This window comes from Cyanobium sp. BA20m-14 (assembly GCF_024346295.1).
The window spans coordinates 1-40,812 of the sequence record NZ_JAGQCR010000004.1 but is presented as its reverse complement, the minus strand read 5'-3'; the positions used below and the strand labels follow the sequence as shown (position 1 = coordinate 40,812).

Annotated in this window: 47 protein-coding genes, 1 tRNA gene and 1 pseudogene; 21 read left to right on the top strand and 28 right to left on the bottom strand. The window is 66.3% G+C overall.

What is annotated here, in order from left to right:
• The 3 genes from KBZ07_RS01035 to serA form a co-directional block, all read right to left on the bottom strand.
• On the bottom strand, positions 1–150 hold a 150-nt coding region (locus KBZ07_RS01035), incomplete at its 3' end, for a 2Fe-2S iron-sulfur cluster-binding protein (protein ID WP_254929873.1).
• A gap of 141 nt (positions 151–291) precedes the next feature.
• Complete coding sequence (prmA, locus tag KBZ07_RS01030; protein WP_254929869.1) at positions 292–1,212, bottom strand: 50S ribosomal protein L11 methyltransferase; 921 nt, start codon at positions 1,210–1,212, stop codon at positions 292–294.
• A 28-nt stretch (positions 1,213–1,240) separates the two neighbouring features.
• Complete coding sequence (gene serA, locus KBZ07_RS01025; RefSeq protein WP_254929868.1) at positions 1,241–2,827, bottom strand: phosphoglycerate dehydrogenase; 1,587 nt, start codon at positions 2,825–2,827, stop codon at positions 1,241–1,243.
• Positions 2,828–2,909: 82 nt separating this feature from the next.
• Here serA and KBZ07_RS01020 point away from each other — a divergent pair, with 82 nt between their 5' ends.
• The 6 genes from KBZ07_RS01020 (at position 2,910) to KBZ07_RS00995 (ending at position 7,057) form a co-directional block, all read left to right on the top strand.
• Complete coding sequence (locus KBZ07_RS01020) at positions 2,910–3,413, top strand: hypothetical protein (protein ID WP_197151389.1); 504 nt, start codon at positions 2,910–2,912, stop codon at positions 3,411–3,413.
• A gap of 12 nt (positions 3,414–3,425) precedes the next feature.
• Positions 3,426–4,214, top strand: a complete 789-nt coding sequence (locus KBZ07_RS01015) for a photosystem II S4 domain protein (protein ID WP_254929867.1) — start codon at positions 3,426–3,428, stop codon at positions 4,212–4,214.
• Positions 4,215–4,248: 34 nt separating this feature from the next.
• A tRNA-Val gene (locus KBZ07_RS01010) sits at positions 4,249–4,320 on the top strand.
• 81 nt (positions 4,321–4,401) lie between these two features.
• Positions 4,402–5,793, top strand: a complete 1,392-nt coding sequence (gene murD, locus KBZ07_RS01005) for a UDP-N-acetylmuramoyl-L-alanine--D-glutamate ligase (RefSeq protein ID WP_254929866.1) — start codon at positions 4,402–4,404, stop codon at positions 5,791–5,793.
• 53 nt (positions 5,794–5,846) lie between these two features.
• Positions 5,847–6,305: an EVE domain-containing protein gene (locus KBZ07_RS01000; protein WP_254929865.1), complete on the top strand. Its 459-nt coding sequence runs from the start codon at positions 5,847–5,849 to the stop codon at positions 6,303–6,305.
• Positions 6,302–7,057, top strand: coding sequence for a hypothetical protein (locus KBZ07_RS00995; RefSeq protein WP_254929864.1), 756 nt, complete (start codon positions 6,302–6,304; stop codon positions 7,055–7,057). Before KBZ07_RS01000 ends, KBZ07_RS00995 begins: the two co-directional genes overlap by 4 nt.
• Here KBZ07_RS00995 and KBZ07_RS16400 read toward each other — a convergent pair.
• The 3 genes from KBZ07_RS16400 to KBZ07_RS00980 form a co-directional block, all read right to left on the bottom strand.
• Positions 6,990–7,358: a DUF2811 domain-containing protein gene (locus tag KBZ07_RS16400; protein WP_396123848.1), complete on the bottom strand. Its 369-nt coding sequence runs from the start codon at positions 7,356–7,358 to the stop codon at positions 6,990–6,992. The genes KBZ07_RS00995 and KBZ07_RS16400 overlap by 68 nt on opposite strands.
• A 278-nt stretch (positions 7,359–7,636) precedes the next feature.
• A complete protein-coding gene (locus KBZ07_RS00985) occupies positions 7,637–8,011 on the bottom strand; it encodes a DUF1818 family protein (RefSeq protein ID WP_254929863.1) in 375 nt (124 codons plus the stop codon).
• Between the two features lie 10 nt (positions 8,012–8,021).
• A complete protein-coding gene (locus KBZ07_RS00980) occupies positions 8,022–8,252 on the bottom strand; it encodes a DNA-directed RNA polymerase subunit omega (RefSeq protein ID WP_254929862.1) in 231 nt (76 codons plus the stop codon).
• 62 nt (positions 8,253–8,314) lie between these two features.
• Between KBZ07_RS00980 and KBZ07_RS00975 the strand changes: the two genes are divergently transcribed.
• The 3 genes from KBZ07_RS00975 (at position 8,315) to KBZ07_RS00965 (ending at position 11,093) form a co-directional block, all read left to right on the top strand.
• Positions 8,315–9,919, top strand: coding sequence for an Hsp70 family protein (locus tag KBZ07_RS00975; protein ID WP_254929861.1), 1,605 nt, complete (start codon positions 8,315–8,317; stop codon positions 9,917–9,919).
• 106 nt (positions 9,920–10,025) lie between these two features.
• Entirely contained in the window at positions 10,026–10,817 is a 792-nt protein-coding gene (locus tag KBZ07_RS00970; protein WP_254929860.1) for a hypothetical protein, read from the top strand.
• A gap of 57 nt (positions 10,818–10,874) precedes the next feature.
• On the top strand, positions 10,875–11,093 hold the full coding sequence (locus KBZ07_RS00965; protein WP_254929859.1) for a ferredoxin-thioredoxin reductase variable chain: 219 nt from the start codon (positions 10,875–10,877) through the stop codon (positions 11,091–11,093).
• 12 nt (positions 11,094–11,105) lie between these two features.
• Here KBZ07_RS00965 and pyrR read toward each other — a convergent pair whose 3' ends face one another.
• Positions 11,106–11,642, bottom strand: a complete 537-nt coding sequence (gene pyrR / locus KBZ07_RS00960; RefSeq protein WP_254929858.1) for a bifunctional pyr operon transcriptional regulator/uracil phosphoribosyltransferase PyrR — start codon at positions 11,640–11,642, stop codon at positions 11,106–11,108.
• 261 nt (positions 11,643–11,903) lie between these two features.
• Between pyrR and gpmI the strand changes: the two genes are divergently transcribed.
• The 3 genes from gpmI to msrB are packed head-to-tail and all read left to right on the top strand — an operon-like array spanning position 11,904 to position 14,253.
• The gene (gene gpmI / locus KBZ07_RS00955) at positions 11,904–13,478 is read left to right on the top strand and encodes a 2,3-bisphosphoglycerate-independent phosphoglycerate mutase (protein WP_254929857.1); all 1,575 of its coding nucleotides are present in this window, start codon (positions 11,904–11,906) and stop codon (positions 13,476–13,478) included.
• A 39-nt stretch (positions 13,479–13,517) separates the two neighbouring features.
• Positions 13,518–13,748 carry a preprotein translocase subunit SecG gene (secG, locus tag KBZ07_RS00950; protein WP_197151404.1) on the top strand — a complete coding sequence of 77 codons (231 nt, stop codon included), beginning with the start codon at positions 13,518–13,520 and terminating at the stop codon, positions 13,746–13,748.
• Positions 13,749–13,770: 22 nt separating this feature from the next.
• Positions 13,771–14,253 (top strand): peptide-methionine (R)-S-oxide reductase MsrB, encoded by a 483-nt coding sequence (gene msrB, locus KBZ07_RS00945; RefSeq protein ID WP_254929856.1) that lies wholly within the window; start codon positions 13,771–13,773, stop codon positions 14,251–14,253.
• Here msrB and KBZ07_RS00940 read toward each other — a convergent pair.
• The 4 genes from KBZ07_RS00940 to groES form a co-directional block, all read right to left on the bottom strand.
• Positions 14,211–15,104: a LysR substrate-binding domain-containing protein gene (locus KBZ07_RS00940; RefSeq protein WP_254929855.1), complete on the bottom strand. Its 894-nt coding sequence runs from the start codon at positions 15,102–15,104 to the stop codon at positions 14,211–14,213. The genes msrB and KBZ07_RS00940 overlap by 43 nt on opposite strands.
• Before the next feature lie 145 nt (positions 15,105–15,249).
• Entirely contained in the window at positions 15,250–16,146 is an 897-nt protein-coding gene (locus tag KBZ07_RS00935) for a LysR family transcriptional regulator substrate-binding protein (RefSeq protein WP_254929854.1), read from the bottom strand.
• A gap of 198 nt (positions 16,147–16,344) precedes the next feature.
• The gene (gene groL / locus KBZ07_RS00930; RefSeq protein WP_254929853.1) at positions 16,345–17,979 is read right to left on the bottom strand and encodes a chaperonin GroEL; all 1,635 of its coding nucleotides are present in this window, start codon (positions 17,977–17,979) and stop codon (positions 16,345–16,347) included.
• A 78-nt stretch (positions 17,980–18,057) separates the two neighbouring features.
• On the bottom strand, positions 18,058–18,369 hold the full coding sequence (gene groES, locus KBZ07_RS00925) for a co-chaperone GroES (protein WP_094561335.1): 312 nt from the start codon (positions 18,367–18,369) through the stop codon (positions 18,058–18,060).
• Positions 18,370–18,612: 243 nt separating this feature from the next.
• On the opposite strand from groES, the gene atpD reads away from it, so the two are divergent.
• Positions 18,613–20,073 carry a F0F1 ATP synthase subunit beta gene (atpD, locus tag KBZ07_RS00920; protein WP_254929852.1) on the top strand — a complete coding sequence of 487 codons (1,461 nt, stop codon included), beginning with the start codon at positions 18,613–18,615 and terminating at the stop codon, positions 20,071–20,073.
• 29 nt (positions 20,074–20,102) lie between these two features.
• Positions 20,103–20,510, top strand: coding sequence for an ATP synthase F1 subunit epsilon (gene atpC, locus KBZ07_RS00915; RefSeq protein WP_254929851.1), 408 nt, complete (start codon positions 20,103–20,105; stop codon positions 20,508–20,510).
• On the opposite strand, the gene KBZ07_RS00910 is transcribed toward atpC, so the two are convergent.
• The 3 genes from KBZ07_RS00910 to KBZ07_RS00900 form a co-directional block, all read right to left on the bottom strand.
• A complete protein-coding gene (locus KBZ07_RS00910) occupies positions 20,489–21,826 on the bottom strand; it encodes a sensor histidine kinase KdpD (RefSeq protein WP_254929850.1) in 1,338 nt (445 codons plus the stop codon). The genes atpC and KBZ07_RS00910 overlap by 22 nt on opposite strands.
• 3 nt (positions 21,827–21,829) lie before the next feature.
• Entirely contained in the window at positions 21,830–22,555 is a 726-nt protein-coding gene (locus tag KBZ07_RS00905) for a response regulator transcription factor (protein ID WP_254929849.1), read from the bottom strand.
• Positions 22,556–22,668: 113 nt separating this feature from the next.
• The gene (locus KBZ07_RS00900; protein WP_254929848.1) at positions 22,669–23,214 is read right to left on the bottom strand and encodes a 30S ribosomal protein PSRP-3; all 546 of its coding nucleotides are present in this window, start codon (positions 23,212–23,214) and stop codon (positions 22,669–22,671) included.
• Positions 23,215–23,258: 44 nt separating this feature from the next.
• Here KBZ07_RS00900 and KBZ07_RS00895 point away from each other — a divergent pair, with 44 nt between their 5' ends.
• Complete coding sequence (locus tag KBZ07_RS00895; RefSeq protein ID WP_254929847.1) at positions 23,259–23,918, top strand: transaldolase family protein; 660 nt, start codon at positions 23,259–23,261, stop codon at positions 23,916–23,918.
• Entirely contained in the window at positions 23,918–24,727 is an 810-nt protein-coding gene (locus tag KBZ07_RS00890) for a TIGR01548 family HAD-type hydrolase (protein WP_254929846.1), read from the top strand. The genes KBZ07_RS00895 and KBZ07_RS00890 overlap by 1 nt, the downstream gene beginning before the upstream one ends.
• Before the next feature lie 3 nt (positions 24,728–24,730).
• Here KBZ07_RS00890 and KBZ07_RS00885 read toward each other — a convergent pair whose 3' ends face one another.
• Entirely contained in the window at positions 24,731–26,050 is a 1,320-nt protein-coding gene (locus KBZ07_RS00885; RefSeq protein ID WP_254929845.1) for an aminopeptidase P N-terminal domain-containing protein, read from the bottom strand.
• A 106-nt stretch (positions 26,051–26,156) separates the two neighbouring features.
• Between KBZ07_RS00885 and KBZ07_RS00880 the strand changes: the two genes are divergently transcribed.
• The 5 genes from KBZ07_RS00880 to ald are packed head-to-tail and all read left to right on the top strand — an operon-like array spanning position 26,157 to position 32,018.
• Positions 26,157–27,173, top strand: a complete 1,017-nt coding sequence (locus tag KBZ07_RS00880; protein ID WP_254929844.1) for a CNNM domain-containing protein — start codon at positions 26,157–26,159, stop codon at positions 27,171–27,173.
• Positions 27,170–28,477 carry a GTP-binding protein gene (locus KBZ07_RS00875; RefSeq protein WP_254929843.1) on the top strand — a complete coding sequence of 436 codons (1,308 nt, stop codon included), beginning with the start codon at positions 27,170–27,172 and terminating at the stop codon, positions 28,475–28,477. The genes KBZ07_RS00880 and KBZ07_RS00875 overlap by 4 nt, the downstream gene beginning before the upstream one ends.
• On the top strand, positions 28,474–29,121 hold the full coding sequence (locus tag KBZ07_RS00870) for a nicotinate-nucleotide adenylyltransferase (protein WP_254929842.1): 648 nt from the start codon (positions 28,474–28,476) through the stop codon (positions 29,119–29,121). Before KBZ07_RS00875 ends, KBZ07_RS00870 begins: the two co-directional genes overlap by 4 nt.
• A complete protein-coding gene (locus KBZ07_RS00865) occupies positions 29,121–30,845 on the top strand; it encodes an NAD+ synthase (protein WP_254929841.1) in 1,725 nt (574 codons plus the stop codon). The genes KBZ07_RS00870 and KBZ07_RS00865 overlap by 1 nt, the downstream gene beginning before the upstream one ends.
• A gap of 60 nt (positions 30,846–30,905) precedes the next feature.
• The gene (ald, locus tag KBZ07_RS00860) at positions 30,906–32,018 is read left to right on the top strand and encodes an alanine dehydrogenase (protein ID WP_254929871.1); all 1,113 of its coding nucleotides are present in this window, start codon (positions 30,906–30,908) and stop codon (positions 32,016–32,018) included.
• On the opposite strand, the gene KBZ07_RS00855 is transcribed toward ald, so the two are convergent.
• The 13 genes and pseudogenes from KBZ07_RS00855 to KBZ07_RS00795 form a co-directional block, all read right to left on the bottom strand.
• Complete coding sequence (locus tag KBZ07_RS00855) at positions 31,930–33,096, bottom strand: DUF3326 domain-containing protein (RefSeq protein WP_254929840.1); 1,167 nt, start codon at positions 33,094–33,096, stop codon at positions 31,930–31,932. The two genes, ald and KBZ07_RS00855, sit on opposite strands and share 89 nt — an antisense overlap.
• Positions 33,093–33,305 carry a hypothetical protein gene (locus KBZ07_RS00850; RefSeq protein WP_254929839.1) on the bottom strand — a complete coding sequence of 71 codons (213 nt, stop codon included), beginning with the start codon at positions 33,303–33,305 and terminating at the stop codon, positions 33,093–33,095. Before KBZ07_RS00850 ends, KBZ07_RS00855 begins: the two co-directional genes overlap by 4 nt.
• Entirely contained in the window at positions 33,302–33,631 is a 330-nt protein-coding gene (locus tag KBZ07_RS00845; RefSeq protein WP_315860128.1) for a 2Fe-2S iron-sulfur cluster-binding protein, read from the bottom strand. The genes KBZ07_RS00850 and KBZ07_RS00845 overlap by 4 nt, the downstream gene beginning before the upstream one ends.
• Before the next feature lie 52 nt (positions 33,632–33,683).
• Complete coding sequence (locus KBZ07_RS00840; RefSeq protein ID WP_254929838.1) at positions 33,684–34,424, bottom strand: TIGR02466 family protein; 741 nt, start codon at positions 34,422–34,424, stop codon at positions 33,684–33,686.
• A gap of 256 nt (positions 34,425–34,680) precedes the next feature.
• Positions 34,681–35,634: a F0F1 ATP synthase subunit gamma gene (locus KBZ07_RS00835; RefSeq protein WP_254929837.1), complete on the bottom strand. Its 954-nt coding sequence runs from the start codon at positions 35,632–35,634 to the stop codon at positions 34,681–34,683.
• Positions 35,635–35,650: 16 nt separating this feature from the next.
• Positions 35,651–37,168 carry a F0F1 ATP synthase subunit alpha gene (atpA, locus tag KBZ07_RS00830; protein ID WP_254929836.1) on the bottom strand — a complete coding sequence of 506 codons (1,518 nt, stop codon included), beginning with the start codon at positions 37,166–37,168 and terminating at the stop codon, positions 35,651–35,653.
• 62 nt (positions 37,169–37,230) lie between these two features.
• A complete protein-coding gene (gene atpH / locus KBZ07_RS00825) occupies positions 37,231–37,779 on the bottom strand; it encodes an ATP synthase F1 subunit delta (RefSeq protein ID WP_254929835.1) in 549 nt (182 codons plus the stop codon).
• Complete coding sequence (locus KBZ07_RS00820) at positions 37,779–38,303, bottom strand: F0F1 ATP synthase subunit B (RefSeq protein ID WP_197151444.1); 525 nt, start codon at positions 38,301–38,303, stop codon at positions 37,779–37,781. Before KBZ07_RS00820 ends, atpH begins: the two co-directional genes overlap by 1 nt.
• A complete protein-coding gene (locus KBZ07_RS00815; RefSeq protein ID WP_254929834.1) occupies positions 38,300–38,770 on the bottom strand; it encodes a F0F1 ATP synthase subunit B' in 471 nt (156 codons plus the stop codon). The genes KBZ07_RS00820 and KBZ07_RS00815 overlap by 4 nt, the downstream gene beginning before the upstream one ends.
• A 96-nt stretch (positions 38,771–38,866) precedes the next feature.
• A complete protein-coding gene (gene atpE / locus KBZ07_RS00810) occupies positions 38,867–39,115 on the bottom strand; it encodes an ATP synthase F0 subunit C (protein ID WP_106502337.1) in 249 nt (82 codons plus the stop codon).
• A 133-nt stretch (positions 39,116–39,248) separates the two neighbouring features.
• The gene (gene atpB, locus KBZ07_RS00805; RefSeq protein WP_370594463.1) at positions 39,249–39,968 is read right to left on the bottom strand and encodes a F0F1 ATP synthase subunit A; all 720 of its coding nucleotides are present in this window, start codon (positions 39,966–39,968) and stop codon (positions 39,249–39,251) included.
• Between the two features lie 57 nt (positions 39,969–40,025).
• The gene (locus tag KBZ07_RS00800; protein WP_197153350.1) at positions 40,026–40,361 is read right to left on the bottom strand and encodes an ATP synthase subunit I; all 336 of its coding nucleotides are present in this window, start codon (positions 40,359–40,361) and stop codon (positions 40,026–40,028) included.
• A gap of 168 nt (positions 40,362–40,529) precedes the next feature.
• A pseudogene (locus KBZ07_RS00795) lies at positions 40,530–40,812 on the bottom strand (SAM-dependent methyltransferase); the annotation flags it as partial.

The following is a 40,812-nucleotide window of genomic DNA, read 5'->3' as shown; positions in this document are numbered from 1 at the left end:
ACAGGTGGAGCAGGCACCCGCCCGACAGGAGTAAGGCAGATCGACGCCCTGTTCCTCAGCGGCATCGAGGATGTACTGGTCGTCAGGAACCTCGATGGTCTTGTTGAGGCCTTCGCTCTCGCTGATGAGGGTGACCTTGTAGGAAGCCATGAAAAGGATTAGGGCTCACAGGTACCCGAAAGCCGGGCCTGTAGGACCCAACCTTCATACATCCGCCGCAAGCCTTTCCTGGCCATTTCCAGGCCAGGACGCTGGAAGCCCAATCAAAACCAGGGCACAGATCAGCGTGCCTTATGCAACGCGCCGGATCGTCATCAGGCCCCACAGGCCCTGCTGGGCGGTGAGCTGGGCCCGCCAGCCCTGCTCCAACAGGGCCTGCTCCAGGCCAGGGGCCTGGTCTACCAACAGCCCACTCAGCAGGCCCACCCCGGTGGCGCCCAGCAGGGTGTGAAACGTCGGAGAGAGGGCCTCGATAACCGGAGCCAGGATGTTGCAGAGCAGCAGATCGGCGGGCCGGCCCTCCAGCAGGGCGGCAAGGGTTTGGGCCGACCCGAGCCCTACCTGGAGTCGATCGCTGCAGCCAGAGAGAGCGGCGTTGTCCTGGGTGGCCCGAACCGCCAGGCAATCGGTGTCCACGGCAGCCACCCGGGCCGCCCCCTGCAGCAGGGCAGCCAGGCCAAGGATGCCGCTGCCACAGCCCAGATCCGCCACCCGGATGGGGCCGAGGCTGCCGCCAGCCTGGTCGGCCAGGGCCTCGATCGCCTCCAGGCACAGCCGCGTGGTGGGATGGCTGCCAGTACCGAAGGCACTGCCTGGATCCAGCCGGATCACCCGCCGATCGGCATGGGCAGCGGGCAGCTCCAACCAGACCGGCAGGATCAGCAGGGTGCGGCCCACCGGATCGGGCTGCCAGTGCTGCTTCCAGCTGAGGCTCCAGTCCTCATCGTCCTGGCGGGTCCAGGTGATCGGCGGGAGTTGCAGGGCGAAGGGCTCCGCCAGGGGCGCCAGGGCCGCCTCCAGCTGCTGCCGCTCTGCTTCGGGCCAATCGGCTGCAGGCAGCCAGGCCAGCAGCTGCCGCTGCTGGGGCGCCTCCGGACGGTGGCGCAGCGCCACCCGGGGGATGCCCAGCAGCTCGAGCTTCCAAAGCAGAGATTCCTCCAGTTCTGGCGGGCATGCCAGCTCCAGCCTCCACCAGCTCAGGGGGCCGGACATCAGGAGGCGGGCATCAGAGGGCCGGGCATCAGAGGGTGACCGGATGGGCTGCCTGGATGCCGTTAATGGCAAGCACCGAAGCCAGCAGGGTCGGCGGAATGGGGTCGTCCAGGCTGAGCACCATCACGGCATCACCGCGCACGATGCGGCGACCCACTTGCATCGAGGCGATGTTGACGTTGTGTTCGCCCAGCAGGGAGCCCAGCTCGCCGATGATCCCGGGCATGTCCCGGTGGCGGGTGAACAGCATGTGGCGGCTGGGGACCACGTTCACCGGGAACTCATCAATGCTGGTAATGCGCAGCTCACCTTCGGCGAACACCGCCCCGGTGACGCTGTGGCTGGCCTGGGGGCTGCGGGAGCGCAACTGCAGGGAGCCAGCGGCAAAATCGCGGCTGGCGTCGTCCTTGACCTCCAGCACGTGAATACCCCGCTCCTTGGCCTCAAGGCTGGCATTGACGTAGTTGATGCTGTCGCCTAGGGCTGTGGAGAGCAGACCCTTGAGGGCCGCCACCACCAGCGGCTGGGCAGGGTGCACAGCGAAATCACCCTGGAGGCGGACCTCCAGCTCGCTGATCGGGCCACCGGCCAGCTGGCTGATCAGTTGGCCGAGGGTTTCGGCCAACTGCAGGTGGGGCTTGAGCTGCTCCATCACCTCGGCATTGAGGCCGGGGATGTTGACCGCACTGCGGGCGGGCAGGCCCAGCAACACATCGCGGATCTGCTCGGCCACGTCGATGGCCACATTCTCCTGGGCCTCTTCGGTGGAGGCGCCGAGGTGGGGAGTGAGGATCAGCCGCTCCTTGACCGATCGCAGGGGCGAGCCGGCCTCCAGGGGCTCCTTGGCGTACACGTCAAGGGCCGCGCCGCCGATGGTGCCATTTTCAACCGCCGCGGCCAGGGCTGCCTCGTCAATGATGCCTCCACGGGCACAGTTGACGATGCGGGCCGTCGGTTTCATCGTCTTCAGCAGCTCCGCGTTTACCAGGTTCTCGGTGTCGGGGGTGCGGGGCAGGTGCAGGCTGACGTAATCGGCCTCGGCAAACAGGGCAGGCAGGGTCAGCAGCCGCACCTGCATCTGCTGGGCCCGTTCGGCCGACACATAGGGGTCGTATGCCATCACATCCATGCCCATGGCCTTGCCCACCCGGGCCACGTGGGAGCCGATCTTGCCCAGACCAACCACGCCAAGCTTCTTCTTGTAGAGCTCGTTACCGACGTATTTCTTGCGGTCCCAGCCGCCGGCCATGGTGCTGGCGTGGGCGTGGGGCACATGGCGCGAAAGTGCCAGCATCAGGGCCAGGGCCTGCTCAGCGGCGGCGATGGTGTTGCCCTCAGGCGAGTTCACCACCAGCACACCCCGCTTGGTGGCGGCCGGCACGTCCACGTTGTCCACCCCGACACCGGCGCGGCCAATGATCCGCAGTTTGTCGGCCGCTTCAATGATTTCGGCGGTCACCGTGGTGCCGGAGCGGATCATCAAGGCTTCGTAGTCGCCGATGATCGCCCTGAGCTCCTCCGGTGGAAGGCCTGTGCGCACATCCACCTGGGCCACCTGGGAAAGGATGTCAATCCCCGCCTGGTCGATCGGATCCGAAACGAGAACCTTTGTCATGCCCAGCGGTGGGGAGGGTGAGCCGGGGGTGCAGTGTAGTGAGCGGTGAGAATTCCCCCATCCCGAACCAAGAGAGCAGAGCGTGGGTACGAGTGTGGTGGTGGTGCTCAATGACCGCAAACGGATGCAGCAACTGCGGGATCGCCTGGCCGACCTTCAGCCACCCCTGCTGCAACTGGAGGCGATCGGCCCAGGCGAGCAGACCCTGGCCGAGGTGGCCCGACTCAACCCAGCGATCGCCCGTCGCAATCGGCAGCGCACCATGGCCCGCTGGCTGATTCCCTTCGGCTTCCTGGCCGGCCTCACCTTCACCTACATCACCGATCTCGACACCTTCGCCTTTGCCGGAGCCTGGAGCCAGCACCTGATCGGCGCCCTGCTCGGCATGGGCTCGGGTTGGATGGGCAGCTTCGCCGCAGCCGCCAGCGTGAGTTCGGAGGAAGACGACCGCATCCGCAGCCTGCGCAACCGGGTGGAGGAGGGCAACTGGCTGCTGCTGGCGGAAACCGCCAATGGGGTGGAGATGCCCTGGATCAGCCTGCAGCAGGCCAAACCCCTCGCCGTGGTGCGCCTGGGCGATGGTTAACGGGGAGACACTTTGACGTTGCCACGGCACGAATTACTGGCAGGCAGCGCCCACCCCCAGGAGCTCGAGGCCGTGATTGCGGCGGCTGAGCAGGGCCTGCGCAGCTGGGAGCCCGTCTGGACCGCCTTCATGGACGGCGGTCTGCGCGAGGAGGCGGAGCAACGGTTGGCTGCCCTGGCCGAACTCGACCTGGCCAGCTGGGGTGGTTTTCCGGGCGCTGAGCGGCGGCGCCTGTTGCTGCAGCGCCGCGAAACAGCTCTGGCAGCAAACGCCCTCCCCAGCGGGTTGCTGGGTCTGGAGATCAGCGGCAACTTCCTGTTTGATCAGGCCGAGCGGGCCGACTTCCGCAGCGGCCTGCTGGCGGCCGGCGCCAGCCAGGGTGACCTTGGCGACATCTGGCTGAGGGGCGACCGCGGCGCCCAGGCCATCGTCACCGCAAGCCTGGCCGCCGCCTTGGACGGCCAGGGAGCCAGCGTGCGCTCGGTGGAAGTGCGCCTGGAGGTGCGCCCCCTGGAGCAGCTGCAGCTGCCAGCCGAGCGCCAGCCCCGTCGCTTCCAGACGGTGGAGGCATCCCTGCGGCTGGATGCGGTGGCCTCAGCTGGCTTTGGCCTGGCTCGCAACCGCATGGTCGAAAAGATCCGCCAGGGCAAGGTGCGGCTCAATTGGCAACCGATCAGCAGCCCCAGCCGGCTGCTGCAGAAGGGCGATCGGGTTCAGCTGGAAGGCCGCGGTGAGCTGAGGATTGAGGCGGTGGAATCCACCAAGCGGGAGCGCTGGCGAATCGCCATCCTGCGCTGCTAAGGGCTGGTGGTTCTGTAAAGTCGAGACGCTTCTGGGGCGATTAGCTCAGAGGTAGAGCACTACCTTGACACGGTAGGAGTCACTGGTTCGATTCCAGTATCGCCCATTTATTGCATCAATCTTTCTTTCCTCGCCCAGTTTTGATTCAATCATTTTTGCGCCTGAGCATCAATTACGTTTCGGCCAGATGGCAATCACGGCAACCGATCTGACCGTTGTTATCGGCCTGGCTCGCTCCGGTATCGGGGCCGCCAAGCTGCTACGCCATCGCGGCCAGGCAGTGCTGGTGATCGAAAGCCAGACCAGCCCCGAGCTTGAAGCCAAGGCAGTCGAACTGCAGCAGCTGGGTATCGAGGTTCAACTTGGCACCCCCCTGAGCCCCGAGACTTTCGCCGCTCTCACCACGGCCGTCAGAAGCGTGGTGGTGAGCCCAGGCATCCGCTGGGACCACCCCACCCTGGCCTGGCTGCGGCAGCAGGGAATCTGCGTCCAGGGGGAAATGGAGCTGGCCTTTGAGGCCAGCGGCGGCGTGCCCTGGATCGGCATCACCGGCACCAATGGCAAAACCACAGTCACCCACCTTGTGAGCCACCTGCTGCGGCATGGGGGCCTGGACGCCCCCATGGGAGGCAATGTGGGCTTTTCAGCCACCGAGCTGGTGCTCGCACGGCTCAAAAGCGGCGCCCCCCCTCCCGATTGGCTGGTGATGGAGCTCAGCAGCTACCAGATCGAAGCAGCTCCGAAGCTGGCTCCCCGGCTTGGCATCTGGACCACCCTCACCCCGGACCATCTCGAGCGCCACGGCAGCCTTGAGGCCTACCGCGCCATCAAACGCAGCCTGTTGGAGCGATCTGCGGTGCCCATCCTCAACGCCGACGATCCCGACCTCCGTGCCCACGCCGCCAGCTGGAGTCGGGCCACCTGGATCACAGCCGGCAGCCGGGACGCCCTACCGGGCCCAATCCAGCCCAGTCTCTGGATCGAAAACGACACGGTGATGGGGGCCGGCCAACCGCTCATGGACGCCAACTGTCTGGCCATGCCAGGCGCCCACAATCGCCAAAACCTGCTGCTGGCGGTGGCGGCCGGCCTCGAAGCAGGCCTGAGCGGCGCCCAGATGGAGAGGGCCTTGCGCGCCTTTCCCGGGGTGCCCCACCGGCTTGAGCGGCTGCCGGAACGACAGGGAATCACCTTTTACAACGACAGCAAGGCCACCAATTACGACGCCGCCGAAGTTGCCCTCAAGGCCCTGACGGGGCCGCTGGTGGTGCTGGCGGGCGGCCAGTCCAAACAGGGCAATCCCGGCAGCTGGCTGGCGGCCCTGGGGGAAAAGGCTGCGGCTGTGGTGCTGTTTGGGGCAGCCCAGGCGGAATTCCAACAGCTGCTCAGGGAGGCTGACTTCCCCGGGGCCGTGCACCGCTGCCAAGCCCTCACAGACGGCGTCCCCCTGGCCGTCCAACTGGCCCAGGCCCATCAGTGCAGGGCCGTAGTGCTATCTCCAGCCTGCGCCAGCTTTGATCAATACGGCGATTTTGAAGCCCGCGGCGAGCACTTCCGCCAGCTGGTCGAGGCCCTGTAAACAACCTGGCTGGAGGACTAGCATCGGGTCGGGAAGATTGCAGGGTTGGGGCCATGGCCTACTGGTTGATGAAGAGCGAGCCTGATGTCTACGGGATCGGGCATCTACAGCAGGAAGGCACCACTCTGTGGGATGGGATCCGCAACTATCAGGCCCGCAATTTCATGCGGACAATGCAAATCGGCGACCGGGCTTTCTTCTACCACTCAAACACCAAACCACCGGGCATTGTGGGCCTGATGGAGGTGATTGAAACCAACCTGACCGATCCCAGTCAGTTTGATTCCAGCTCCAAATACTTTGACCCTTCAGCCACCCCAGAGCGGCCCCGCTGGGACTGCGCTCGCCTGCGCTATCTGAGCAGCTTCCCAAACCTGCTGAGCCTCGACGCCCTGCGCGAGAGCTTCAGCCCTGAAGAGCTCGGTGTAGTGAGACGGGGCAACCGCCTCTCGATCCTGCCGGTATCTGCCCCCTGTGCGGAGCGGCTGCTGGCCCTGCTCGAGGCGCCGTGAGCGGCCCCGCCCCCCTGGCGATCCGATCTGCCGTGGAGCGGGGTTGGCTGGCCTTCAGCCACTGTCCCTGGGTGCTGATGGGCTTCACCCTGGTAAGCGGCGCCAGCAATCTCCTGGCCCAGGTGTGGTTTCGGCGCGAGAGTGGTCGGGTGATCTCTGAGCTGGGCCAGCCCGATGGCCTGGCGATCACCCTGGCCGCCAGCGCCTGGATCCTTTACGTGGCCACGGGCCTCTGGATGGTCGTGGGGCTGATGCGTGGATCCCTGCTAGCCCTCGAGCAAGGCCGGCCCCGGTTCGGCGATCTGATCCGGCTGGATGGTCGGGCCATGGTTCGCTGTTTTGGCACCCTGGCCCTGGCCCTGGTGGTGCTGGCGCTGATCGTGCGCCTGGCCCAGGCCAGTGCCTGGTTGCTCACCTTGCTCCAGCCGCTGCTGGCGCCGCTGCCGCTGCTGGCGGGCGTGGCTGCTGCCATCTACCTAAGTGCCGACCAGATCCTCTGCCTGCCCCTCAGCCTGATCGGCGGCCTCAATCCGGTGGCCGCCTTTCAGGGCAGCCGGGCCGCCACCGATCCCCACTGGCTCCACGCCCTGGGACTAACCCTGGTGCTGCTCGCGATGGTGCTCGCCGGTTTCCTGGTGCTGGTGATGGGCCTGGTGGTCGCCCTACCGGTCGCCACCTGCACGCTCACTGCCGCATATCAACAATTGTTCGGAGCTGGGCAGGGAACAGGTTGGCGAGGTAGCAGCGGGTGACGTCGCGGCTGCCCAGGCCGTTTTGCACCAAAAAACCGGCCAGCGCGGCCTGGAAAAGGCGATATTGATCCCAGTTGGGATGCTGGGCAATGAAGCCTGCCATCGAGGCCAGCAGTTCCCGGGGCACCTCGGTGCAGAAGCTGATGGTTTGGCTTTCCCCAGATTCACAGGCAGGGGCCGCAACCCCTGGAGGCTCGAGCGCGCTTGCTCGGACGCTTTCAAGGGCCTGCGGTTCCACGGCGGTTTTAAGCGGGGTCTTGGCACCAGTTCCCCACATCCGCTGCAGGCCGTCAAATCTCATCAGGCAAGCCTTTCGCCCCCCATCCCGAGCTGAGATTGGGCGCTGGGCCTGGCCCCTGGGCGGGCCCAGGCCACCAACGGGCCAGCAGGGGGCTCCAGGGCCGCAGTTGTCAAGGGGAAACTGGCCAAGGCCGCCATTCTCCCCAGCTCCCGGGTCCCAGGCGGGCTCTGGAGCGGCGAGCTGGGGAAAAGTTGGGCAAAACCGCTCTCGATCTGGGGGTTAGGCGGGAATCGGGCCGTAATCAACAGTGCTGATCAAAGCCCGGATCAAGCCGGATCTCAGCCTGGATTGTGGCCGAGAGCCCCTAGGGCTGCGACCAATGCCTGGCTGACCGATGGCGGCCAGCTGCCTTCCACGGCTCGGAGGCCCCCCGAGGGGGTCAGCACGAAACGCAGGACCCATGCCTCCAGGTCCCCCTCCAGAGCCAGCCAAAGCTGACCCCGCTCCAATTCAAGGGTGATCGCCTCCTGGGGCATCAGCTGGGCGGCCAGGGCGCGATGCTCCCGCAGCAATTCGAGCAAGCCTCTCTGCAGCTCGCCAGCCTCGGCGGCGGTCAGCTCCACGGCCCAACCCGGGCCTCCAACCAAAACGGAAAAAGGTTGGCGGGCCGGGTCCACCAGCCAACGCCACCCTTCCCCCTCCTGCACCTGCATCCTGGGGGAATCAGCCGGGCAGCAGGTCGGGCTGGTCCTGCTCGTCGCTCAATTCAATGATGGCCCGCTGCACCGGTTTGACCATCGAATCGTCGAGGAGGCCATCAAAATCATCAAAACGGCGCTGCTTGGCCCGGAAGGCGATGCGCACCGTGGTCAGGTAGCGGTTGCTGGTGTTGCGGATCAGGCTGTCGGCCCGCTGGGCCAATTCCTTGGGGTTGACATCAAAACCGCTCTGCATAGATCCATCCCAATGGCTAAAGCCTAGGTCAGCGGCCCTGTTCCCCTGGCTAGAAGGGAGCTATGCAGGGCACCCTGGCGATCGATCTAGGCAGCACCACCACGGTGGTGGCCTACCAGGGGCCCAACACCGCGGCCGAGCTGCTGGCCCTGCCGCCTTACAGCAGCTGCGAACCGGTGGTGGTGCCGACCCTGCTTTGGCTCAACGATCCAGCCACAAGCAACCCCCTGATCGGACGCCAGGTGCTGGAGGCCGGCCTGGCCCATGGCGACGGCCCCCAGCTGCACCGCGACTTCAAACGGCAGATCGGCGCCAATCCGGCTGCCACCACCCCAGCTACCGCTTCTGGTAAGGCTTCTGGTACAGCTTCTGCCCCTGGCCCGGCCCCTGCCTTGCCCCTTAGCCCGGAGCAGGCTGGCGCCTTGCTGCTGCGTCGGCTCTGGGCCGCCCTGCCCCCCGAGCTTGAACCCCAGCGCCTGGTGCTGACGGCACCAATTGACAGTTATCCGCGCTATCGCCAGTGGCTGCAGGAGGTGTGCCGCGATCTGCAGGTGCCGGAACTGGCCCTGGTCGACGAGCCCACCGCCGCTGCCATCGGCGCCGGACTCCCCGCCGGCAGCACCGTGCTGGTGGTGGACCTGGGCGGCGGCACCATTGATCTGGCCCTGGTGGCCCTGGAAGGGGGCGAAGGCCGGCCGGCGCCAATGGCCCAGTTGCTGCGCTTCGCTGGCCGTGATCTGGGTGCCAGCCGCCAGGCCCTGCGCTGCGCCCGCGTGATCGGCAAGGCAGGCCTGGCCCTGGGCGGCAGGGATTTCGACCGCTGGATCGCCGCCCACCTCTGCCCCGGCGTGCCCCTCGATGGCAGCCTGCTGGAGGCAGCCGAAACCCTCAAGTGCCAGCTCAGCCAGCGAGAGGAAGGGCTGGTGCTCTGGAGCCGCAGCGGCCAGCCGCCCGTAGCCCTCAGGCTGAACCGCAGCGGCCTTGAGGCCCTGCTGCGTCAGCACGGCTTAGTGGAGCAGCTCGATGCCCTCTTTGACCAGGTGGTCGCCGCAGCCCATCGCGACGGCCTCGCCCTCGGCCAGATCACCGCCGTCCTGCCGGTGGGCGGAAGCAGCCGCCTCCCCCTGATCCGCCAGTGGTTGGCCCAGCGTTGCGGCAACATTCCGCTGCGCGAGCAGCGGCCGGTGGAGGCCGTCGCCCTAGGGGCCCTGGCCCTCACCCCGGGAGTGCAGGTTCGCGATGTGCTCAGCCGCGGGGTCAGCCTGCGCTGCTGGGACCAACGTTCAGGTCGACATCGCTGGCGGTCCCTCTTCGTTGCGGGCCAAACCTGGCCCACTGAGCGCCCCCTTGAGCTGGTGCTGGCCTGCAGCAGCGCCAACCAGAGGGTTCTGGAAGTGGTGCTGGGGGAACCCGAAAACGAACGGCGCAGCGAGGTCGTATTTGAAGCTGGACTGCCCGTGCTGCGGCAACGGCCGGCTGGAGAGGGCCGGGTTGTGCCCTGGACCAACCAGCCACCGCCCCTGGCCCTCGACAGCCCGGGCCAACCTGGCGAGGACTGCCTGAGACTGGCCTTTCAAGTGGATGACCAGGGCCAGCTGATCCTGGAGGTCAGCGACCTGCGCAGCGGCAGGCGCAACCCAACCCAGCAGCTGGGCCCCCTGCGCTGAAAAGGGCTGGCGCCCATAAAGAACCGCGCCCATTGCGAACGTAAAATGGGTTTTGAAGCCCATTGCCCCTTTGGCCCTGCGCCGCCACAGGCTGCCCCGATTCTGGTTGGCACTCACCCTCGGCCTGGTGGCTTGCGGAGTTGCAACGGCCTACTGGTGGGAGCAACAGCTGCCCCGCCGCCTGGAGCAGGCCGCCAAAAGGGGGGATCTGGAGGCCTGCCTGCGCTACAGCGAGCAACTGGAATCCCTGCGTTGGCTGGGCGGCCAGGCCCCTGGGGCCCAGGGCAGCTGCCGGCGGCGCCAAGCGACCCTGCTCTGGCAGCAAGAGCAGTGGACCGCTGCCCTGCAGCAGCAGTTGCAACTGGTGAACTCCCAGGCCGGCAACGACCAGGATCGGCAACAACTGCTCCTCTGGCAACAGAACCTGCAGGAGCGGGCACTGGCGCGGTTTCAGGAGGGGGATCTCAGCGGATCTATGGCCCTGCTTGCCGCCATGGGCGAAGACCGGCGCACTGATGGCACCAGCCTGGGCGACAAGCTGCGTGAAATCTGGACTCGCAATCGCCTCCAGTTCGAACGGGCCAAGGGCCTGAGCGCCCAACGGCGCTGGTGGGAAGCCCTCGAAGCCCTCAATCGGATCGACCATCCCTGGTGGAGAACCCAAGGCCGCGCCCTGCAGGCAACTGTGCAGCAAGGGATCGAAAGCCTGGCGGGCAAGGATCGGGAACACGACGCCCACGGCCAGCTGCCCCACACGGTGTCCAGCGACCAACTCGACGCCCTGGTGCGCCAACGACTGGCCAAGGGCATGGACGAATGGTCGGCCTTCCAGGACGCCTGCCGAGCCCTCGGGGGGAAGGTTGTGGAGGCCGGACCAGAAACGGCCTGCCAGCGCTGATCAGCGCTGGCGAGTCGCCCGTGAGAGGATGGCCTTTGGTGATCTCAGGCGAGGGCTATGCAACCAGGTGATCAGGTGAAGGTCTCCCAGAGCGTGGTCGTGTATCACCATCCCCAGCACCGCGGTCAGGCCTTCGACCTGCAGGGCCAAATGGGCGAGGTGGTCACCGTCCTCAACGATTGGAAGGGGAGGGTGATCAGTCCCACCCTGCCGGTGGTGGTGGCCTTCGGTAAATTTCGGGCCCACTTCCGCGCCGACGAGTTAGAAGTGGCTTAAGGAAGAGAGGGCCTAGGAATCTGGCTTGACCAGGTAGACCCCCTCCTCTCCATCAATGGCCTGCAGGCAGAGCTGGATAGATTCCTGCCGCCTGGTGGGCACCACTCGGCCACAGAAGTCGGGCTGGATAGGCAATTCCCGATGACCGCGATCCACCATCGCCACCAGGCTTACCCCCGTGGGCCGGCCCCAGGCTTGGAGGGCCTCCAGGGCAGCCCGCACGGTTCGCCCCGTGAAGATCACGTCATCCACCAGCACCACCTGGCGGCCATCCAGCGCCACGGGCAGGTCGGTGGGTTGGCCCAGCCGGGTGCCCACCCGTTCAAGGTCGTCGCGATAAAAAGTGGGATCAACCGTCCCCTGGTCAATCGGGTGGCCGGTCATGGCCGCCAGCCGCTGGGCGAGCACCTCGGCCAGGGCGACTCCGCGGGTGGGGATGCCCAGCAACAGCAGGGAATGGCTATCGGCCGTGCTTTCGAGCACCTGGGAGGCCAGCCGATCGAGGGTTCGGGCCAGATCCTGGGCCGAGAGCAGTTCCAGCCGATGCATCAGAGATATGCCAGATCAGTAAAGCCAGTGCAGGAATGCCAAAGCAGTGAAGCCAGAGCAGTTATCTGGCCCTGTGTGGCCAAAGGCTGACCCTGCCAGGACCGGGCGGTTTTGCCGCACATCTGCACTGTAGGTTGGATTTTGAAGGCGTTGGAGTAACGCCGACAGGTCTGACGGGTGACAACTATTCCCTCCCAGCAGCTTTCCTCCATAGCCCCTGAATCCACTCCCCCCTTCAGGGAGTCTGCTTCGGTCGCGCCCGTGGTTCTGGCCATTCTCGATGGCTGGGGCTACTCCCCGCAGAGCGAGCACAACGCCATTCGTGCAGCCAGCACACCGGTGATGGACGCCCTCTGGCATGCCTACCCCCACACCCTGATCGAAGCCAGCGGCGGCGCCGTGGGTCTGCCCGACCACCAGATGGGCAACTCCGAGGTCGGCCACCTCACCATCGGCTCTGGTCGGATCATCCGCCAGGAGCTGGTGCGCATCAGCCAGGCCGTCAGAGACGGCAGCATCAACGCCAACCCAGCCCTCAACGCGCTGGCAGACAAGTTGCTGCAACGGGAAGGCAGCCTCCATCTGATCGGGCTCTGTTCCGACGGTGGGGTGCACAGCCACATCAACCACCTGGCTGGTCTGCTGCACTGGGCAGCCGAGCGGGGGCTCAAAGACGTGTGTGTGCACGTGATCACCGATGGCCGCGACACCGATCCGAGCAGCGCCCCCCGTTTCGTGGCCCAGGTGCAGGAGCAGATCCAGCGGGCAGGGGTCGGCCGCATCGCCACCCTCTGCGGCCGCTACTGGGCCATGGACCGCGACAACCGCTGGGATCGCACCGAGAAGGCCTACCGCCTCTACACCGAACCCAGCCCCATCTCCGAACTCAGCCCCGTCAACGCCATCCATGCTTCCTACGCCCAGGAGATCGGCGATGAGTTCCTCGAACCGATCCGCCTGGCTCCAGGGCTGATCCAGTCCGGGGATGGGGTGGTCTGCTTCAACTTCCGACCCGACCGGGTGCGCCAGCTGATTCGGGCCCTGGTGCTGCCTGACTTCGAAGAGTTTGGGCGCAAGCTGATCAGCCCCCTCGACGTGGTCACCTTCACCCAATACGAAAAGGGCCTGCCCTTGGCAGTGGCCTTCCCGCCCGAATCCCTCGATGGCCTGCTGGGCCAGGTGGTGGCGGAGGCTGGGCTGCGCCAGTTCCGAACGGCGGAAACGGAGAAATATCCCCACGTCACCTATTTCATGAACGGTGGCATCGAGCAGGCCTTCCCCGGAGAAGACCGTCACCTGGTGCCTTCTCCCCGGGTCGCCACCTACGACCAGTCCCCGGCGATGTCGGCTGGCCAGCTCACAGACAGCTGCATCGCCGCAATCTCGAAGGGCATCTATGCCCTGGTGGTAATCAACTATGCCAACCCCGACATGGTGGGGCACACCGGCAAGATGGCTGCCACCACTGAAGCAATCAGCACCGTCGATGGCTGCGTGGGCCGGCTGATGGAGGCCACCAACCGCATGGGCGGCACCCTGCTGATCACCGCCGACCACGGCAATGCCGAGATGATGGAAGGCCCGGATGGCCGTCCCTGGACAGCCCACACCACCAACCCGGTGCCCGTGATCCTGGTTGAGGGCGAGAAACGCAAGCTGCCTGGCCATGGCACCAACGTGCTGCTCCGCGACAGCGGTGGGCTGGCTGACATCGCTCCCACCATTCTCGAGATCCTGCATCTGCCCAAACCGCCAAAGATGAGCGGTGAATCCCTAGTTCTGCCTGCTGGCGCCAACTCCGAGCCCAGCCCCATCCCCCAGGCCCTGGGCGTCTAGCCTGCGCTGGTCTTAGCCTGCAGGAAGACTGGAGCGCGTATGGTCACATCAGTGTTGTCCTGGGTTTGGATCGGCAGTGGGGTGCTGCTGATCATCAGCGTGTTGCTGCACAGCCCCAAGGGCGACGGGATGGGCGGCCTGGCGGCCAGCGGCGGCTCGATGTTCACGAGCGCCCGCAGCGCCGAGGCCACCCTCAACCGCATCAGCTGGACCCTGCTGGCCATCTTTCTCGCCCTTGCCGTGGTGCTCAGCGCCGGCTGGCTGGGCTGAGACTTCCATGCCCATGCCACCCATGCCCCGTCGCAACCTGCTGCTGGCCCTCGGATCGAGCCTGGGCGCCTTCTTCAGTGGCGCCGCCAGTGCTGATGCCGCCTCCAAGGCCCAGGATCCGGCCTGGCAACTGGGTGAGGCCGACTGGAAAAAACGACTCAGCCCGGCGGCCTACAAGGTGCTCCGTCAGGAGGGCACAGAGCGGCCCTTTTCCAGCCCGTTGAACGGCGAAAAACGCCCAGGCACTTTCGTTTGTGCTGGCTGCGCCCTGCCCCTGTTCAGCTCCAAGGCCAAATATGAGAGCGGCACCGGCTGGCCGAGCTTCTGGCAACCCCTGCCCAAGGGCATCGCCACCAAGCTGGATTTCAAGCTGATCGTGCCCCGCACCGAATACCACTGCAGCCGCTGCGGCGGCCACCAGGGCCACGTGTTTGACGACGGCCCAAAACCCAGCGGCAAGCGCTACTGCAACAACGGCGTGGCGCTCAGCTTCAAGCCAGGCTGATCGCCCAGCCACACCTCGCCATCCCCCAGCCCGGAGGCCAACTGGGCGGCCCTGGCTAGCAAGGCAGCCAGCAGGCTGTGTAGATGGGTACTGGCGGCAAACTCCCGTTTCAGCACCAGGGCCTCTCCCACAAGCAGCGGCAGGGGGAGGGGCAGGGGCACGCAGCCATCCAGGAAGCCAGCCACCTGCTGCAGGGGCGTACCGACGCTGATCATCAACTCCTCCACCGGTACCCTGCCAAACCAGGCGGCCTGCTGGAAACGCCGGTCCCGCTCCGGAGACGACCAGAGGCCCAATTCTTCAAGGATGCGCTGGGCCCTGGGGAAGGCGCCATCTGGCAAAGGCAGCACGGGATAGTCGGCCAGATCCGCGAAGACGAGCTGATCACCCCGCTCCAGCAGAGGGTGGCCGGGCCTGACCAGCAGGCCCGGCCGCATGGCCGTGAGCTGGATGATGTGCAGGTCGGGATGGTCGGGGATATCGGGAGCTGAGCACAGCCAGGCATCGATCACGCCACAGAGCAACAGCTCCTGGAGCCGCTCGCATTCGAAATAATTGGTGTTGCCGCAAGTCCAAGCGCCTGGCAGCTCCGTGGCCAGCAAGTGGCCGCACCAGTGTTGGCTGTCAAGGCGCAGGCCATGGCCTTGCCGCCATCGCAGCAGCTGATGGACCCCGCGCTCCAAGTTAATCAGGGTCTGATCTCCCTTCAGCCACCATTCACCTGCCCGTTTTTCCATCTCCAGGTCAAACACCTGAAGACAGCGGCGGCTATGGCGGCTCACCGTCGACTGGAAGCAGCGCAGATGGGCAGCGGCGCGATTACCGGTACGCAGCCACAGCAGGGAATCCAACGCTGCCAAGACCTCGACCGATACCACTTGCGCCGCCCAGCTTGAGCCACGAGATAGTATTGCCACCAAGCCACTAAAAAGGCGCGCACCTAGCCGAACACAACGCTATCTGGCTGAGCTTGCAGATTCGGCATAAACAACCGGCTCACATGCCGATGCGGGCCAGAAAACCCAGGTCAAAGTCGACTTCAACATGGTTGCGAACAATCGGCAAATAGCGACGATAGAGCTCCACCAGCAGGGCCTGCAAGCTGGGATGGTGGGCATACTCACGCCGTACCACCAGCCCATCGCCCGAGCCAAAGGGCAACTGCAGGGGTAGGCGACAGAGGGTGTCGCCGCTCGCCACCAGGCTGAGCGCAGTGCCGTAACCCACCACCAACTCCTGCTCGGCCCGCCCTTCCCAAAGGTCGCGGCGGTAGCGGGCCATGCGCACGCCATCGCTCCAGAGACCCAAGCTGCGCAATGCCTGCTCCACCAGGGGGTAGGCCCCCTCCGGCAGGGCAAGGGAGGGAAATTCGGCAATGGCTTCCAGGCTGAGCTGGTCACGGCTGAGCAAGGGATGGCCTGGGGCCACCACAAAGAACACCGGCATCCGGATGATGGGAATGGCGACCAGATCGGGGTTACGGCTGGTCGGCAGATCGGGTAATCCCGTGATCAAGGCATCGATAACTCGCTCCTCCAGCAACTGGAAGGTGCGGCTCACTCCCACAATGTTCGACTCGCCCAACAGCCACCCCTGCAGCGCTGGGCTGCTGAGCAAGGGCGCCGACCAGTAGGTGGCCTCCAGGCGCAGCGGTCGAAAGCCGCGCCATCGGGCTTCCTGGTGCACATGCCGCTCCCGCAGCAACAGGCTGGTGTCGCCGATCAGCTCCCATTCACCCTGGCGACGCTCCATCGCCAGCTCAAACAACTGCAGACAACGTTTGCGGTAGCGGCTGGTGGTGGCTTCGGTGATGCCGTAGCACCGCTCCACCTGGACGGCCGCCCGCAACCAGAGCAGGCCATCGAAGGCCTCCAGCACGGGCAACTCAACCAAGGCAGCGGGCAGGCGCCTGGAAATTGTTGAAGCCAGCCCGGGGCAACGACCCCATACCTTGCCAAAACCGTACAAATCAAAACATCAGATCCTCCCCAGCCCCCAAAGCTCCACGCAACGAAGGCTACAAAAAAGGGAGAGGAGGGTAAACCCTCACTCTCCCAAGCGATCTGAAGAAATCAGACCGAACTACTTGGATCAGTAGTCAAAGTCGCCGCCGCCCATGCCGCCGCTGGCAGGAGCTGCGTCTTTCTTGTCAGGCAGGTCGGCCACGATGCACTCGGTGGTGAGCACCATGCCGGCGATCGAAGCCGCATTCTGCAGACCGGATCGGGTCACCTTGGCGGGATCGACGATGCCGGCAGCCAGCATGTCGACATACTCGCCGGTGGCGGCGTTGTAGCCCTCGTTGAAGGGCTTGTTGCGCACATTCTCAGCCACCACAGCACCGTTGACGCCAGCGTTCTGGGCGATGCGCATCAGCGGAGCGGTGAGGGAGGAAGCCACGATGTGGGCACCGATCAGCTCCTCACCGGAGAGGTTGGCGGCTGCCCACTCTTCGAGGGCCGGAGCCAGGTGGGCCAGGGTGGTGCCGCCGCCGGGAACGATGCCTTCTTCAACGGCCGCCTTGGTGGCGTTGATGGCGTCTTCCAGGCGCAGCTTCTTGTCCTTCATCTCGGTTTCGGTGGCGGCACCCACCTTGACCACGGCCACACCACCGCTCAGCTTGGCGAGACGCTCCTGCAGCTTCTCCTTGTCGTAGGAGGAGTCGGTTTCGTCCATCTGCTTGCGAATCTGCTCGCAGCGGGCCTTGACGGCCACCTCGTTGCCTTCGGCCACGATGGTGGTGGTGTCCTTGTTGATCGTGATGCGGCGGGCGGTGCCGAGCATCTCGAGCTTGGCATTCTCCAGCTTGAGGCCGGCATCCTCGGTGATCAGCTGACCGTTGGTGAGAACGGCGATGTCCTCGAGCATGGCCTTGCGGCGATCACCGAAGCCAGGCGCCTTGACAGCGGCAACGTTGAGCACACCGCGCAGACGGTTCACCACCAAGGTGGCGAGGGCCTCCTTCTCGATGTCCTCGGCGATGATCAGCAGGGGCTTGCCGGTACGGGCGATCTGCTCGAGCACGGGCACCAGATCCTGCACCAGGCCGATTTTCTTGTCGGTGAGCAGGATGTAGGGCTCTTCGAGCACCGCTTCCATGCGCTCGGTGTCGGTGGCGAAGTAGGGCGAGATGTAGCCCTTGTCGAAGCGCATGCCCTCGGTGACCTCCAGCTCGGTGGTCATCGATTTCCCTTCTTCTAGGGAGATCACACCCTCCTTGCCCACCTTGTCCATCGCATCGGCAATCATGCGGCCCACCTCTTCGTCGTTGCCGGCGGAGATGGTGCCCACCTGGGCGATGGCGCTGGAGTCGGAGATCGGCTTGGCGTGCTCCTCGATCTTCTTGACCAAGAAGTCTGCGGCCTTCTCAATGCCACGCTTGAGGGTGATGGCGTTGGCGCCGGCGGCCACGTTACGCAGACCCGCCTTGACCATGGCGTGGGCCAGCACGGTGGCAGTCGTGGTACCGTCACCGGCGGCGTCGTTGGTTTTGGAGGCGGCCTGACGAATCAGGGCCACACCGGTGTTTTCGATATGGTCTTCCAGTTCAATTTCTTTGGCGATAGTGACGCCGTCATTGACGATCTGGGGGGCGCCGAACTTCTTTTCCAGCACCACATTGCGGCCCTTTGGGCCGAGGGTGACTGCCACCGCCTCGGCCAAGATGTCGATACCCCTTTCGAGAGCCCGACGGGCGTTCTCGTTATAGATGATGCGTTTAGCCATGGAAAGCCTTGTCGTGATGGGTTTAAATCTTGATCGGAAGCCTGGTCAACTATTTCGGAAACTCAGCGGTTCCGAGCTTCAGTTGACGATGGCAAGGATGTCTTTCTCGGACAGCAACACGAACTCATCGCTACCGAGCTTGATATCGGTGCCGGCATACTTGCTGTAGAGAACCTTGTCGCCCACGCTGACTTCGGGAGCCTGACGGCTGCCGTCGTCATTGCGCTTGCCGGGACCGATTTGAACCACCTCACCCACCTGGGGCTTTTCCTTGGCGGTATCGGGCAGAAGGATGCCGCCGGCGGTTTTCTCCTCCGATTCGGACACCTTGATGAAAATGCGATCTCCGAGGGGCTTAACCGTGGAGACGCTGAGAGAGACAGCAGCCATGAATGAATTGCGAGAGCAACGGCATGGCGTCTGAGACGCCACTGGACTACGGACTGGAGTGGGCCTGAAGGCGAATTGGCACTCGAGCCCGTTGAGTGCCAATTTATGCCGGCAAGGGTCGCCCTGGCCAACAAGGAGCTGTGCGGGTCACCGAACCCTCCCTGGCGAACAAACGCGGTGGTAAGGTTGCGCCGCTTCAGGCGGGATGGTTCCCCCTGGGCGCTCTCTGAGTCTCCCCTCCCTATGGCAGCTGCTACCGCCACCGGCACCAAAGGCATTGTGCGGCAGGTGATTGGCCCGGTCCTCGACGTCGAATTCCCGGCCGGCAAGCTGCCCAGGATTTACAACGCGCTTCGAATTGAAGCCCAAAACTCCGCCGGCCAGACCGTCGCCCTCACCGCCGAGGTACAGCAATTACTTGGCGACCACCGGGTGCGTGCCGTCGCCATGAGCACCACCGACGGCCTAGTCCGCGGCATGGAAGCCCTCGACACCGGTTCACCGATATGCGTGCCCGTGGGTGAAGCCACCCTGGGCCGCATATTCAACGTGCTCGGCGAACCCGTCGACGAGCGGGGACCGGTGGCCACCACCCTGACCGCATCGATCCACCGGCCTGCCCCCAGCCTCACAGAGCTGGAAACTAAGCCAAAAGTCTTCGAGACCGGCATCAAGGTGATCGACCTGCTGGCCCCCTATCGCCAGGGCGGCAAGGTTGGACTCTTCGGCGGCGCCGGTGTGGGCAAAACCGTGCTGATCCAGGAGCTGATCAACAACATCGCCAAGGAGCACGGCGGCGTATCGGTGTTCGCCGGTGTGGGCGAGCGCACCCGCGAGGGCAACGACCTCTACGAGGAGTTCAAGGAGTCGGGCGTGATCAACCCCGACGACCTCTCCAAGTCGAAGGTGGCTCTCTGCTACGGCCAGATGAACGAGCCCCCTGGCGCCCGCATGCGCGTGGGTCTCTCGGCTCTGACCATGGCCGAGCACTTCCGCGACGTCAACAAGCAGGACGTGCTGTTGTTCGTTGACAACATTTTCCGCTTCGTGCAAGCCGGCTCCGAGGTCTCAGCCCTGCTGGGCAGGATGCCATCGGCCGTGGGTTACCAGCCCACCCTCGGCACCGACGTGGGCATGCTGCAGGAGCGCATCACCTCCACCTTGGAAGGCTCGATCACCTCGATCCAGGCCGTCTATGTGCCCGCCGACGACCTCACCGACCCGGCACCGGCCACTACCTTCGCCCACCTGGATGCCACCACCGTGCTCAGCCGCGGCCTGGCTTCCAAGGGCATCTATCCGGCGGTCGATCCCCTGGATTCCACCAGCACCATGCTCCAGCCCGCCGTGGTGGGCGATGACCACTACCGCACCGCCCGCTCTGTGCAGAGCACCCTGCAGCGCTACAAGGAGCTCCAGGACATCATCGCCATTCTCGGCCTAGACGAACTCTCTGAGGACGACCGGCGCACCGTAGATCGGGCCCGCAAGATTGAAAAGTTCCTCTCCCAGCCCTTCTTCGTCGCTGAGATCTTCACCGGCCAAAAGGGCGAATATGTGAAGCTCGAAGACACCATCAAGGGCTTCAATATGATCCTTGCCGGTGAACTCGATGACCTGCCTGAAGCGGCCTTCTATCTGATGGGCAACATTGACCAAGTGAAGGCCAAGGCCGCCAAGATCCTTTCCGAAGCCAAGGGTTGATCCCCTCTTCTCCCTGAGGACCCCCAACCATGAGTCTCACCCTCCGCGTTCTGGCTCCCGATCAGAGCGTTTTTGATGGCACCGCCGAAGAGGTGATCCTGCCCAGCACCACCGGCCAGGTAGGCATCCTGCCCGGCCACGTCTCCATGCTTGCCGCCCTAGACACCGGCGTAATGCGGCTGCGCTCTGCCGGTGCCTGGTCAACCATCGCCCTGATGGGCGGCTTCGCCGAGGTGGAAGCCGACGAGGTGACCGTGCTGGTGAATGGTGCCGAGTTGGGCAGCAGCATCGATGCCGCCTCCGCCGAAGCCGCCTTCGAGGCGGCCCAGAGCGCTGCCGCCAGCTTCGAGGGCCAGGCCTCCAGCCCTGAGAAAGTCAAGGCCAGCCAAGCTCTGGCCACGGCCCGGGCCCGTTTTCAGGCCAGCAAGGCGCTCTGAGTAGCCCAGTCAACCAAGACGGGCAGTTGCAGCTCGTCCCGTAGGCCTCCACCTGGTGCTTCAAGCAGCCGCAGCCTGCCCTGGTGGTCAACGCAGAAGCGTTCCACGATCGCCAGGCCCAGCCCCCGATGCCTCTGGCGTTGGCGATCGTTGCTGCGGCTGGGTCCCGGGATCGCCAGTAGGGTCTCGGTGACGCCTGCGCCGTGGTCATCCACCCGCAACAGCAGGTCGCGGCCGCGGCGCACCGCACTGAGTTCCACCGGTGGTGCGCCGTACTCCAGGGCGTTGTCGATCAGGTTGTTGAGCGCCCGTTGCAACCCCTCGGGGTCGAGGTTCACCAGCAAGCGAGGCAGCCGCAGCTTGATTAACCGGGAGGGGTGGCTGGCCACAATGCGGCCGCACAGGTCGTCGAGGGCGCAGGGTTGACGCCGTTCGGCCGGCAGCTCCTGTTCCCCCAGCAGGGCCAATTGGTCGGTCAGCTCGCGCAACCGATCCAGATCGAGGGCCATGGCCTGGGCCAGCTCGCCATTCTCGCCGCTGAGGCGCTCACAAAGAATCTCCGTGCGCAGCATCAGCCTGGCATGGGGGCCGCCCAGGTCGTGGGTGAGGCCATGAAGCAGCTGGCGTCGGGCGCTAGCCGTGTTGTTGATGCGCTCCAGCAGCCGGTTGATGCGCAGGCTGAGGTTGCGGATCGGGGCAATGCCCTGCTCAGGCAGCAGTTGCAGCGGGGCTGCCGAGCCCTGCTCCGCCAGCAGGGTCAACAGTTGGCCAAGGGGGCGTTCAACCTTCAGCCGCAGGAAAAGCACCAGCCCGGCCAGCGCACCGATCACGATGGCCAGGATGCGCAGCGGGGGCAGATACCAGAGACTGTTGCTGAGGAGCTGGGACTGGAAGAGCCAAAGGGTCTGGCCGGTTCTTTGGTCAAATCTGTTCAGTTGCACCCAGTGCCCGCCCCACGGGTCCTGCAGGGGAGGCTGGTCGCGCTGCAGCCTCCGTTGCAGCCCGAACTCCCGGGCCATGGCCTCTTCCACCAGCCGCTCAAACCGCCCGGCTTGGGCCGGCGGGCCGCTCGGCAGCTGGTTCTGCTGGCGCACCAGCACCCCCGCAGGCAGGGGCGCTTCAGCGTGTTGCAACACCTGCTCGACCAGCACTGTGTACTTGCTCAGCCGCAGGGCCGTTTCGCTGACGATGCGCGGCTCGAGCAGCAGGCGCATGCCCAGCAACAGGCCCAGATAACCGGCGATGCCCCCCAGAGCCAGGCTGGCGACCAGCAACAGCCAATCCAATCCTGCCAGGCGTGCCCTGGGCCGCGCCATGGCTCAGCTCCCTGGGTCACCGCCGGGCTGTAGCCGCCGCACCGGCGCCACCAGGCGATAGCCCCGGCCCCGCACCGTTTCGATCACATTGAGCTCGGGCTCCAGCTCCGCCAGCAGGCGCCGCAGCCGGGACAACCGCACATCGATGCTGCGGCTCTGCTCCACATCCACCAGGCTGCCGCTGGCCTGGCCCAGGTCCTGGCGACTGACCACCTCCCCGGCCCGGCTGCAAAGCAGCTGCAGCAGGGCCACGTCGCCGCGGGAGAGGTCCAGGCCCGCACCCTGGGGGTGGCCCAGCCAGAGCTGCTGGGGCTGGAACTGGAGCTCACCGAGTTGCCAGGCTTGGGCCCCAAGCCGGCTGATCTGGGCAGGCTTGAGCAGCTGCTCAACCCGTAACTGGAGCTCCCGAAACAGAAAGGGCTTACCCAGGTAGTCGTTGGCTCCGGCCTCCAGCCCGGCCACCCGATCCCGGGGTGCCCCCAGGGCGGACAACATCAGCACCGGCAGGTGGGGCAGCCCCCGGCGCAGACGCGCCAGCACATCGGTGCCCCGTTGTTCGGGCAACAACTCATCGAGCACCAGCAGATCCGGCTGGGATTGGTCAAGGGCAAGCTCGAGCTCGCGGGGATGGATCAGGTGACGGGCCGCCCAGCCCCGCTGGGCAAACTGGCTCAGGAGCAGGGCTCCCAATTCAGCATCGTCGTCGAGGATCCAAATCGTTTCGGCCACGTCGATCAGTCCGGTGGGAGCGCCATGACCTGTATGTAAGGTCTTAGGACTAGGGACCTGTGCCTAGCGCCCCTAATCTGTTCAGCCTAGCGCCAAGTTTCGTCGCCAGAAATTCAGGCGGTACCGCAGAAGGTGACGTCGGGGAACTTGAGCTTGGCCTCATCAAGGCTCTTGCCCTTGCCCTCCTCCTGCCAGTAATTGATCACCTCGGTGGCCTTGTTCAGCACCTCAACGCGCTCGTTGTCGGTGATCCAGCTCTTGCCCTCCAGCTCCCCCTTGAGGGTTTCCCAGGCATCTTCCCGCGGCCAGAAGAAATAAGCGGTCAGGGGGCTGGGGCCGCCACCGACGATCTGATCCACCGCCAGGGCGACGTTGTCGGGCAGCCAGAGAATCTTCAGCAGGAAGCGACCCTCATCGGCCTTGGGGGTATAGCCGGATGGAACACCGTCTTCATCAATGGTGGCCGTGGCCAGGGCAGCGCTGCCGCCACGCATCACCGGACGCCCCTGGGTGGTGGTGTCATCTGCTGCAACCGGCACCTCGGGCACTTCTGCCAGCACAGGCACTGCTGCCACCGTGGGCACTTCTGCCGCCACGGGCACTTCGATCACAGCAGCGCCAGGAGCGCTCTCGGGGGCTGGCATGGGCTCGACGCTCAAGGCAACGATTCAAACAACTAACCTACCAGCCGCTTCCCCGGCCAATGGCCCTGCGCCTGTTCCTTGATTCGGCCGACCCCCATGCCTGGCAGGAGTGGCTGCCCAGCGGCCTCTTCCACGGGGTGACCACCAACCCCACCATGCTCTGCCGGGCGGCCCAGACCTGCAGTCTGGACAACCTGGCCGCCCTCAGCGCGACGGCCCTCAGCCATGGCATCGCCGAACTGCACCTGCAGGCCTGGGGACCATCCCCGGCGGAGATGCTGGGCTGCGCAGAGCAGCTGGCGGCCCTGGCCCCCGGCCGCATAGCCGTAAAGCTGCCTGTGACCCGCCAGGGGGCAGCCGTGGGCCGGGAGCTCGGCCGCAGGGGCATCCCCGTGACCTTCACCGCTTGCTACGAAGTCCACCAGGTGCTGGTCGCTGCCGCCCTGGGAGCCACCTACATCGCCCCCTACCTGGGGCGCATCAATGATCAGGGCCGCGACGGGATGGCGGAGGTGATCGCCATGCAGCGCTGCCTGGAAGGCGTCGGCTCGAATGTGCGCCTGCTGGCGGCCAGCCTGCGTCAGCCCGGCGAACTCAGCGAGCTGGCCGGCGCCGGGCTGAACACCTTCACGATCAGTCCAGAGCTGGCGGCAGAGCTGTTCAGCAGTGGGGCCACCGCCGCCGCCAGCGTCCAATTCGAGCTCGACGCCCAATCCTGATGCCCACCCCGCCCCAGGCCGTTGTGCTGTTCGACATCGACGGCGTGATCCGCGACGTGAGCGCCAGCTACCGCCGGGCAATCGTTGAGACTGTGCACCACTATGGGGGCCAGCGGCCCAAGCCGGCCGCCATCGACGCCCTCAAGGGCGAAGGCTGCTGGAACAACGACTGGCAGGCCTCACTGGAGCTGCTGCGGCGGCTTGGGCACACACCCCTGCCGGCCCTTGAAGCGTTGGTCGTGGTGTTTGACACCTTCTATTTCGGCGGCGATCCCGCTGGCGATCCCAGCCTGTGGCGAGGCTTCATCGGCCAGGAGCCCCTGTTGGTGCAGGCGCCCTTCTTTGCTTCCCTGACGGCGGCAAACCTGGCCTACGGCTTCGTCAGCGGCTCCGAGCCCCCCTCCTGCCGTTACGTGCTGCAAACCCGGCTGGGCCTGGCCGATCCGCCCCTGATCGCCATGGGGGATGCGCCGGACAAGCCCGATCCCACCGGCCTGCTGCGCCTGGCCACCCGGCTGGCCGGCGCCAGCCTCGGCGCTGGTGCCCCGCCGGTCGCCTACCTGGGCGACACGGTGGCCGATGTGCTCACGGTGCAGAGAGCCCGGGCCCAGTGCCCCGGCCAGCTCTTCCTCAGCCTGGCGGTGGCGCCGCCCCATCTACACGGACATCCCGTAGCGCGGCTCGCCTACGAGGCCAAGCTGCTGGAGGCCGGCGCCGATGCGGTGATCCCCAGCACAGCCATGCTGCTGAACCAGCTGCAACGGCTGGATGCCATCGGCCAGCAGATCGACCCAGAACTCTGGGCTTGAGCCTTAGCGCTCCAGCGCCGCCGGCGCCTTGAGGGCAGCTGCAGTGAGGTTTTCGTGGCCGTGGTCGGTGACGGCCACGTCGTCTTCAATTCGAATGCCGATGCCCTTCCAGCACTCTTCGATGGCGGGCTGCCCCTCTGGCAGCGGCAGCCGATCGCTCACATAAAGTCCCGGCTCGACCGTGAGCACCATGCCCGGCTCCAGCTCCACGTGGTGCTCGCCCAGCCGATAGGCGCCCACATCGTGTACATCCAAGCCCAGCCAGTGGCCCGTGCGGTGCATGTAGAGGTGGCGGTAGGCCCCCTGCTCGATGATTCCGTCTAGCGAACCCGCCAGCAGGCCCAGTTCCAGCAGCCCCTCCACCAGCACCCGCACAGCCGTGTCGTGCACGCCCTCCGCCGTGCAGCCCGGCGCCACCGCCGCCACCGCCGCCATCTGGGCCGCCAGCACCAGCTCGTAGAGGGCCCGCTGTTCGCCGCTGAAACGGCCATTGATCGGAAAGGTGCGGGTGATGTCGCCGTTGTAGTAGTCGCCCAGGGAGCAGCCGGCATCGATCAACAGCAGGTCGCCATCCCGCAGGGGGGAGCTGTTGGCGGTGTAGTGCAGCACGCAGGCATTGTCGCCGCCGGCCACGATCGAGCCATAGGCCGGGCCGCGGGCCCCCTGCTCCAGAAAGTGCTGCTCGATCACCGCCTGCACCTGCCGCTCCCTGAGGCCCGGCCGGGCCACCTGGCGGGCCAGTTCATGGGCCTCGGCGGAGATGCGGGCCGCCTCGCGCAGGCGCTCCAGCTCCTCGGGCCCCTTGCGCAGCCGCAGCTCGTGCAGCAGGGGGCAGGGGGCCACCAGGCCGAAGGCTGCCGAGCCGCTGCGGGGAGCGCGGTCTAGCTGGGCGGCCCAGGCCGCCAGCACCAGGGGCTCCACCTGCGGATGCTTGCCCACCCGGAAGGCGATGCCCTCGGCCCCCTTCAGATAACCAGGCAGCCGCTGGGCCAGCTCCTGGCGGGGATGGGCCAGGTCGGCCCCGAATTCCGCAACCGCGCCTTCACAGCCCCAGCGGAAGCCGTGCCATACCTCGGCGCTGGGCTCCTTGGGGGCCACAAACAGCACGAAGCGCTCCCCTTCTGGCCGGTGGGGCAGGAACAGGGCCACCGCCTCCGGTTCATCGAAACCGGTGAGATACCAGAAGTCGCTGTTCTGGCGGAAGGGCCACTCGCAATCGGCATGGTGAACCGCCAGCGGCGCCGCCGGGATCACCGCCGCTGCCCCCCCGAGCTGGGCAAAAAAGCGCCCACGCCGCTGGGCAAAGGTCGACGGATCGGTCATGGTGCGCAGTTTTCTTGCCCTGGCAGACACCAGTCTGGAGCAGCCACCGGGCCAGGCGTTGGCAGGGACGATTGAATAGGGGCATGGCGAGTGGCAAACCGGCCAAATGAACGACCTGCTCGCCCTGGCGCTGCTGGTGGTGGTGGTGATCGCCGGATCGGCCCTCTGCTCTGGCGTGGAGGCGGCCCTGCTCACCGTGAATCCGGTGCGGGTGCATGAACTGGCGGCCCGCAGCCAGCCCGTTCGGGGCGCCCGCCGGCTGGAGCAACTGCGTCAGCGGCTGGGCCGCACCCTCTCGGTGCTGGTGATCGCCAACAACGTGTTCAACATCTTCGGCAGCTTGATGCTGGGTGGCTACGCCGCCATCGTGTTCAAAAGACTGGGAATAGGGGGCATCGCCCTGCCCCTGTTTTCCGTGAGCCTCACCGTGCTGGTGATCCTGCTGGGTGAGATCTTGCCCAAGGCCCTCGGCAGTCGCCTGGCCCTGCCGGTGGCCCTGAGCAGCGCACCCACCCTGGCGGTGCTCGCCCGGCTGATGCTGCCGCTGGTGCTGGTGCTGGAACAGCTGCTGCCGGCAATCACGGCCGACAACGAGATCAGCACCGACGAGGAGGAGATCCGGCAGCTGGCCCGCCTGGGCTCCCAGAAGGGCCAGATAGAAGCCGACGAGGCGGCCATGATCGCCAAGGTGTTCCAGCTCAACGACCTCACCGCCCGCGACCTGATGACGCCGCGGGTGGCGGCCCCAACCCTGGAGGGCGCGGCCAGCCTGGAGCAGCTGCGCAGCACCTTGCTGGCCAACAACGCCGAGTGGTGGGTGGTGCTGGGCGAGGAGGTGGATGAGGTGCTGGGGGTGGCCAGCCGCGAGCGCCTGCTCACCGCCCTGCTGGAGGGTGAGGGCGGCCGCAACGCCGCTTCCCTGAGCGCGCCGGTGGACTACGTGCCGGAGATGATCCGGGCCGACCGGCTACTCACCGGCTTCCGTCGCAACAGCACCGGCGTGCGGGTGGTGGTGGATGAATTCGGCGGCTTCGTCGGGGTGATCGGGGCCGAGGCGGTGCTGGCGGTGCTGGCGGGCTGGTGGCGCCGGCCCCAACCGGCGGGCGAGACGGGCCGGCCATGAGCCAGGCGCCCGCCACACCGGAGCGCTGCCGCCTGCTGCTGGAGCAGTGGCGCAGCCAGCTGCAGCTCAGTGGCCGCGAGCAGAGCCAGCTGGGCGGCCAGCTGCAGGCCCTTGACCACCAGCTGGATCGACTGCAGCAAAGGCGGCTGCGGGTGGCCGTGTTCGGCCGGGTGGGGGTGGGCAAGTCGAGCCTGCTCAACGCCCTGTTGGGCCAGGCCGCCTTCGCCACCGACGTGGCCCATGGCTGCACCCGCCACCAGGAGGCCCGGGCCTGGGATCAACCGATTGCCGGCCTGGCGCAGGTGGAGCTGGTGGACACCCCCGGGATCGATGAGATCGCCGCCGCCGCCAGGGCCCGACTGGCGGCCCGGGTTGCCCTGAGCTCAGACCTGGTGCTGCTGGTGCTCGACGGCGACCTCACCAGCGTCGAGCACGATGCCCTTTCGCCCCTGCTGGCCAGTGGCAAGCCCCTGCTGCTGGTGCTCAACCGTTGCGACTGCTGGAGCGAGCAACAACAAACCGCCCTGATCGCCAGCATCCAGCGGCGCCTGCCGGTGGCGGCCCGCCACCTCGAGCTGATCCCGGTGGCCGCCGCCCCCCGCCAGCCGGAGCTGCTGGCCGATGGCCGGGTGCGCAGCGTGACCCAGCCCCCCCGGGTGAACCCCCTGCGCCGGGCCCTGGTGGACCTGCTGGAGCAGCACGGCGAGCTCCTGCTAGCCCTCAATGCCCTGGCAGGGGCCGAACGCTTCCACCTGGCCCTGCAGCGCTGGCGGCTGGGGGCAAGTCGCCAGGCGGCCCAGAGCCTGATCGGCCGCTTCGCCGCCATCAAGGCCACGGGCGTGGCCGCCAACCCGCTGGTGCTGCTGGATCTGGCCGGTGGCCTGGCCTGCGACACCGCCCTGGTGCTGCAGCTCTGCCAGCTCTACGACCTGCCCATGGGCGGCGCCGGTGCCCGCCAGCTGCTGCAGAGGCTGTCCGGCCACAACGCCCTGCTGGGCGGCGCCCAGCTCGCAATCCAGCTGGCCCTGGGAGCCCTGCGCCAACTGCTGCTGCTGGGGGCTCCCTTTACGGCGGGGCTGAGCCTGGCCTCCGCGGCGCCGGTGGCCCTGGCCCAGGCGGCCCTGGCGGTACACACCACCCGGCTCACGGGCCGGCTGGCGGCCGCCGAGCTGCTGCGGGGGGCCCAGCGGGGCGGCCGACCCGGGGCCCTGCTGCGGCGCCTGGCCCAGAGCGATCCCCAGGTGCGTCTGTGGCTGGGGGATCGAAGCGAGCCCGCAGCAAACCTGCAGGCCCTGCTGCCATGAGCGGCGGGGTCGTCAAAGCAGAAGAGGGGCCGCTCGCCCTGTTTGGCACCAGCGCCGACCCGCCCACCCGCGGCCACCAGATCCTGCTGGAGGGCCTGGTCCAGGCCTATCCCGAAGTGGCCACCTGGGCCAGCGACAACCCGCTCAAGCAGCACGGCGCGAGCCTGGAACAGCGCTCAGCCCTGCTGGGCCAGCTGGTGGCCGCCATCGGCAACCCCCGGCTGAGTCACCGGCAGGAGTTGAGCAGCCCTTGGGCGATCTCCACCCTGCAACGGGCCGCAGCTGCCTGGCCAGGCCGCGAACTGGTGTTTGTGGTCGGCAGCGACCTGGCCCCCCAGATCCCCTGCTGGAAGCAGGCCGAGGCCGTTTTGGATCGCTGCGTGCTGGCGATCGCCCCCAGGGCCGGCTGGCCCCTGCAGCCGGGCTGTCTGGAGCAGCTGGAAGGGCTCGGCGGGCGGGTAGTGATCCTTGGCCTGGAAGTGCCCGCCAGCGCCAGCTCGGCCCTGCGCCAGAACCCCGATCCAAGCCAGATTCCGGCCAGCCTGCTGCCCCTACTGCTCGAGCACAATCTCTACGGCCTGGGCGATCCGAGCCTCCCCCTCCCCCCTACCCGCCACTCCACCAGCCACTCCACCAGCCCCTGATGCGCCTCGCCCTGGCCCAACTCAATCCGCTGGTGGGTGACCTGGCGGGCAACGGCGAGCTAATCCTGGCCGCCTGCCACCAGGCCGCCGCCCAGGGGGCCGATCTGGTGCTCACCCCCGAACTCTCCCTCTGGGGCTACCCCCCGCGGGACCTGCTGCTACGCCCCAGCCTGATCGCTAAGCAGGGCGTCGTGCTTGACCAGCTGGCCGCCGCCCTGGCCCGGGAGCTGCCCCGGCTGGCCGTGCTGGTGGGCATGGCCGAGCCCTCCGGCGCGGCGCCGTTGCCCAACCTGTTCAACGCAGTGGCCCTGGTGGAAGCCGGCAGCTGGCGCGTGGTGGCCCGCAAAAGGCTGCTACCCACCTATGACGTCTTCGACGAGCAGCGCTACTTCTGCGCCGCCACCGGGCCCAGCGTGCTGGAGCTTGAGCGGGGCGGCCGGAGCTGGCGCCTGGGGCTAACGATCTGCGAAGACCTCTGGGTTGAGGAGGAACTGCAGGGCCACCGCCTGGCTGGTGCCGATCCCGTCGCCGAGCTGCTCTCAAGCCGCGTCGACCTGCTGCTCAACCTCTCGGCATCACCGTTTGGCCAGGCCAAGGTGGCCCTGCGCCAGAGCCTGGCCGCTCGGGCCGCCGCCCGGCTGGGCTGCCCGGTGGTGTATGTGAATCAGGTGGGCGGCAACGACGAGCTGGTGTTCGACGGTGCCAGCTTCGTGCTGGCTGCCAGAGGTGGGGTCGATGTCGACAGCAAAATTTTGTGCCAGCTGGCCTGCAGCCGCGTCCAGGTGGCCTGCTGGGATGGCCGCGGCGAGGCCAGCTGCCCTTCCCCCGCCCAGCTGCCCGAACCGCTTGAGCAGCTGTTTCGGGCCCTGGTGCTGGGGGTGGCCGACTACGCCCGCAAATGCGGCTTCCAGCAGGCCCTGCTGGGCCTCAGCGGCGGCATCGATTCGGCCCTGGTGGCGGTGATCGCCGCTGCCGCCCTGGGGGGCGGGCGGGTGCGGGCCCTGCTGATGCCCTCCCCCTGGAGTTCGGAGGGCTCCCTGCGCGATGCCAGGGCCCTGGCGGCTCGCCTGGGGCTGGGCAGCCACACCGCCGCCATCGCGCCGCTGATGGCCAGCTTCGACACCACCCTCACCCCGGTGCTCGGCGGCCCACCAGGGGGCCTCAGTGCCGAAAACCTGCAGTCACGCATCCGCGGCACCCTGCTGATGGCCGTGGCCAACCAGCAGGGCCAGCTGCTGCTCTCCACCGGCAACAAGAGCGAGCTGGCCGTGGGCTACTGCACCCTCTATGGCGACATGAACGGTGGCCTGGCCGTGATCGGCGACCTCTACAAGACCCAGGTCTTCGCCCTCTGCGCCTGGCTCGATTCGGCCGCAGCAGGCCCCTGTCGCCGCGAGCTGGGGCTGCCGGAGGAAGGCGAGCTGGTGGGTCGGGCAATCCGCGAGAAACCCCCCAGCGCCGAGCTGCGGCCAGACCAGCTCGACAGCGATTCCCTGCCCGACTACGCCGTGCTGGATCCAATCCTGAAGGACTACATCGAAGCACTGCGCAGCCCGGAGGAGCTGGTTGCCAGCGGCACCCCTGCGGAGCTGGCCCACCGGGTGATGCAGCTACTGCGCCGGGCCGAATTCAAACGGCGCCAAGCCCCACCCCTGCTCAAGATCGGGGCGCGGGCCTTCGGTAGCGGCTGGCGGATGCCGATCGCCGCCGCCAACCTGGAGTGACGACCAAGCAGCTGAACCATGGCAGCCCCCAGCCCAAGCGCCGCGAGCCTCACAGCTCCGATGGCCAGCATCGGTGTTCCGGCTGAGATCAAGCGCGATGAGCAGCGTGTAGCCCTCACCCCCGACGCCGTGCGCGAGCTAGTGGGCCAGGGCATGGACGTCAGGATCCAGGCAGGAGCTGGCCTGGGGGCAGGCTTCAGCGACGACCAGTTCGGCGCCGCCGGGGGCCGCCTGGTGAATGCCGAAGAGGCCTGGGCCGCCCACCTGGTGGTCAAGGTCAAGGAGCCCCAACCAGAGGAATTCGCCTTCCTGCGCCCCGACCTGGTGCTGTTCACCTACCTGCACCTGGCCGCCTACCAGGATGTGGGCCGGGCCCTGCTGGCGGCCGGCACCACGGCGGTGGCCTACGAAACCGTGCAGCTCGAAGACGGCAGCTTGCCCCTGCTGGCGCCGATGAGCGAAATCGCCGGCCGGCTGGCGGCCCAGGTGGGAGCCCACCTGCTGGAGAAGCCCCACGGCGGGCGCGGCATCCTGCTGGGCGGCTGCACCGGCGTGAAGCCGGCCCGGGTGCTGGTGCTGGGGGCGGGCAGCGTCGGCTGGAATGCGGCCCGAATCGCCGCTGCGATGGATGGGGAGGTGTACCTGCTGGATCGCTCACCGCAGAAATTACGCAGCCTCGACACCTATCGCCAGGGCCGACTGGTCAGCCTGATCAGCAGCCCCAGCCTGATCGAGCGTCTGGTGCCGGAAACCGACCTGCTGATCGGTGCCGTGCTCACCGCCGGCGGCCGCGCCCCCACGCTGGTGAGCGAAGAACTGGTGCGGCAAATGCGGCCGGGCTCGGTGGTGGTGGATGTGGCCATCGATCAAGGCGGCTGCATCGCCACCAGCCGGGAGACCACCCACACCGATCCGGTCCACAGCCTGCACGGCGTGCAGCATTACGCAGTCGGCAACATGCCCGGTGCCGTGCCCTTCACCTCCACTGAGGCGCTGGTGAGCGTCACCCTGCCCTACATCCTGGCGATCGCAGGACGGGGCCTGGTGGAAGCCGTCACAGATCGCCCCGAACTGGTTTCCGGCCTCAACACCATCGATGGTTCCGTCTGCCATCCCAGCGTGGCCAGGGCCCTGGGAGTGGCCAATCGCCACCCGATGGCCTGCCTGCGCTGAGCCGCTCCCCCAGCGGCCGCCGCAATACCCCCGGATCGATCCCCTCCCGCAGGGCGAGCACCAGCCCAGCAGCCTCGGCATAGCTGGCGGCCGCCAACACCTCCAGGCCCAGGGCCTGGGCCGACACCTCCAGCAGGCAGGGGTTGTGCACCGCTATCACCGGGATTCCCCGCTCAGCGCAGGCCAGCACAGCTTCACCGCCGAGGGCGCCAGCTGGGGCGACCACGGCACCGATGGCGGCTGCCGTCAGCAGGGTTACAGCCGGCCCCAGGCCAATCCCATCCCCGTAGGGGTGGCCCGCCGGGCCCAGCGGCACCAGATCCGGCGCCCGGCTCAATCCCACCAGCACGCAGGGCAGGAACGTATGGCCCAGCTCCTCCGCCGCCGCCCTGGGATCCAGATCCGGATCCATAGGCAGCGGCTGCAGGGCAGGGGCATGGGCGCAGGGGATGCCCAGGTGGCGCACCAGCAGATGGCTGATCACCGCCTCGGCGCCGGCCAGGCCATCGACCCCGGCGCCATGGCGATAGGCGGCCAGGGCCTCGCTATCGGGATCATCGGGGAAGCGGGCCACCACGGCGATGGCGCTGGCGCCTGCCAGTACCAGCTTTTCGCCGGCGCGCAGCAGGGCATCCGGGCGCTCCAGGCTGCCCCAGCTGGCGCCGCTGGAGCCCAGGCTCAGGCCCACTCCCAGGGGCTCGTCGCTGATGAGCACCGGGCCGATCGCCAGCCCCAAGCTGGCGCGACAAGCCTCGGCCGCCTGAATCTGGCGCTGTCGCAGCTCCGGTTCGATGCCCGCATCCAGCAGTAATCCCACCCGCCGGCCAGCCACCGGTGCCAGGGCCAGCTCGCCGGCTGCGAAGCGATCCAGGGCCCAGCCCTCCACATATTGAATGCGCCGATCACTCCAGTAGAGGGCGGCCCCATTCATCACATTGGGATGGGTGATCAGGCAGCCGCTGGCCGCCGCTAGCAGCCGGGCCGCCGGCAGGCCATCGCCGGCATAGCCGCCCAGGGCACACCCCACCCCGGTGGGGATCACCAGCAGGGTGGGCAGGGGAGGCGGGGCACCGCTCACGATCGCGGCGGTGCTGGAGCGTCACCCACAAGCAGCACCGCCTCAATGTGGAGGCCCCGAACCGGTTCGGCGGCGGTGATCGCCCAGCGCAGCAGCTCGGCCCCGGGCCCCGCCTGCTCCTGGGCTGCCGCCAGCAGAGCCGGCCGCAACTGGCTCAGCTTTGGCCCCTGCAAGGGCTTAAACCAGAGCTGCAGCAGCTCCAGCCTCACTTCTGGTATTGGCCGAACTGGGCTTCGTAGAGGGCATCCTCCTGGCCGGCCTTCAGGCGCAGATCGGATTGGGGCAAGGAGACGCAGAGGAGGGCGTAGCCCTGCTGCTGCAGCTCGAGCTTGACGCCCATGGCGTCCGCCTGCAGCACGGTGCCCTCAGTGATCAGGGCCGCACAGGTGGTGCAGACCCCCGAACAGCAGGAACTGGGCAGGGCCACCCCAGCCGCCTCTGCCGCCGCCAGCACGGTCTGGTCGCTGCGACAGGGGAAGGAATGCAGGGAGCCCGCAAGCTCGGCGCAGATCGTGAAGGTCTGGGGATCGGTCACTGGAAGCGCCGGGTGGGGAGCAGCGATGCCCCATCTTCCCAGCTCACCAACCTCAGAGCTGCTGCCACTGGCTGGGGTGGGGGGCCAAATACTCCGGCGGGGTGTGTCCCTCGGGCAGGGGCGGCGCCGTGAGCAGGAAATCCATGCTGATCGAGGCGCGCAGGTCGTCGGGATCGTCGTTTGGCAGCACGGCGTGATCGAGGCTGCTGGGGAACAGCAGGAGCAGGCCGGCCCGGGGGGCCACGTCCACCCATGGCTGCAGCCAGTCCTGGCAGCCAGGCAGCGGATCCGCCTGTAGGGGAGCCCTGTGCCCCACGGCCATCCCCGGCACCAATTCATTGACCTGGCGCTGGGGCCAGAAGCGGAGCACACCACTGCGGCCGGAGCCGTCGCCACTGAGGTAGACCACGGCACTGAGATGGGCGTTGGGATGGTGGTGGCGGCCAACCACCTGGCCCTCCTCACTGAGCACGGGCCAGCAGCGCTGCAAATGCAGGGCCAGCTGGGACGGCTGCAAACCGAGCTGCTGCAGATAGATCTCAGCCTGCTGGACCACCGTGGCGACCAGCCCAGCAAAAAGGGGATGGCGATGCAGCTGCCACACCCCGTTGAGATCGCCGGTCCAGGCGCAGCCGGGATCGGGATTGCTGGCGGCGGCGCCCCGCAGGGCCAGCAGGGCCTGCAGCTGAGCAGCCAGCTCAAGCGGGTCTGGGCGCAGCTGAACCTGGCCGAGGGCCACCGGAAACAGGGGCTGGATCACCAGCGGTCCAGGGGCGGGCAAAGGCAGGGGCATGGGATCGAAGATGGCGTTATCAAGGGCGCATGGGCGGCGATTAATACGCCCATCGCCGTCAGAGTTATGCCAAGCCGCTGAGACTCAGCCGCCACCATGGCCGCAGGGCTGCAGCGCTCTTCCGCAAACCATTGATCTAGCTAGGGAGAGCGACGCTCCAACAGCATGGACACCGCATTGATGTCGAGCATGAAGCTACGAGACCAAGAGGCCTGTCGCCCTAAGCGACGCCGCCCTCCCAGCTACTAACTGAAGCTCAACCCATGGAGGCTGAACCACCCACCACTTCCAGGATCTCCTGGGTGATGGCGGCCTGACGGGCCTTGTTGTAGTCGAGGGTGAGGCTCTTGGCGAGCGCCTTGGCGTTGTCGCTGGCGTTGTTCATGGCCGTCATCCGGTTGGCCAACTCCGAGGCTGCAGCCTCCTGGAGGGAGCGTAGCAGCTGGTTTTCCAGATAGAGGGGCAGCAGGGCATTGAGCAGCTGGTCCGGACTCTGGTCAAAGACAATGTCCGAAGGCAGACGGGGCTGCTCGTTGGCAGTGCTGCCCAGCTCCACCCCAAGCTGACCCTCCCGGGTGGTGAGACGGAAAATCTCATCTTCGGGGATGGCAATGCCTTGTGGGTCTAGAGGCAGGAGGGTCTGAATAACCGGCTTGGAGCTCACCAGGTTGACAAACTTGGTGAAAATGATTTCCACCCGGTCGGTAGAGCCTGAGAGGAACTCAGCCAGCACCTCATTGGCGATGCCCATGGCCTCGCTGGCCTTAGGTACCTGCTCCAGGCCGGTGAAGGTGGCCCGGATCGTGTAGAGGCTGGCCCGGTTCTGGAAATAGGTGATCGCCTTGCGGCCGATCAGCACCAGATCCACCTTGTAGCCCTGGCTGGAGAGTTCGGCGTAGCGCTGCTCGGTGCGCTTGATGATGTTGGCGTTGTAGCCACCGCACAGACCGCGATCGCCGGTTACCGACAGCAGGGTGATGGTGGTTACATCCCGTTGCTCCAGGAGGGGGGCTTCGGCGTCTTCAAAGCGCATGCGCGATTGGAGGTTTTCCAGCACGCGGGCCAGGCGGTCGGCAAAGGGCCGGCTGCGCAGCACCTGCTCCTGGGCGCGCCGCACCTTGGCGGCCGCCACCAGACGCATGGCCTCGGTGATCTTGCGGGTGTTCTTGACCGAACCGATCCGGTCGCGGATGTCTTTGAGGTTTGCCATTGGATGATGCCCCTGCTCAAACGGAGGCGAGCATGGTCGACTTCACCTCATTGATGGCTTCCTTAAGCATGGCTTCAGCCTCTTCGCTGAGCTGCTTCTCGGTTTGCACCTTGGAGATGAAATCGGCCTTGTTGCTCTTGAGATACTCCCGCAGTTCACGGCAAAACTGCACCACCAATTCCACGGGAACCTCATCGATCAGGCCCTTGACGCCGGCATACACAACAGCCACCTGCTCAGCGAGGATCAGGGGGCTGAACTGGGGCTGCTTGAGGATCTCGCGCAGCCGCTTGCCGCGACCAAGTTGGGCCTGGGTGGCGGCGTCGAGGTCGGAGGCAAACTGGGAGAAGGCGGCCAATTCGTCAAACTGGGCCAGCTCCAACTTGAGGGTGCCGGCAATCTTCTTGATGGCCTTGGTTTGGGCAGCACCACCCACCCGGCTCACCGAGATCCCCACGTTGATGGCCGGTCGCAGGCCGGAGTTGAACAGGTCGGAGCTGAGAAATACCTGGCCATCGGTGATCGAGATCACGTTGGTGGGGATGTAGGCCGACACGTCGCCAGCCTGGGTTTCGATGATCGGCAGGGCGGTCATCGAGCCCTTGCCCATGGCATCGCTCAACTTGGCAGCCCGCTCCAGCAAACGGCTGTGGCAGTAGAACACATCGCCGGGATAGGCCTCCCGACCGGGAGGGCGCCGCAGCAGCAGGGACATCTGGCGGTAAGCCTGAGCTTGCTTGGTGAGGTCGTCGTAGATCACCAGGGTGGCCTTGCCCCTGTACATGAACGACTCGGCCAGGGCCGCGCCTGTGTAAGGAGCGAGGTATTGGAGAGCGGCGGCCTCTGAGGCACTGGCCGCCACCACGATGGTGTAGTCGAGGGCACCCTTCTCGCGCAGCACCTCCACCACGTTGGCCACCGAGGCAGCTTTCTGACCCACTGCCACATAGACGCAGACGACGTCTTCACCCTTCTGGTTGATGATCGTGTCGATCGCGATGGCGGTCTTGCCGGTCTGGCGGTCGCCGATGATCAGCTCGCGCTGGCCCCGACCGATGGGAATCATCGAGTCGATGGCGGTGATGCCCGTCTGCATGGGCTCGTGCACCGATTTGCGCTGGATGATGCCAGGCGCCATCGATTCGATCAGGCGGGTTTCGGTGGTAGCGATGTCACCCTTGCCGTCGATGGGCTGGCCCAAAGAATTGACCACCCGACCCAGCATGGCGTCACCCACGGGCACGGCAGCGATCTTGCCGGTGGCCTTAACCGTGCTGCCCTCCTGAATGCCGCGCCCCTCGCCCATCAGCACCACGCCGACGTTGTCGTCTTCCAGGTTGAGGGCGATGCCTTCGGTGCCATCCTCAAACTGAACTAGCTCGCCGGCCATCACCTGCTGCAGGCCGTAGACCCGGGCGATGCCATCGCCGATCTGCAACACCGTTCCGACGTTGCTGACCGATACCGATCTGTCGTAGTCCTCAATCTGCTGCTTGAGGATGGCGCTGATCTCGTCGGGGCGGATGGAAACCATGGGAGGAAGTCCCCACAAGGGGAGCTGATGGAAGGGAGGGCGGTGAAGTGGAGGGGGGGTAGCTAGCCCACCTGGGCAAGCGCCAGACCAAGGCGACGCACCTGACCAGAAAGGCTGGCATCGATCACCTGGGAGCCCATGCTGACGATGAAGCCCCCGATCAGGCTGGGATCGACAACGAGGTCGAACTCGACGGCCTTTGAACCGGCGATCGCCTGCACTTTTTTATTGAGCTCGGCCTGCTGCTCAGCGGTGAGGGCCGCCGCCGAGGTGACCTTGGCCAGGGTGATGTGGCGCAGCTCGCGATAGAGCTCCAGGAAGCGAATCATGACCGCATCCAGCATGGGTAGGCGTTGGCGGTCGGCCAGGAGCTTGAGCAGGTTCTGAACGCTGGGGGTGACCTGGTCGTTAAAAATTTTGCCCAGGGCAGCCTTCTTGGCGTCGGGCTCCAGCAGGGGCGAGGCCAGGGCCGCCTGGAGTTCGGGACTGGAATTGAGCACCTCTAGTACTGCCTTGGCCTGCTCGGCCACGGTGTCCGTTTCCTTGCGGGCCTCTGCCACCTGAATCAATGCCTCGGCGTAGGGGGTGGCAATGGAATTGAGGAGAGGCATCAGGCTTTCCCTAGGGTCTTGATGGACTGGTCGATCAGGCGCACCTGGGCATCACCATCGAGTTTGCCCGGCAGGGAGGCCAGGGCCCTAGCGATGGCGCGGTTGGCCGCTTCCCGACGCAACTGGTCTGTGACTCGGGCGGCCTCGGCACCTAGGTCGGCCATGGCGCCCTGCTTGAGACGTGCCATCTCCTGGATAGTGCGGTTTTCGCTTTCCAGCCGCAGGGCCTGGGCGCGGGCCTGGCCGTCGGCGCGGATCTGCTCTGCCTTCTGCTGGGCTGCGGCTAGCCCCTGCTGGGCCTCGGCCAAAGCAGTGGTGGAAGACGCGAGGCGCTGCTCAGCATCCTGGAGATCGCTCAGGATTGCATTGCGACGGCGCTCGAGAATGCCGCCGAGGAAACCTGGCAGAAACTTCCAGAGCCCGAAGATGACGATGGCCAGGTTGATGATATTGGTCTCAAATAGATTGAGATTGAGACCAAAGCCGCCGTGGCTGGCGAGCAGGGTGGGAATCAAGGGGGTCATGGGGTGGCCAGCAAGCGGGACACGATCAGGTCACCGAGCTTGTCAGCATCAATGTTGAGCTGGGTCATCGCCTGATCACGTTGGGCATCGATCTCGCGGCGGGCCTGCTCCCGGGATGCATTGGCCTCGGCAGTCGCCAGGGCAAGGGCCTCGCGATAGAGGCGATCCATCTCCTGCTCAGCCTCAAGAATCAGCTTCTGGGACTGCTGTCGAGCGTCCTTGAGCTGCTCCCTGAGATCGGCTTCCAGGCGCTCAACCTGGGCAAGCTTCTGCTTGGCCTCGGCACGGCTGGTGGAGATGAAGCTTTCGCGATCCTCCACAGCCCGGCCAACGGGACGGAAGAACAGCGAATTCAGAATGAAGGTGAGGAGCACCACCTGCACCGCCATCAGCGGCAGGGTGGCATCGAGGTCAAATAGACCTCCCTCAGGGACACCTGCTTCGGCGAGCAGAAGCCAGCTGGTCATTGGGGCGAGGGCGCTGGAACGATCGGGCGAGTGGGGACTGGCGTGAGGCGGGAAACAAGGGGCTCAAGCCCCCGACTTCCACGCCTCACGGAACAATCAACCTGCGAAGGGGTTGGCGAACAGCAGCACCAGGGCGACCACGAGGCCGTAGATGGTGAGCGCTTCCATGAAGGCCAGGGACAGCAGCAGGGTGCCGCGGATCTTGCCTTCGGCTTCGGGCTGACGTGCAATGCCTTCAACGGCGCCGCCAGCTGCGGTGCCCTGACCGATGCCGGGGCCGATGGCACCGAGGCCGACAGCCAGGCCAGCAGCCAGAACAGACGCAGCGGAGGTGATGGAATCCATGGTGGAGTGGGGGATGGGAGTCGCGGTTGTGGCGCGTAGTGGAGCTGGGTTCAAACCCGGCGCTTGGGACATCCCTTTTGAGGATGGGCCCGGGGTGCGGCCGGACCTGCGCGAGGCAGATTTAGCAGAGCGCCTAGTGGTGCTCCTCGTGCACCGCCTCACCGATGTAGTAGGCGGCAAGGGTGGCGAAGATCAAAGCCTGGATGGCGCTTGTGAACAGGCCCAGGAACATGGCCGGCAAGGGCACAATCAGGGGCACCAAAAACGCCAGCACTGCGACCACCAGTTCGTCCGCCAGAATGTTGCCAAACAGACGGAAGGAGAGGGACAGGGGCTTGGTGAAATCTTCGACGATCTTGAACGGGAGCATGATCGGCGTCGGCTCCACGTAGTACTCGAAATAACGCAAGCCCTTGCGGCTCAAGCCCGCATAGAAATAGGCCAGCGACACCAACAGGGCCAGGGCGATGGTGGTGTTGATGTCAGCGGTGGGAGCGCCGAGCTCACCACTGGGCAGATGGATCAGCTTCCAGGGAACCAGGGCTCCGCCCCAGTTGCTCACGAAAATGAACAGAAACAGGGTGCCGATGAAGGGCATCCAGTCGCGATAGGCCTTCTCGCCGATCTGCTCCCTGGAGAGGTCGCGGATGTAGTCCCACACGAACTCGAGCAGGTTTTGGGTGCCGCGGGGATCCCGTTCCAGCTTGCGGGTACCCACCACCACCAGGGCCAGGAGAGCTCCGATCACAACCCAGGAGCTCAGGAAGACCTGGCCATGGATCTTGAGGTTGCCAAGCTGCCAATAGAGGTGTTTACCAACCTCCAATTCGGCAAGGGGAAGGGTGAGAGGCATCGGAGCCAGCGAGGGGGGAGTTCGGTATCGCCGAAGCGACGGAACGGTGGGAAAGTTTTAGCTGTCGAAGACAGCCTGGAGAATCAGGGCCGGCTTGTAGAGCAAAAAGCCCAGCAGGGCCGGCAGGATTGAAAGCTGGGGCAACCTGGAGGCCACCAGCACCAGGACCACGGGCACCAGCAGCTGGGTTCTGCTCAAGCGGCGGGAGTTTTCTCCAAGCCGGGTAACGCTGCGGCTGAGCAGCCACAGGTAGAGCAAGCCAGCCACGGATCCCACCAACAGGCTGAAGGCCGTGGCTAGGGATCCGGCGATGGCGGTGACCACCACGACAACTGCAGAAAGCAGCATGGTGGCGACCAACAGCCGGCGCTGGAGCCGAAAATAGCTGTCCATCCCGTTGCTGGAATGTCCATTGCTGGAAGATTCAGTAACTGAATCTGAACCGTTGCTGGAATCGGCCGGAGCACGATCCCCAACGACGGGGACATCCACCTGGCTAGGGAGGGAAATCGACAAGCGCTTAACCCCCCTGTAAGGCGCGCGGAATCTATCACGTGCGGGTCACAACACCGGCAGCAACAGCCGCTGATCAAGCAGCTGGCGGGCCACCGCCAGCCGGGTGGCGGCTGGCCAATCCAGGGGCAACTGGCCGATCGAGAGGTTGGGAGCCTGCTCGAGCGCCCGCATCAGCTCAAAGCTCTCCTGGCTCAGGCTGAGCGGCAGCAGATCCGGGCCCATCAGGCTGGTGGAGGGCCAGCCCCACAGGCAGCGGTTCACCTCCCCCCGGGCAGCTAGCAGGGCGGCATCGGAGCTCCAATCGGCAACGGAGACCGGGCCCTTGCTG

Bases quoted from the DNA above. Each gene is read 5' to 3' on its own strand.
- prmA (WP_254929869.1), bottom strand. From the start codon at position 1,212: ATGTCCGGCCCCCTGAGCTGGTGGAGGCTGGAGCTGGCATGCCCGCCA.
- serA (WP_254929868.1), bottom strand. From the start codon at position 2,827: ATGACAAAGGTTCTCGTTTCGGATCCGATCGACCAGGCGGGGATTGAC.
- murD (WP_254929866.1), top strand. From the start codon at position 4,402: ATGGCAATCACGGCAACCGATCTGACCGTTGTTATCGGCCTGGCTCGC.
- KBZ07_RS01000 (WP_254929865.1), top strand. From the start codon at position 5,847: ATGGCCTACTGGTTGATGAAGAGCGAGCCTGATGTCTACGGGATCGGG.
- KBZ07_RS16400 (WP_396123848.1), bottom strand. From the start codon at position 7,358: ATGAGATTTGACGGCCTGCAGCGGATGTGGGGAACTGGTGCCAAGACC.
- KBZ07_RS00985 (WP_254929863.1), bottom strand. From the start codon at position 8,011: ATGCAGGTGCAGGAGGGGGAAGGGTGGCGTTGGCTGGTGGACCCGGCC.
- KBZ07_RS00980 (WP_254929862.1), bottom strand. From the start codon at position 8,252: ATGCAGAGCGGTTTTGATGTCAACCCCAAGGAATTGGCCCAGCGGGCC.
- KBZ07_RS00975 (WP_254929861.1), top strand. From the start codon at position 8,315: ATGCAGGGCACCCTGGCGATCGATCTAGGCAGCACCACCACGGTGGTG.
- KBZ07_RS00965 (WP_254929859.1), top strand. From the start codon at position 10,875: ATGCAACCAGGTGATCAGGTGAAGGTCTCCCAGAGCGTGGTCGTGTAT.
- pyrR (WP_254929858.1), bottom strand. From the start codon at position 11,642: ATGCATCGGCTGGAACTGCTCTCGGCCCAGGATCTGGCCCGAACCCTC.
- secG (WP_197151404.1), top strand. From the start codon at position 13,518: ATGGTCACATCAGTGTTGTCCTGGGTTTGGATCGGCAGTGGGGTGCTG.
- msrB (WP_254929856.1), top strand. From the start codon at position 13,771: ATGCCCCGTCGCAACCTGCTGCTGGCCCTCGGATCGAGCCTGGGCGCC.
- groL (WP_254929853.1), bottom strand. From the start codon at position 17,979: ATGGCTAAACGCATCATCTATAACGAGAACGCCCGTCGGGCTCTCGAA.
- groES (WP_094561335.1), bottom strand. From the start codon at position 18,369: ATGGCTGCTGTCTCTCTCAGCGTCTCCACGGTTAAGCCCCTCGGAGAT.
- atpD (WP_254929852.1), top strand. From the start codon at position 18,613: ATGGCAGCTGCTACCGCCACCGGCACCAAAGGCATTGTGCGGCAGGTG.
- atpC (WP_254929851.1), top strand. From the start codon at position 20,103: ATGAGTCTCACCCTCCGCGTTCTGGCTCCCGATCAGAGCGTTTTTGAT.
- KBZ07_RS00910 (WP_254929850.1), bottom strand. From the start codon at position 21,826: ATGGCGCGGCCCAGGGCACGCCTGGCAGGATTGGATTGGCTGTTGCTG.
- KBZ07_RS00895 (WP_254929847.1), top strand. From the start codon at position 23,259: ATGGCCCTGCGCCTGTTCCTTGATTCGGCCGACCCCCATGCCTGGCAG.
- KBZ07_RS00890 (WP_254929846.1), top strand. From the start codon at position 23,918: ATGCCCACCCCGCCCCAGGCCGTTGTGCTGTTCGACATCGACGGCGTG.
- KBZ07_RS00885 (WP_254929845.1), bottom strand. From the start codon at position 26,050: ATGACCGATCCGTCGACCTTTGCCCAGCGGCGTGGGCGCTTTTTTGCC.
- KBZ07_RS00880 (WP_254929844.1), top strand. From the start codon at position 26,157: ATGAACGACCTGCTCGCCCTGGCGCTGCTGGTGGTGGTGGTGATCGCC.
- KBZ07_RS00875 (WP_254929843.1), top strand. From the start codon at position 27,170: ATGAGCCAGGCGCCCGCCACACCGGAGCGCTGCCGCCTGCTGCTGGAG.
- KBZ07_RS00870 (WP_254929842.1), top strand. From the start codon at position 28,474: ATGAGCGGCGGGGTCGTCAAAGCAGAAGAGGGGCCGCTCGCCCTGTTT.
- KBZ07_RS00865 (WP_254929841.1), top strand. From the start codon at position 29,121: ATGCGCCTCGCCCTGGCCCAACTCAATCCGCTGGTGGGTGACCTGGCG.
- ald (WP_254929871.1), top strand. From the start codon at position 30,906: ATGGCCAGCATCGGTGTTCCGGCTGAGATCAAGCGCGATGAGCAGCGT.
- KBZ07_RS00840 (WP_254929838.1), bottom strand. From the start codon at position 34,424: ATGCCCCTGCCTTTGCCCGCCCCTGGACCGCTGGTGATCCAGCCCCTG.
- KBZ07_RS00835 (WP_254929837.1), bottom strand. From the start codon at position 35,634: ATGGCAAACCTCAAAGACATCCGCGACCGGATCGGTTCGGTCAAGAAC.
- atpA (WP_254929836.1), bottom strand. From the start codon at position 37,168: ATGGTTTCCATCCGCCCCGACGAGATCAGCGCCATCCTCAAGCAGCAG.
- atpH (WP_254929835.1), bottom strand. From the start codon at position 37,779: ATGCCTCTCCTCAATTCCATTGCCACCCCCTACGCCGAGGCATTGATT.
- KBZ07_RS00820 (WP_197151444.1), bottom strand. From the start codon at position 38,303: ATGACCCCCTTGATTCCCACCCTGCTCGCCAGCCACGGCGGCTTTGGT.
- KBZ07_RS00815 (WP_254929834.1), bottom strand. From the start codon at position 38,770: ATGACCAGCTGGCTTCTGCTCGCCGAAGCAGGTGTCCCTGAGGGAGGT.
- atpE (WP_106502337.1), bottom strand. From the start codon at position 39,115: ATGGATTCCATCACCTCCGCTGCGTCTGTTCTGGCTGCTGGCCTGGCT.
- atpB (WP_370594463.1), bottom strand. From the start codon at position 39,968: ATGCCTCTCACCCTTCCCCTTGCCGAATTGGAGGTTGGTAAACACCTC.
- KBZ07_RS00800 (WP_197153350.1), bottom strand. From the start codon at position 40,361: ATGGACAGCTATTTTCGGCTCCAGCGCCGGCTGTTGGTCGCCACCATG.